The 57,671-nt window shown below is 51.4% G+C and carries 53 protein-coding genes (2 of these 53 running past the window's edge); 23 read left to right on the plus strand and 30 right to left on the minus strand.

Going from position 1 to position 57,671, the window contains the following annotated elements; translation table 11 throughout:
• Positions 1 to 27: the final stretch of a non-ribosomal peptide synthetase gene (locus ACAW87_RS20905; RefSeq protein ID WP_370725591.1), read on the plus strand. Its footprint begins 4,137 nt before the window's first position; only the last 27 of its 4,164 coding nucleotides appear in the window; its start codon lies off the left edge, out of view; the stop codon is at positions 25 to 27.
• A gap of 88 nt (positions 28 to 115) precedes the next feature.
• Here ACAW87_RS20905 and ACAW87_RS20910 read toward each other — a convergent pair whose 3' ends face one another.
• The gene (locus tag ACAW87_RS20910) at positions 116 to 1,552 is read right to left on the minus strand and encodes an MOP flippase family protein (RefSeq protein WP_370725592.1); all 1,437 of its coding nucleotides are present in this window, start codon (positions 1,550 to 1,552) and stop codon (positions 116 to 118) included.
• A gap of 21 nt (positions 1,553 to 1,573) precedes the next feature.
• On the minus strand, positions 1,574 to 3,697 hold the full coding sequence (locus ACAW87_RS20915) for a hypothetical protein (RefSeq protein WP_370725593.1): 2,124 nt from the start codon (positions 3,695 to 3,697) through the stop codon (positions 1,574 to 1,576).
• Positions 3,698 to 3,804: 107 nt separating this feature from the next.
• On the opposite strand from ACAW87_RS20915, the gene ACAW87_RS20920 reads away from it, so the two are divergent.
• The 3 genes from ACAW87_RS20920 (at position 3,805) to ACAW87_RS20930 (ending at position 6,779) form a co-directional block, all read left to right on the plus strand.
• A complete protein-coding gene (locus ACAW87_RS20920) occupies positions 3,805 to 4,575 on the plus strand; it encodes a 4'-phosphopantetheinyl transferase family protein (RefSeq protein WP_370725594.1) in 771 nt (256 codons plus the stop codon).
• Between the two features lie 24 nt (positions 4,576 to 4,599).
• Entirely contained in the window at positions 4,600 to 5,718 is a 1,119-nt protein-coding gene (locus ACAW87_RS20925) for a glycosyltransferase family 4 protein (protein WP_370725595.1), read from the plus strand.
• Positions 5,719 to 5,822: 104 nt separating this feature from the next.
• Positions 5,823 to 6,779 (plus strand): hypothetical protein, encoded by a 957-nt coding sequence (locus ACAW87_RS20930; RefSeq protein WP_370725596.1) that lies wholly within the window; start codon positions 5,823 to 5,825, stop codon positions 6,777 to 6,779.
• A 27-nt stretch (positions 6,780 to 6,806) separates the two neighbouring features.
• Here ACAW87_RS20930 and ACAW87_RS20935 read toward each other — a convergent pair whose 3' ends face one another.
• From ACAW87_RS20935 to ACAW87_RS20945, 3 genes are all read right to left on the minus strand, one after another.
• On the minus strand, positions 6,807 to 7,463 hold the full coding sequence (locus ACAW87_RS20935; RefSeq protein ID WP_370725597.1) for a carboxymuconolactone decarboxylase family protein: 657 nt from the start codon (positions 7,461 to 7,463) through the stop codon (positions 6,807 to 6,809).
• Positions 7,464 to 7,606: 143 nt separating this feature from the next.
• Positions 7,607 to 8,593, minus strand: a complete 987-nt coding sequence (locus ACAW87_RS20940; RefSeq protein ID WP_370725598.1) for an aldo/keto reductase — start codon at positions 8,591 to 8,593, stop codon at positions 7,607 to 7,609.
• Between the two features lie 21 nt (positions 8,594 to 8,614).
• Positions 8,615 to 9,073 (minus strand): nuclear transport factor 2 family protein, encoded by a 459-nt coding sequence (locus ACAW87_RS20945; protein WP_370725649.1) that lies wholly within the window; start codon positions 9,071 to 9,073, stop codon positions 8,615 to 8,617.
• Between the two features lie 220 nt (positions 9,074 to 9,293).
• On the opposite strand from ACAW87_RS20945, the gene ACAW87_RS20950 reads away from it, so the two are divergent.
• On the plus strand, positions 9,294 to 10,211 hold the full coding sequence (locus tag ACAW87_RS20950) for a helix-turn-helix domain-containing protein (RefSeq protein ID WP_370725599.1): 918 nt from the start codon (positions 9,294 to 9,296) through the stop codon (positions 10,209 to 10,211).
• Between the two features lie 148 nt (positions 10,212 to 10,359).
• On the opposite strand, the gene ACAW87_RS20955 is transcribed toward ACAW87_RS20950, so the two are convergent.
• The 12 genes from ACAW87_RS20955 to ACAW87_RS21010 form a co-directional block, all read right to left on the minus strand.
• Positions 10,360 to 12,612, minus strand: coding sequence for a xanthine dehydrogenase family protein molybdopterin-binding subunit (locus ACAW87_RS20955; protein WP_370725600.1), 2,253 nt, complete (start codon positions 12,610 to 12,612; stop codon positions 10,360 to 10,362).
• 36 nt (positions 12,613 to 12,648) lie between these two features.
• Positions 12,649 to 13,104, minus strand: a complete 456-nt coding sequence (locus ACAW87_RS20960; RefSeq protein WP_370725601.1) for a (2Fe-2S)-binding protein — start codon at positions 13,102 to 13,104, stop codon at positions 12,649 to 12,651.
• 258 nt (positions 13,105 to 13,362) lie between these two features.
• Positions 13,363 to 14,544, minus strand: a complete 1,182-nt coding sequence (locus ACAW87_RS20965) for a glycosyltransferase (protein ID WP_370725650.1) — start codon at positions 14,542 to 14,544, stop codon at positions 13,363 to 13,365.
• Between the two features lie 4 nt (positions 14,545 to 14,548).
• Positions 14,549 to 15,982, minus strand: coding sequence for an O-antigen ligase family protein (locus tag ACAW87_RS20970; protein WP_370725602.1), 1,434 nt, complete (start codon positions 15,980 to 15,982; stop codon positions 14,549 to 14,551).
• A 109-nt stretch (positions 15,983 to 16,091) separates the two neighbouring features.
• Positions 16,092 to 16,997: a glycosyltransferase family 2 protein gene (locus ACAW87_RS20975; RefSeq protein ID WP_370725603.1), complete on the minus strand. Its 906-nt coding sequence runs from the start codon at positions 16,995 to 16,997 to the stop codon at positions 16,092 to 16,094.
• On the minus strand, positions 16,994 to 18,178 hold the full coding sequence (locus ACAW87_RS20980; RefSeq protein WP_370725604.1) for a glycosyltransferase family 2 protein: 1,185 nt from the start codon (positions 18,176 to 18,178) through the stop codon (positions 16,994 to 16,996). The genes ACAW87_RS20975 and ACAW87_RS20980 overlap by 4 nt, the downstream gene beginning before the upstream one ends.
• A 108-nt stretch (positions 18,179 to 18,286) precedes the next feature.
• Positions 18,287 to 18,799, minus strand: a complete 513-nt coding sequence (locus ACAW87_RS20985; RefSeq protein WP_370725605.1) for a YdeI/OmpD-associated family protein — start codon at positions 18,797 to 18,799, stop codon at positions 18,287 to 18,289.
• A 12-nt stretch (positions 18,800 to 18,811) separates the two neighbouring features.
• Positions 18,812 to 19,300, minus strand: a complete 489-nt coding sequence (locus ACAW87_RS20990; protein ID WP_370725606.1) for a VOC family protein — start codon at positions 19,298 to 19,300, stop codon at positions 18,812 to 18,814.
• A 115-nt stretch (positions 19,301 to 19,415) separates the two neighbouring features.
• Entirely contained in the window at positions 19,416 to 20,597 is a 1,182-nt protein-coding gene (locus ACAW87_RS20995) for a glutathionylspermidine synthase family protein (RefSeq protein ID WP_370725607.1), read from the minus strand.
• Positions 20,598 to 20,712: 115 nt separating this feature from the next.
• On the minus strand, positions 20,713 to 21,348 hold the full coding sequence (locus tag ACAW87_RS21000; protein ID WP_370725608.1) for a Cj0371 family chemotaxis-regulating polar lipoprotein: 636 nt from the start codon (positions 21,346 to 21,348) through the stop codon (positions 20,713 to 20,715).
• Positions 21,349 to 21,484: 136 nt separating this feature from the next.
• On the minus strand, positions 21,485 to 22,114 hold the full coding sequence (locus tag ACAW87_RS21005; protein ID WP_370725609.1) for a nucleotidyl transferase AbiEii/AbiGii toxin family protein: 630 nt from the start codon (positions 22,112 to 22,114) through the stop codon (positions 21,485 to 21,487).
• Positions 22,069 to 22,371 (minus strand): DUF6922 domain-containing protein, encoded by a 303-nt coding sequence (locus tag ACAW87_RS21010; protein WP_370725610.1) that lies wholly within the window; start codon positions 22,369 to 22,371, stop codon positions 22,069 to 22,071. Before ACAW87_RS21010 ends, ACAW87_RS21005 begins: the two co-directional genes overlap by 46 nt.
• 409 nt (positions 22,372 to 22,780) lie before the next feature.
• Here ACAW87_RS21010 and ACAW87_RS21015 point away from each other — a divergent pair, with 409 nt between their 5' ends.
• From ACAW87_RS21015 to ACAW87_RS21025, 3 genes are all read left to right on the plus strand, one after another.
• On the plus strand, positions 22,781 to 23,278 hold the full coding sequence (locus ACAW87_RS21015) for a hypothetical protein (RefSeq protein ID WP_370725611.1): 498 nt from the start codon (positions 22,781 to 22,783) through the stop codon (positions 23,276 to 23,278).
• Positions 23,279 to 23,406: 128 nt separating this feature from the next.
• Positions 23,407 to 24,030, plus strand: coding sequence for a hypothetical protein (locus tag ACAW87_RS21020; RefSeq protein WP_370725612.1), 624 nt, complete (start codon positions 23,407 to 23,409; stop codon positions 24,028 to 24,030).
• Positions 24,031 to 24,072: 42 nt separating this feature from the next.
• Positions 24,073 to 24,492, plus strand: a complete 420-nt coding sequence (locus tag ACAW87_RS21025) for a hypothetical protein (protein WP_370725613.1) — start codon at positions 24,073 to 24,075, stop codon at positions 24,490 to 24,492.
• Positions 24,493 to 24,563: 71 nt separating this feature from the next.
• Here ACAW87_RS21025 and uvrA read toward each other — a convergent pair whose 3' ends face one another.
• The 7 genes from uvrA to ACAW87_RS21060 all read right to left on the minus strand — a co-directional run bounded on the left by uvrA (position 24,564) and on the right by ACAW87_RS21060 (position 33,090).
• Complete coding sequence (gene uvrA / locus ACAW87_RS21030; protein ID WP_370725651.1) at positions 24,564 to 27,401, minus strand: excinuclease ABC subunit UvrA; 2,838 nt, start codon at positions 27,399 to 27,401, stop codon at positions 24,564 to 24,566.
• Between the two features lie 301 nt (positions 27,402 to 27,702).
• The gene (locus ACAW87_RS21035) at positions 27,703 to 27,927 is read right to left on the minus strand and encodes a DUF6169 family protein (RefSeq protein ID WP_370725652.1); all 225 of its coding nucleotides are present in this window, start codon (positions 27,925 to 27,927) and stop codon (positions 27,703 to 27,705) included.
• A gap of 347 nt (positions 27,928 to 28,274) precedes the next feature.
• Positions 28,275 to 28,886, minus strand: coding sequence for a DUF1684 domain-containing protein (locus tag ACAW87_RS21040; RefSeq protein ID WP_370725614.1), 612 nt, complete (start codon positions 28,884 to 28,886; stop codon positions 28,275 to 28,277).
• Between the two features lie 10 nt (positions 28,887 to 28,896).
• Positions 28,897 to 31,062, minus strand: coding sequence for a PASTA domain-containing penicillin-binding protein (locus tag ACAW87_RS21045; protein WP_370725653.1), 2,166 nt, complete (start codon positions 31,060 to 31,062; stop codon positions 28,897 to 28,899).
• A 96-nt stretch (positions 31,063 to 31,158) separates the two neighbouring features.
• A complete protein-coding gene (locus tag ACAW87_RS21050; protein WP_370725615.1) occupies positions 31,159 to 31,548 on the minus strand; it encodes an FtsL-like putative cell division protein in 390 nt (129 codons plus the stop codon).
• A 61-nt stretch (positions 31,549 to 31,609) separates the two neighbouring features.
• Positions 31,610 to 32,569 carry a 16S rRNA (cytosine(1402)-N(4))-methyltransferase RsmH gene (gene rsmH, locus ACAW87_RS21055; RefSeq protein ID WP_370725616.1) on the minus strand — a complete coding sequence of 320 codons (960 nt, stop codon included), beginning with the start codon at positions 32,567 to 32,569 and terminating at the stop codon, positions 31,610 to 31,612.
• Positions 32,570 to 32,727: 158 nt separating this feature from the next.
• Complete coding sequence (locus tag ACAW87_RS21060; RefSeq protein ID WP_370725617.1) at positions 32,728 to 33,090, minus strand: hypothetical protein; 363 nt, start codon at positions 33,088 to 33,090, stop codon at positions 32,728 to 32,730.
• 294 nt (positions 33,091 to 33,384) lie between these two features.
• On the opposite strand from ACAW87_RS21060, the gene ACAW87_RS21065 reads away from it, so the two are divergent.
• The 3 genes from ACAW87_RS21065 (at position 33,385) to ACAW87_RS21075 (ending at position 38,531) form a co-directional block, all read left to right on the plus strand.
• Positions 33,385 to 34,635, plus strand: a complete 1,251-nt coding sequence (locus ACAW87_RS21065) for a peroxiredoxin family protein (protein WP_370725618.1) — start codon at positions 33,385 to 33,387, stop codon at positions 34,633 to 34,635.
• 160 nt (positions 34,636 to 34,795) lie between these two features.
• Positions 34,796 to 35,377, plus strand: a complete 582-nt coding sequence (locus ACAW87_RS21070; protein ID WP_370725619.1) for a YceI family protein — start codon at positions 34,796 to 34,798, stop codon at positions 35,375 to 35,377.
• A 415-nt stretch (positions 35,378 to 35,792) separates the two neighbouring features.
• On the plus strand, positions 35,793 to 38,531 hold the full coding sequence (locus tag ACAW87_RS21075; protein ID WP_370725620.1) for a valine--tRNA ligase: 2,739 nt from the start codon (positions 35,793 to 35,795) through the stop codon (positions 38,529 to 38,531).
• Positions 38,532 to 38,592: 61 nt separating this feature from the next.
• Here ACAW87_RS21075 and panC read toward each other — a convergent pair whose 3' ends face one another.
• Positions 38,593 to 39,438, minus strand: a complete 846-nt coding sequence (gene panC / locus ACAW87_RS21080) for a pantoate--beta-alanine ligase (RefSeq protein ID WP_370725621.1) — start codon at positions 39,436 to 39,438, stop codon at positions 38,593 to 38,595.
• Positions 39,439 to 39,579: 141 nt separating this feature from the next.
• Here panC and ACAW87_RS21085 point away from each other — a divergent pair, with 141 nt between their 5' ends.
• From ACAW87_RS21085 to ACAW87_RS21135, 11 genes are all read left to right on the plus strand, one after another.
• On the plus strand, positions 39,580 to 40,392 hold the full coding sequence (locus ACAW87_RS21085) for a glycogen/starch synthase (protein WP_370725622.1): 813 nt from the start codon (positions 39,580 to 39,582) through the stop codon (positions 40,390 to 40,392).
• 22 nt (positions 40,393 to 40,414) lie between these two features.
• Positions 40,415 to 41,803: a DUF4270 family protein gene (locus tag ACAW87_RS21090; protein ID WP_370725623.1), complete on the plus strand. Its 1,389-nt coding sequence runs from the start codon at positions 40,415 to 40,417 to the stop codon at positions 41,801 to 41,803.
• A 160-nt stretch (positions 41,804 to 41,963) separates the two neighbouring features.
• Positions 41,964 to 43,802: a glutamine--fructose-6-phosphate transaminase (isomerizing) gene (gene glmS / locus ACAW87_RS21095; RefSeq protein WP_370725624.1), complete on the plus strand. Its 1,839-nt coding sequence runs from the start codon at positions 41,964 to 41,966 to the stop codon at positions 43,800 to 43,802.
• Positions 43,803 to 43,829: 27 nt separating this feature from the next.
• Positions 43,830 to 44,393: a Uma2 family endonuclease gene (locus tag ACAW87_RS21100; protein WP_370725625.1), complete on the plus strand. Its 564-nt coding sequence runs from the start codon at positions 43,830 to 43,832 to the stop codon at positions 44,391 to 44,393.
• Between the two features lie 135 nt (positions 44,394 to 44,528).
• A complete protein-coding gene (locus ACAW87_RS21105; RefSeq protein WP_370725626.1) occupies positions 44,529 to 45,086 on the plus strand; it encodes an RNA polymerase sigma factor in 558 nt (185 codons plus the stop codon).
• A complete protein-coding gene (locus tag ACAW87_RS21110; protein WP_370725627.1) occupies positions 45,058 to 45,831 on the plus strand; it encodes a hypothetical protein in 774 nt (257 codons plus the stop codon). The genes ACAW87_RS21105 and ACAW87_RS21110 overlap by 29 nt, the downstream gene beginning before the upstream one ends.
• A 4-nt stretch (positions 45,832 to 45,835) precedes the next feature.
• A complete protein-coding gene (locus tag ACAW87_RS21115; RefSeq protein ID WP_370725628.1) occupies positions 45,836 to 46,939 on the plus strand; it encodes a hypothetical protein in 1,104 nt (367 codons plus the stop codon).
• Between the two features lie 221 nt (positions 46,940 to 47,160).
• The gene (locus tag ACAW87_RS21120; RefSeq protein ID WP_370725629.1) at positions 47,161 to 48,015 is read left to right on the plus strand and encodes a HipA family kinase; all 855 of its coding nucleotides are present in this window, start codon (positions 47,161 to 47,163) and stop codon (positions 48,013 to 48,015) included.
• A 1-nt stretch (position 48,016) separates the two neighbouring features.
• Positions 48,017 to 48,910: a hypothetical protein gene (locus tag ACAW87_RS21125; protein ID WP_370725630.1), complete on the plus strand. Its 894-nt coding sequence runs from the start codon at positions 48,017 to 48,019 to the stop codon at positions 48,908 to 48,910.
• A 141-nt stretch (positions 48,911 to 49,051) separates the two neighbouring features.
• The gene (locus tag ACAW87_RS21130) at positions 49,052 to 49,993 is read left to right on the plus strand and encodes a fructosamine kinase family protein (protein WP_370725631.1); all 942 of its coding nucleotides are present in this window, start codon (positions 49,052 to 49,054) and stop codon (positions 49,991 to 49,993) included.
• A gap of 80 nt (positions 49,994 to 50,073) precedes the next feature.
• Complete coding sequence (locus ACAW87_RS21135; protein WP_370725632.1) at positions 50,074 to 51,606, plus strand: TonB-dependent receptor; 1,533 nt, start codon at positions 50,074 to 50,076, stop codon at positions 51,604 to 51,606.
• Here the strand turns inward: ACAW87_RS21135 and ACAW87_RS21140 are convergent.
• Positions 51,548 to 52,117: a DUF308 domain-containing protein gene (locus tag ACAW87_RS21140; protein WP_370725633.1), complete on the minus strand. Its 570-nt coding sequence runs from the start codon at positions 52,115 to 52,117 to the stop codon at positions 51,548 to 51,550. The genes ACAW87_RS21135 and ACAW87_RS21140 overlap by 59 nt on opposite strands.
• Before the next feature lie 138 nt (positions 52,118 to 52,255).
• On the opposite strand from ACAW87_RS21140, the gene ACAW87_RS21145 reads away from it, so the two are divergent.
• Positions 52,256 to 52,918, plus strand: a complete 663-nt coding sequence (locus ACAW87_RS21145) for a GNAT family N-acetyltransferase (protein ID WP_370725634.1) — start codon at positions 52,256 to 52,258, stop codon at positions 52,916 to 52,918.
• Between the two features lies 1 nt (position 52,919).
• Here the strand turns inward: ACAW87_RS21145 and ACAW87_RS21150 are convergent, their stop codons facing one another.
• The 4 genes from ACAW87_RS21150 to ACAW87_RS21165 form a co-directional block, all read right to left on the minus strand.
• On the minus strand, positions 52,920 to 54,950 hold the full coding sequence (locus ACAW87_RS21150) for a monovalent cation:proton antiporter-2 (CPA2) family protein (RefSeq protein WP_441656231.1): 2,031 nt from the start codon (positions 54,948 to 54,950) through the stop codon (positions 52,920 to 52,922).
• Between the two features lie 181 nt (positions 54,951 to 55,131).
• On the minus strand, positions 55,132 to 55,746 hold the full coding sequence (locus tag ACAW87_RS21155) for an NAD(P)H-dependent oxidoreductase (protein ID WP_370725635.1): 615 nt from the start codon (positions 55,744 to 55,746) through the stop codon (positions 55,132 to 55,134).
• An 84-nt stretch (positions 55,747 to 55,830) separates the two neighbouring features.
• Entirely contained in the window at positions 55,831 to 57,084 is a 1,254-nt protein-coding gene (locus ACAW87_RS21160) for a cation:proton antiporter (protein WP_370725636.1), read from the minus strand.
• 67 nt (positions 57,085 to 57,151) lie between these two features.
• On the minus strand, positions 57,152 to 57,671 hold the 3' portion of the coding sequence (locus ACAW87_RS21165; protein ID WP_370725637.1) for a YitT family protein. It continues 371 nt past the right edge of the window; 520 of the gene's 891 nt are visible here — the last part of the coding sequence; its start codon lies beyond the right edge, outside the window; the stop codon is at positions 57,152 to 57,154.

Raw genomic sequence — 57,671 nt, forward strand, 5'->3', positions numbered from 1 at the left:
CAGGCTGTTCTCGACGGAAGGAAGTAAAAAAGAAAGCGTTACTAACATAAAACCGGGGTGCTATGGCTACTGCCAAAAGCACCCCGGTTTTTGTATATCGAAGAGTTGCTGAACGTTATAGCGCCTGACGAAGCTGTTTCAAATCGGTTATCGAGAACTTGAAAGCCAGCGTGAGCGCACTATAAACCGCCCCGCCAATCACAATTTCAGCAATAGTATTAATAACGCCTTCGTGACCGAAAAATGCTTTGTAAGCGGTGATAGCCCCAACCATGAGCAGGCAAAACAAGATTGGGCGGGCAATATTGCGCAGGAAAACGCCCATGAAGTCGCCGATCAGATACTGAACAATGGCAAAGTTGGCCAGCAGGTTCAGCGCCGTAGCAATCAGAAAAGCCGCCGCCGCCCCCAAAACGCCATAGCTGTTACCCAGCCAGTAGACCAGCGGGATTTTAACGATCAGCGTGGCCAGATTCAGATAAAAAAGCAGGTTTGGTTTGCCCTTCGTAAAAGCGATCGTAAACAGAGGGTGGTTCAGGCACATCATCAGTCCCACAAACACAAAGACCCGAATCAAGCCGATGGTGCCTTCCCAACCCGGCCCGTAGAGTAGCGGCACCACACTGTCGGCGGTAATGTAGAGGCCCGCCAGGAGGGGGAAATTACAATAGCTCAGAATATCCAGAATCTTCAGGTAAAGCCGCTTCAACTCCGCATTGTCGTTCTGCATTTTGGCCAGAACCGGGTAGGCTACCTGCAAAATGATCGGGTTTATTTTGGTAATCGGAAAAATAGCCAGTTGGTACGCTAGCGTGTACAAACCAAGCATTTCGTTGCCCAGCACGAAGCCAATAAACAGGTTATCGTAATTCGATTGAACGTACCCGAGAATACCATCGCCCAGGTTAAAGAAACCGAATCGGAGGTGCTCGCTAATGCCGCTGAAGGAAATTTGCAGAATGGGTTTAAAGAGCGAACTGCCCAGAATAACCTGCAACGTGGTTTTAATGGCCTGGGTAACCAGCTGACCAATCACTAGCGACAGCTCGTGGTAGCCGCTATACGCCATCACCAGCGTGGTGGTGGTGCCTATGAACGTACCTATGATTTCGGTGATAGCAATGGTGCGGAACTGTAACTCTTTTTCCATCAGAAAAAGATAGATCTGCCCAAAGTACACAATCAGAAAGTAGTACGACGAAATGTGCAATACCCGATCCAGACGCGGCTCGTGCTTAAACGACACAATAGCCGGCGTAGCCAGTTGGATGATGCCGAAAATGAGAATCCCAAGCGTAATATTCAGCAGGTAGATCGTCGATAACACCGATCGGTCGCTTTCCTGCTTGTAAATGATTGAATTCGAAAAGCCGAGGTTGGTGAAAAGCTGGAAAAAGGTGAGAATCAGGTTACTCAACGCCACCAGGCCAAAATCGCCGGGAGTAAGCAGGCGGGCCAACACAACCATCTGACCGAACTGAAAAACGGTAGAGATTACCGTAGCAATGGTAATCCACTTCCCCCCGTTAATAGCCGCACTTTTTGTATTCATTAGTCGGTAATAGTGAGCGGTTTAATTAGAGTGTGGTCGCAACGGCCTGGTTGGTTTGAGCAACGCAAAAATGGGGGTTTCACTAACAGGGATCTGAACACTACCATTTAGACTGATAATCATATGTTTTGTCATTTCCTGCCGCAATTTAATAGGGGTATGCAACATAACCGTATCTCCTTTGGGAACGGCTAGCGTATACGTAGCTGTTCGGCCTCGTTCGTCAGGCATCAGCAACACATAGGCTGTCTGCGTAACCCCTCCCGGCAAATTCTGCACGTATCGATCAACAAGGGGTTGGCTGGACTGGGTACGTCGAAGGGTCTCGCGGTAGGTGAAATTACCAATTAACCGGGTAGTCTGGTATAGATAGTCGGCCGCGATTGTTCGGGTTTTATCTTGGTTGATGAGCCCCATCGAACTGAACTGAGTTGGATCGGCCGGATTTTCGTCATACATCTGGTAGAAAAACACCCGATCAATACCCGTTCGCAGGTAAAGCAGAGCCGTGCGCAATGTCCAGTCGGCGCGGGTTTGCTCCACCGATTTAGCGCCGATGGCAATGGCATGAAAGGGGCTGCCGGGATTAGCGTCGTATCCGGCTTCGGTGATCCAGACAGGCATATCGTAGCATAGTTCGTGCGCCAATTTTACAAACGAAGCGGCCTGTTCGCCAACACCGGCCAACTCGGGGGCAGCCCCACGGGTGGGTGCTTTCCCATTTTTTTGCTGCGACGAACCCGCGTCATTGGCATACAGGTGGTGATTGATCACGTCCCAGCACAGGTTTACACGTCCGTCGGGCCGGTAGCCTCTAAACTCGCGGCACCAGTCAACCATGGCCCGAACGTAATCGGTGGTGTGCTCTGCCAACCCGCCAATAACTACCGTAACCGAAGGATCTGCATTTTTTACACCCGCTCCGGGGCCAAGCGTGTTCTTGTGGCCGTCGTAAAAAGCAGATAGGTTGGCGGCATATTCGCGCGCTGTCTGGTAGCCCTGACGGCCTGTCCAGTTTTTGTCGCGCTCATTTTCGCATTCGATGTACCGAATCAGCCCCATCCCGATCTTTTTCTGGTTTACGGGCAGCCAATGATCATGCAGGGCCGTTACGCTCACCAAAGCCGGGTCAACGCGTTTGTTGTAGCCATAGCGGGCCATGTATTGAAACGCCACACGCGCCTGTTCAACGTAAGAAACTGGTTTGGAAAGGTCGCTGCCGTACCGAACCGGATTGTTGCCGTAGTTGCGCTGATCGGCTGGGTACATAGTCTCGAGCCACTTCGGAATGGTCTTCAGACAGGCCAATACGTCGATGCCTTCTTTTTGCAGGCGTTCGTACATCGCATCATAGTTCCAGGCTCCGCTTAGGGTCGGGTTATACGAATACTGCCCTGGCTTCGATTCCAGCTTTTCCCAGTCCATGTAATGCCGCACAGCCGCGAAACTGCGCATCGGCGGTACGCGGGTTTCATCGATTACCAGCGATTGAGCCGGGTCTTCCAGATTCCACTCAAACATATTGACGCCCACCGCCTGCCGAAAAAGCGTTTGCCGGGTCGGAGGCGTAGTATGGGTTGTTTGGCCGGGCGTGTAGCTGCCATATAATTCCATCTCCGACGGATAGGCCCCGGAGGTACTGATGAGCAGATACCGAGCGCCCGAAATGGGTTTCTTCAGCCGGAACGTACCTGGAACGGCCGGATCAGGGCCAACCCATTCATCGTATTTATCGCCCACGAACCGGGCAATCGGAATGCGTTTCCAGTCGGCGGTGATGATGAAAAGCGTCATCGGCTTGTCCAGATTCTGATCGGCGTAATCGTAGAGGCGAATCCGATCGATGGTCATCTGCTCGCCGTTTCGAAGCGGGTAATACGCTTCATAAGGCGTGACCAGTTTGTTCCAGCCCGTGTTGACATTCACCTGAGTTTTTCCGTCGAAAAGGGCATCTAACCCATTGCTGACGTTGATAACCTGGTACCACCGTTTGGCGTCGATCGGAATTCGGCCAACGGTATCGAATGCATTGGAAGATAGGAGCGGACTAACTTTGGGCGGATGAGAAGCGGCGTTGTTGGGCCTGTTGAGTAACAGAAGCGTGATGCCCAGAGCGGCGGCCGAAACAAAAAGAAGACGGTTCATTGAGGTGTAGCACCGAAGCACAAATAGCTACAAAACATACTGCCCGCTGCATAGATTTAGACCTAAAATAGCCACCTTCGTCACGTAATTCTCTCGTGTATATAGCCTTGCTGCCAGAACTACATATCGACCTGCTTGCTGATGTATGCTGGAAACCGTGGACGGGTGCGCTTGAACCAAATAGTATGGCCGTTTTCCGGTATCATATACAGTCAACTGATCAGTTGTGGTTGCATAACCTATTAGTGCCTGACGAACAGCAGCGGGCCACCAGATTTCGGCAACTAGCTGACAAAGAGCGGTTTGTTTCGGGGCGCGGTTGGCTCCGCTGGCTGATCGGGCAGCTTACCGCTACCACACCACAGCACGTTGGGCTGGCAATAGGCCCGTTTGGGAAACCCGAACTACTTGCGTTTGTTAATGAGCCTGTTCATTGGCACGTCAACGTTTCGCACGCGGGCCAATGGGTGTTGTTGGCCGTTGGCAACGTACCTGTTGGGATAGATGTAGAATGGATAAACCCCGACTGGGGCTACCAGGCGCTTATTTCGTCGAGTTTCAACGCGGAAGATCAGGGTTATTTAAGCATCAGTGCCGATCCTAGAACGTTGTTCTACACGTTTTGGACCCGGAAGGAAAGCCTCATTAAAGCGACCGGACAAGGATTGACAAATGACTTCATGGACATTTCTGCGTCAAAAGGGGTATATCGGGCTGTAGATGACCGGTCGGAAATGGCGCTTACGTGGCAAACGACGAGTTTTTCAGTGTCGGCTGGGTACGTTGGCGCGGTTGCTTATCAGTTGTCAGAAATACCTGTCCGATTTTTTACGCTTGAAACGGCTAAATCCGGCCTTTCTGCCCCTTGTACTGACTAGCCAGACAGGTGGCGTGTATACCCTATGATTATTGGCATTGAAGCCCAGCGGCTGTTACGGCCCCACAAACACGGTATGGACATTGTTGCGCTGGAGACCATCCGGGCGCTTACTGCTCACCGTGAGCACGAATTTGCCGTGTTCGTAAAACCCGATACTGACCGGGCCTGCCTGCCCACGTCGCCCAACCTCCGCGTGGTTGAATTAAAGGGCGGCCCCTACCCGGTTTGGGAACAGTGGGCGCTGCCAAAAGCCGTTAAAAAGGCGGGAGCTACCTTGTTGCATTGCACGGCCAATACCGCCCCGCTCCGGTCATCGGTGCCGGTGGTATTAACGTTACACGACATTATTTTTCTGGAAAAAGCCATTGTTGGTGGTACCGCCTATCAGCGATTTGGCAACGTTTACCGCCGCTGGAACGTACCTAACGTGGTGAAAACAGCCAGTCAGATTCTGACCGTTTCGCATTACGAGCGGCAACGGATTATTGATCATCTTCGGGTATCGCCCGACCGGGTCACCACGGTACACAATGCAGTTAGTAAGCAGTTCACAATCATCGATGACACGGCCCAACTAGACGAGGTGCGGGCGCGATTCAAGTTGCCTGCCGAGTTTATTTTTTTCCTGGGCAATGCCGACCCTAAAAAGAACGTACCCAACGTGTTGCGGGCGTTGCTGCTGCTGAAACAACGCGGCCAGCTTACCCTCCCGCTTGTGATGGCCAATGTGTCGGCCGAGTACGTCGACAAAGTGCTGAACGAAACAGGAACAACGGCCCTGAAACCCGACATTGTGCTGTGTGGCTACATTCCGAACACCTTGCTGCCAACAGTCTATAACCTGGCTACAGTGTTTCTATGCCCATCGCTCCGCGAAAGCTTCGGACTACCCATTCTGGAAGCCATGGCCTGCGGAACCCCTGTACTTACGGCCAGCACGTCGGCCATGCCCGAAGTGGCCGGTGACGCCGCCCTATTGGCCGACCCTGCCTCTCCCGAAGCTATGGCCGACCAACTAAATCGGTTGCTGACCGACAGTGAGCTATGCACCAGCCTTCGTCAGCGTGGCTTTGAACGGGCCGCGCTTTTCTCGTGGGCCAATACGGCGCGGCAATTGATCGACGTGTATAAAACAGTTTGACGTTTGATGTTCGGGTTTAATGTTTAGTGTCTGACTAGCAGCGCAACCGCACCGGCGGACCGATCAAACACTAAACATCAAGCCCAAAACACCTCCATTTTCCTATGCTTCAGCGATTACTGCTCAAATCACTCTACCTCGTTGCGGCGGTGCGGTATCCGCATTATCGGCGTGATCTGCGGTATTTTGTGCGCGATAATTATTTTGCCCGCCTGAGTCAACTGCGCTTCTGGAAAGCTGATTTCGTGACCAGGAAGCCGTATAAAGTAATTGAGTTTTACGGCGAATTTGATCAGGAAGTGCGGTATGCCATGCCGTTTGCGTATTGGCATTACCTGAACGGCACGCTGAAACAAACCATTTCGGCCAAAAACACCCGCCCGTTCTATTTTTTCAGCCCCGATCACGTTGAAAAGCACGATAAACGCGTGTGGGAGGCCGGGTATGGTAATTACAGCATTCCGAATATGACCCACGCGCCCAACTACGATTTCTCGAAATGGACCAGCGTGCCGTTTAAACAATACTACCGGAACGAGTTATTTGTGTATGACAAACCGCTTCTGGTTATTGCCAATAAATACAACATTGAGTGGGATAAGCCGCCCATCAATTTTCTGGATATCCCGTCTCTCGACCGGTTGATTTCCAGTCTGAAGAGTCACTATCAGATCATTTACAATCGGCCGTTGGGGGGGCAGATTGTGCTCGACAACAGCGAAATCATGGATCTGGGCGAACATGCCTGGCTGAAGACAACGCACCCCGATGTGTTGCTGATGAATGATCTTTTCGAGCGCCATCGTGAGCAGGTCGACAATTTTAATCACCTACAACTGATGGTCTACGCCAACTGCGACCGGTTCATTTCCATGCATGGCGGCACGGCGGCATTGGCCAGTTGTTTCGGGGGTATCAACACGTTGCTCTCGCATCCCGGTGGTGGTTTCGAGCACGATTTCGACGAATACAAAAACCTCTTCCCCGCCCTGTCAGGGGCTAGAATCCTTCACGCCAAAAACCGCGACGAACTGTTTAGGTACGTAGACGCGGAATACTAACGATTGTGCAGCGCGTATTCTTTTTTACTAACGCCTTGCTGCTGTTACCTGCTTTAATACAACTCGGCCTGCATCGGCTTCCGATTTGCCGACGTTGGTTTCAATTACCGCCATCGCTTGCTCCAATTGAGGGCCGGTCAGGCCTACATGTAAACAGAGCCCTAGATGGCTTTGCAACATGGGTTCGACGCCCCCGATACTGGTTAGTACCGAAATGGTCGTCAGTTCGCGGTCGGCATAACTGAGCACGTCCCGCTCGAAGATATCGGCAAACAGATGTTCTTTCAGAAAAACCTCTATCTCCGGGCTGAACGCCGCGTAGCCCCGCTTCGGACCGGTTTCGGGTTGCCCGGTCAGTTGTTCAAGTACCTTTTTGCCGCGCTCATACTTGGGTACGTTGCCGACAATCGGTGACGCTTCCTTACCAACGTTTTCGGAAATACCTTTTTTCTTCCGTTCGTCCAGCACCGCCATAAACGTTTGTAATCCACGGATACTTCGGGGAAAACCACAATACGCATACAGATGGACCAGCACTTCCTTGATTTCATTAACAGTCAGCCCGGCATCCAGTCCCGCACTCAGGGCTGGTTGCAGTTTTTGTAAATCTCCTTTAGCCGTCAGGGCTGAGATGATAACGATTTGCTGTTGATTTGACGATAAGGCCACTGGTTGATTTACCATTTGTTGCGCGTTGAGCCTACTGACAAAAAGCAGACTACAGATTACCAGTAAAAGACAGTCTATTCGCATAAGTGGGTACGTCCGTTAGCCAGGTTAGCATTATCTGCGGCACTAACGTGAGTTGTTTCAACTGCTTAATGGAGCTACCGGTCAATCATCTTTTGCGCCTGTTCAGAATACCGTCCGCCTTGCACGTCGATGCTGGATAGAGCCTCTGCAATAGATGCCAGATCATCGGCACTCAGTGTAATAGAAACCGACCCAAGGTTCTCTTCCAGCCGGTGGATTTTCGTGGTGCCGGGAATGGGCACAATCCACGGCTTTTGGGCTATTAACCACGCTAGCGCAACCTGGGCAGGTGTAGCCCTACGCTCATTGGCCATGCTGCCGAGCAACTCGACCAGCGCTGCATTCGCTTTCCGGTTCTCTTCCGAAAAACGAGGAACCGTATTGCGGAAATCCGTTTTGTCGAACGAGGTGTTCTCGTCAATTTTTCCGGTCAGAAATCCTTTCCCCAGCGGGCTGAATGGCACAAAGCCAATCCCAAGCTCTTCCAGTGTGGGCAGAATATCGGCTTCCGGTTCGCGCCACCAGAGGGAATATTCACTTTGCAGGGCCGCTACGGGTTGTACGGCATGAGCCCGGCGAATGGTATTGACGCCTGCTTCCGACAAGCCGAAGTACTTTACCTTTCCTTCCTGAATCAGGTCGCGAACCGTGCCTGCCACGTCTTCAATCGGTACGTTGGGGTCAACGCGATGTTGATAGAACAAGTCGATGACGTCGGTTCGTAACCGTTTCAGGGAGGCTTCGGCAACGGCCCGGATGTTCTCGGGACGGCTATTGAGCCCGGTCTGCTTCCCATCCTGAAAATCAAATCCGAATTTTGTCGCAATGACTACTTTGCCTTTGAACGGTTCGAGGGCTTCGCCAACCACTTCCTCGTTTGTATAAGGGCCATATACTTCAGCCGTATCGAAGAAGGTAACGCCCTGTTCAACGGCGGCCCGGATCAGTTTAATCGCTTCTCCCTTTTCCGTAGCCGGACCATAGCCAAAGTTGAGGCCCATACAACCCAACCCAAGGGCTGATACCTCCGGCCCATTGGTTCCTAATCTGCGCGTTTGCATCGTATTCTGTGTTGATACTGCTTAATGCTTAATCACGTGCGTATCCCGCACGCTGCTAAATGTAAGGGCCAGCATTTTCCAGGTACGTCCCTGTTTTTTGTAGGCCTCGGTAACGGTAAACTCGGTTTTCGCCTCTGCGCCCCGAACCATTGCCACCAGCGTAATGCGGCTCCAGATGATGGCCGTGTTGTCGTCAAAAAACTCAACCGCCACATCGTGTACATCGGCTTGCTTGTACCAAATGCTCCCGGTTTTAATAATCTCGAGTTCTTCGTCCTTTTTCCAGGTGCCACTCATATGGACAAATTTTGACTTGTCATCGAAGAGTTGAGCCAGTTTGTCCACGTTCTTATCGGCCATCCACTGCCACTTTTGCTTCGAGAGGTCAATAATTTCCTGTTCCGCGCTGGTGCTAGAACTTGTTTTACTGGCCTGGGCAAACGATACCTGCCCGCTTACCAGCAGCAAGTAAAGGCCAATACTTAACGCCTTCCAACAGGCGTTCACTCTTTTGTAATTACTGGGTACGTTCACGGCGTTTCGATTACTAGGTGCGTTTGCAGGGCAAAGGTCTCGCCATTTATCATGCTGACAGGTATACAGATTACGGGAGTTACTACCACTATTACTGATTCGCCTGCACATGTCAGACAGCATGTTTATAAAGCAATAATTTTGAGATAGCTAAACCAACAAGGCAATGGACACCCTGCGACGATTCGAGACGATCACTGATTACAACGTATTCAACAACCACGAGACGCTACACCCACTCATCAGTGTAGTCGACTTCTCGAAAGCAGATCCCAGAACAGGGTCGGGTATGTACTTTGGTTTCTACGCCATTCTCCTGAAGGATGTAAAATGTGGCGATCTGGTATATGGCCGCCATACCTATGATTATCAGGAAGGAACGCTGGTTTTTCTGGCACCGGGTCAGGTAGCGGGCCTGAATAGCAATGGGGAGACCTATCAGCCCAAAGGTCACGGGCTGGTCTTTCACGCCGATTTGATTCACGGTACAGCGCTGGGGCGCCACATGCAGGATTATACCTTCTTCAGCTACCAATCCAATGAAGCGCTGCACGTGTCGAAACGGGAGCGTGAACTGGTGCTGGATTTCTTCGCGAAAATCGAGTATGAGTTACAGCATGCCATCGACAAGCACAGTAAGCGACTGATCGTCAACAGTATCGAGTTATTCCTGAATTACTGCGTCCGTTTCTATGACCGTCAGTTTATCACCCGGAATCACGTGCATCAGGGCGTTTTAGAGCGGTTTGAGAATCTGTTGAACGCCTATTTCCTGACTGATAAACCGCACACGATCGGGTTGCCTTCGGTAGCGTATTGCGCGGGTGAACTGAATTTATCGGCCAACTATTTTGGTGATCTGATCAAAAAAGAAACAGGTAAAACCGCGCAGGAATACATTCAGGCGAAGGTGATCGAGGTGGCCAAAGAACGCATCTTTGACCAAAGCAAATCGGTCAGTCAAATCGCCTATGATCTGGGGTTTAAGTACCCTCAGCATTTCAACCGGTTGTTCAAACAACGGGTTGGCCAATCGCCCAACGAATACCGCCGGGCCACCGATGTGGAACTGCATGAAAATTGATAGCTTGTACCATATGCCCGTCAATACTATTCATTCGCCAAAACGTAGCTAGCCGGAACCGATTAGATCAGTTCCGGCTAGCTACGTATAGTTATTTTCAGAAATAAGCAGCGCTTATTCAACTAATTATCGTACCAGACTACTGGCTCTAAACCCGCTTGTCTAACTCAGGTTTGAAGGGTTGATTGTAGAAACGCTTGCCCCGATTTTTGTACAAGGCGTTGGCCACTGCGCCAAACACCGGCGGGAAAGGCGGTTCGCCCAGGCCGGTTGGGTCGAGGTCGTTTTCTACAAAGTGAACCTCAATCTTCTGCGGAGCCTCGTTATGACGGATCATCCGGTAATTGTGGAAATTGTTTTGCTCAGCGGCCCCGTCTTTGTGAGTTAGTGACCCGTAAAACGCATTACCGATTCCGTCGACTACCGCGCCCTGCACCATGTTTTTGGCTGCATCGGGGTTCACTACAATGCCGCAGTCTATGGCGCTGAATACGCGTTCTACGTAGGGTTCGCCCTCGCGGGTAACCATATCAACAACGTGGGCCGCGTAGGAGTTATGGCAGAAGTAAGCGGCTACACCCCGGTTATACTTCTCGTTCCCTGGCTTGTTCCAGCCTGATTTGTCGCGCACCAGCGTGAGCACACTCGCATACCGGTCGGCGTCGTATTCATTGTTTTTGCCAACCGGATTTGCCTTGGCCCGCTTCAACAAGTCGAGCCGGAACTCGATGGGGTCTTTACCCATTGCTTCGGCCACTTCATCCAGAAAGGATTGTTCGGCGGCGGCGTTGAAGTTGGAGCGTGGCGCCCGGAATGCACCGATCGTAATGTTTGACGGAATCTCCCAGCCTTCGGCCAGGTAGTTATCTACCGCACCGGCCGGAAAACGGTTGGCGTGTACAGGATGCTCCGGGATGCCGCCCCCTTTCACATGGAAACCGATCAGGTTTTTGTTCGCATCCAGCGCGGCGCGATAGGTGGCCGTATACATGGGGCGGTAGATGCCATACGTCATGTCATCTTCGCGGGTGTAGATCAGCTTAACCGGTACCTTAGCTTGTTTGGAGATCATCGCCGCTTCGTAGAGGTATTGGGCATAGGCCCGACGACCAAAACCCCCTCCCATGCGCGTCATCTGAATCTCGATCTTGTCGGCCTGCAGGTTTATTAGTTTGGCCAGCGTCGGTTCCGCCCAACCCGGTGCCTGTATTGGTCCGGCTACTATCGCTTTTTCGTCGGTCACATGGGCGAAGAAGTTCATCGGTTCCATGCAGTTATGGGCCAGAAACGGCGCATTGTAGGTACGTTCGATCACTTGCGCTGCATTTTTGAATGCCGCTTCAGGGTCGCCGTCTTTCCGCAATTGCTTAGCCGGTTTGCCGGCCAATTCCTGCATTTTTTCAAGCTGGGTAGCGGTTGTTTCAAGATTTCCCGGCACGGTAACCTCCTGTTTCCCGCCCCGGCCCATCATCGTGTCTTTCACATCACCGGCGGGTTCCCACTGGGCCACCAGCTTTTTGCGGGCATTCATGACCTCCCAGGTGGTTTTGCCCACCACAACCAGTAAATCGTTGAACGTACGGGTATCGAAACCGCCCTGCTGGAAACCGTCGGGATACAGTTTCAGGGTAAACACATCCTTGATACCCGGCATTTTGAGGGCCTGCGACGCATCGAACGATTTGAGTTTCATGCCGAAAGCGGGCGGATGCTGAATCATGGCGATCATCATCCCGTTGGCCCGGTAGTCTAGCCCGAAGAGTGGTTTGCCGGTGACTATTTTTTTGCCTTCAACGTTCTTCTTGGAATTTCTGACAACAGTGAAGTCGTTCGGAGCTTTCAGCTTCATGCCTTTGGGAACAGGTAGCGTAGCGGCTTTGCTGGCCATTTCGCCATATTTCGCCGATTTTCCACTCGCGTGAGACAGCACACCTGCTTTGGTAGTCACTTCGGCGACAGGTACGTTCCAGGTTTGGGCGGCGGCTTCGCAGAGCATCTGACGGGCAGCGGCACCGGCCTCTCGCAGGGGTTTCCAATACATACGCACCGAATTGCTGCCTCCGGTAAACTGCGGCCCCAGTTTCGCGTTATCGTGCGGGCCCATTTCGACGAGTACGTTTTTCCAGTCGGCGTCCAGTTCTTCGGCCACCATCATCGGTAGCGACGTCATCACGTTCTGGCCAAACTCTGGGTTAGGGCAAATGAGTTTGATCACGTTGTCGGGCGTGATCTGAATGTAGCCATTCAGTTGCGCCCACTGCTCCGGCAAGTTCAACAACTCCAGTTTATCGGCGGCTATCGCGTTGGATAACCAGCTTACGCTAAGCAACATACCGCCACCCGAGAGTAGAGAAGTCTTTAAGAAAGAACGCCTGTTATATGTAGTTCTGCTTGTTTTCATGGTCAAGGTTCTGATTGCTAGTTAACAACAGGGTGATTACTTCTTAGCCGTTGATTTGATGGCTTCTTTGATGCGTAGGTACGTGCCACACCGGCAGATGTTGCCACTCATAGCAGCATCGATATCGGCATCGGTAGGTTTCGGATTGGTCTTCAGCAATGCAGCCGCGCTCATGATCTGGCCCGACTGGCAGTAGCCACATTGCGCCACGTCGTGTTCAAGCCACGCTTTCTGCACCGGATGATCGCCGTTGACCGACAGGCCTTCGATGGTGGTAATGGCCTGTTTGCCAACCACCGAAACCGGCAGCTGACAGGAGCGAACCGCCGTGCCGTCGAGATGAACCGTGCAGGCTCCGCACTGGGCAATACCACAGCCGTATTTGGTGCCGGGCATGTCCAGATGGTCGCGCAATACCCAAAGCATGGGCGTCGATGGATCGACGTTTACCTGCCTGATTTTTCCGTTAACTTTTAGATTGTAAGTAGCCACAGCGATAAGGTTTATTGGGTAGTAATGAGCGTTTTATAGACGGTATTGATCATTACAAAGATCTCATTTATACTGGTTATAATTGGTAGACAGATTACGGATATTACTACCAATATTACTGATTTCGACGGGGACAGGATGTTCAACGTCTAACGTTCAATGTCTAACGTTGCGCGGCTAATACAAGCACAGCCTCGTTGAGTGGCAACGCGACTTTAGACGTTGAACGCTAGACTTTTGGACTTTGAACTTTAGACCTTAAATCCTTCTAAACACTTCCTCAAATTCCTCGGCGCGGTGTGTCCAGGAATTAGCGCGGGCCATGGCTACTCGGGCTTGGATGCGCTCGGGGCTGTTATCGGTTAGGGCATGCCGGAGGGCTTTGGCAAAGGCTTCGGGCGTGTCGGCTAGCTCAACAATACCCGCAAAATCGTCGAGAATAGAAAAGGGAGTAGACACAACGGGTAAGCCGCCCGCCAGATACTCGTTTATTTTCAGCGGATAAATGGTGTATGTGTGCGCGTTGCAGGCAAACGGGATCATGGTGGCTGACAGCCCGGCCAACAGCGGCGGCAGATCGGCCGGTTGGTGAGGCGGGGTAAACACAACGTTTGGTAACGCGCCAAGCCGCTGAGTGATGGCCGGTTCTTTGATCTCGCCAATAAACTGAAACGTTACGTCGGGCATAGTGCTGACACAGTGTTCCAGAATATCGATGTTCAGTCGGTCGTCGGCGGTGCCGAGGTAGCCAACAACGGGTTTGGCTGGTGGATTTTGCTCGATGAGCTGACGTACCTGACTGAAAAGGGGGAAGTTAACGCCGTTTTTCACGCAAAAGGCATTGGGCTGTAATGCCGATTTGGTGCGCCTCAGAGTTTCGGAAGTGGTCACCACAGCGTTGACCCGACGCAGGTATTCCGGCTCGAACCGGCCGCCGTGCTTGCTCATCCATTTAGAAATGGTGATCTCATCGAAGCAGTAGTAAATGGTACCCGCTTCGTTTAATTTTCCCAGCATCGATAACCCCAATGTAGGGTGCATGCCGTTGATAATCAGTGGATTTTCGAAGTTCAATGAAGCCATAACCTTGCGTAGACCGGCTACGAGTCTACTGGTGTTTATGGCTAAGAGCCGATCATGCGGGCCGGAAGGCATAAAGTTGATGGGCACCATCATGGGCGGTTGCCACACATGAACCACACTACCGTCCTTCCCCGGTTTGGTTGTCAACGGATTATCGAGGCGCAGCACAGATCGCACAGGTACGTCTTTCTGGCGACCAAGCACCCCCATCAGTACATCTTTAGCAGTATGTTGATAGTCGACGTACAGCACCCGATGGCGCACCGCCAATTCGCACATCAGCTGAACAACGGCTTTCTGAAAGTCGCCTTCCCAGGTGGTCTGACCAACGCAGATGATACTATCGAACATAAACAGCAAACTATTTTGATTTCTCCCATCGCATCGCCGAGGCGAAAAGCATGGAATTGATATACATCATGGTACTGGTCGGAAACTGCCCCAGAATTGGGTTAGAGTAGCTAACTACGCATATACCGATGAATTCGCAGAGGAGTACGAGCATCAGTGTGGTCAGCCATGGGTCTTTGATCTGCCAGAGTTGCCATATGCCTGTCAGAATGATGCCTGCGAGCACAAACAGATACAGGCTGAGACCAACGATGCCGGTTTCCATCCAGATTTGAACATACCAGCTATCGGTCGGAATCTGCGAGGCCCAATGCCAGGGTGTAAACCGTTGCCCGGCCCCCGACGAACTACCGATGCCCGCCCCAAAGGGCAGGTCTTTTAAGTAGCCCCGCAGCCGTTCCTGATTTTCGAGCCGGACCAGAAATGATTCATCTTTGGTGGGGTGCAGGGCTGTTCTGATGCGGTAAATCTGGTATACGCCGTCGCCCAGGTGGGTGAAATACAGAATACAGAAAAGCGGAATGCCCACAATGGCACTGTAAATCACGGGCATCAGTTTGCGTTGCAGCACCAGAAAAGCACCAAAGCCACCGATCATAACGAACAGCGACGAGCGCGTGCCCGACACGGCAAATCCCCAGAAAAGTAGCAGGACCAAACCCAGATACAGCCCCCAGTAATACCAGCGTCGTTCGGCCATGAGCAGGATAATGCAGATGAGCGTAACCCCGGCCATTTCGGAGCCAAATTGCCCGGCATCGGAGTAAAACGAAAAACTCCGCAACTGACCCCACAAAATGTGGGTACGTGCTGCGCCCGCCGCCAGCCAGTTCAGCTCGGCCTGTTCCAGACTGATGTATTGTTGCTTGAACCCCCATAGCGCCGCCAGCACCGACCACACCAGCCAGGTCTTTATCAGCAGCCACACATCCTGTTTGGTGATGGGGTTAACCAGTACGATAATAGCGATGAAGAACCAACTCAGCGAAAACGACCGGGCATGGTAAAACCAGGCTGGTGGATACGGTGAATCGGGGTTGAAATACTCGAGAATAGTGTAAAAGCCCCACAGAATGACCAGAAAAAATGCGGGATTTTTCAACCGGTTCCAATCCATGCGGCGGGCGTTGATGAACGTTCCGGCCATTGACAGCACGAGCACCCCATCCAGAATGAGCCCCACCTGCACATCGCTATCCAGAAAACGAGCGGCTCCGATCAGAAAGCTAAGGTTGGCGTAGATATAAACGCCAATGCGCGGTTCCAGCAATACGCCCAGCAGCACCGCAATACCGATGGGAAAAGCGATGACCATCAGGCCGCCCATGATGCCGAATTTGGCAATGAGCATACCCGCCAGCAAAGCCAGTGCACTGCCCAACGCCCCATATATCCAAGGGTTGTAGCGCCACCGGCTGGTCAGTATGGAAAGTTGGTCAAGCATTAGGTGTTTACTTTTCTGAAGTTTGTTGTTTGTTGTTTGTGGTTGCGTTGCTGGATCAACAGTTACGTAGATTAGCAGCGCAACCACAAACCTCAAACAACAAACTTTTCTACACCGCCGATGCCGTGCCGTGTTTCAAATTCCAGAGCGTTGCCTTCAAGAATGCGTTGGCGTGGGCGGCGCGGCCTTTTAGCCAATACGAAGCTACGTGTTTAGGCAGTACTGCAACGGCAAAAAAACCATAAAAAACCATTCGTTGCGCCCACGAGCCATGCCGCCGGATAAACAGAATGCGGTTGCGGGTCAGGTAATAGGTGCGGAGGAGGCTTTCGCGGCCCACTGAAGCCGACTCTTTGTGCCAAACCGTGGCCGTGGGCTGGTATTGAATCAGAAAACCGGCATTGCGGATGCGTTGCGACCAGTCGAGTTCTTCGTAATACAGGAAAAACGCATCGGCAAAACGTCCCACCCGGTCAACTACAGCCCTACTCACCAGCATAGCACACCCATGTGCAAACGGCGACGTACCCGGCTGGTCGAACTGTGGGCCGTCGGGCTGATTGAACCCAACCAGATGCGCTGTGCCGGTAAACATATTCATGGGGCCGTAACCCGCAAACTGCACCAGATTCGGCGCATCGAAAAACCGGATCTTCGGACAAACGACGCCCACCGCCGGGTTTTCCCGAAAGGGTTCGATGAGCTCTGTCAGTAAGTTGGGGTCTAGTTCGGTATCGTTGTTGACGATGAAAAAGTAATCACCCGTAGCCGCGTCGATACCGAGGTTATTGCCCCCCGTAAAACCCAGGTTCTCCTCACTGCGAATGAGCCGCGCGAATGGATATTGGGCCAGATCGAGTTGTGTACTGAGGGCGGGCTCCGAGGCATTATCGACCACGATGACTTCAAAAGCCGGGTACGTTAACTGCCTCACCGATTCCAGAAAGAGTCGGGTCATCTCGGCCTGATTGTAATTGATCGTGACCAGCGAAATGAGGGGAGTGTTCGCACTCATGCGTTGTGGGGGGTGTGCATAAACGACTTGAACGCCTTACGCATATTGAGCAACGCCCGACCAAAACTGATCATCAGCGTGAACACCACACCCAGGTCACGAATGGAAAGACGTTTCCAGAGATAATCGGGAATCGACAGGGCCATGCTCAGAAAGAGTGCCAGCAATAGGCTGAAAAACAGTAGGGTTGTGGCGATGCTGGCGGTGAATAAACAGACGAACGTGGTAAGCAGTAAAATGCCCAGCAGTAAGACCTTCGGCAGGGCCATTTCCTGCACCAGTTTAATGCCGCTGAGCCATTGCCCCGCCAGCAAATTACGCATGCCGGGTCGGAAATAGTCGGCCACAAATTGCCATTGGGCGGCAATCCAACGGGTACGTTGTTGCTCGAAAACCGCCCGTTTGGCCACTTTTTCGTCGTAGACATACGCCTTTTCGAGGTAACCGATCTTATGACCACCAACCGCTAGTTTCATAGCCAGTTCTTTATCGAACCCGCCAATGGTGGTGAGGTTGTCCATCGCTGCCTGCATCAGACCCAGTTCTACGGCCATACCCGACCCGATAATGGTGGCCGACAGACCCGCCGCCCGGTAGCCTTTACGGGTGATGTGATTGTTGATTTCCTCGCTGACAGCATCAAGCAGCGCCACCCGCGAACTGTCGGATGTTGTGATGTTTTTGGCTACCCGGTGCCCCTGCACCGCTCGCCAGCCCTGCGCAAACGCGGTGTTTATTCGGCTCAGAAAATCGGTGGCCAGATGGTTATCAGCGTCGGCCACTACCACAATATCATAGTCTGCGGTCGATAACGTACCCAACGCGGCGTTCAACGCTTTGGTCACGGTGGATACCTCGAAGGAGACGGGGAGAACACGTACGGGTAGTTTAGCCAGCGCCTCGAGCGTGTGTGGCTGAAACGAATCGGCAATAACAATGAGGTCGTAGTGGGTGGTGGGATAATCCTGTTTCAGATTGGCCTGAACCGATTCCAGAATGACGGCATCTTCTTTATAGGCTGGCACCAACACGGCAATTCGTCGGTAAGGCTGATCGGGACTGGCGGGTTTATCGTCGGCCCGGCCAAGACGGCCCATGAAGGCGTAGAAAAGGTAGTGGAGCGTGTTGAGAGCCAGGAAGCTAAAGAAAAGGCTAACAAGTAGCTGAAAAACGGTTTGCATAATACTAACCTACAGGGTCATATGAAAAGATACTGTAGGTTTGAAGGTTCAGTGATTTAGACGGTAAAACGCGCATTCAGTAACATCAAGAGCCCGTCAAAAAATTACCTACTCTTCTCGCTTTTTGTAGTAGCGGATCATTTCACCGTAGCCCATACCCATCGAAAAACCGGTGATGGCTTGGGCAATGCGTTTGGCTTTCGTGTCTGCCGTTTTCGCGCTGTCAATCCACTTCGTGTAATAGCGCTGATGTCCAGGTGGTAATGTGTTGAAGAAGGCCTGCGCGGCCGGGTCATCATCCAGGCAAGCCAGTAAATCGGCTGAGTGGGTAAACGGGTCATCATCAACGTCGAGCGACAGCGTCACTGCAGCGCCTTCTTCTTTGCGAATCGCCCGCCGCATGGCCACGTTGACAGGCAGTACAAACGTGCCATCGCCGATCGGAATCAAAGCCACCTGCCGAAGTGGGTGCTTATCAAGCAGCCCCTTTACCCTGAACGAGGTACGTTGACCGGGCTTTAACAGTTCAGCCAACTCTACCGGTATTTCGACGTAGGTCCAGCCGGTTTTTTCGCCGTTCTGACCGTATTTCAGTAGGGTTGTCTTGAATGTGATGGGCATCAGTACACCTGGTCACTCCACTTCTGTCATGGAACGCCAAATTGATTTGGCTGCTGATTGTATAAAGCCGGGGCCTTCGGTTTTTCCCTCATTGAATTCGAAAGTGTAGCCGTCGGGATCTAACACAGAAAGCGTTGTTATTCCCGTCGACATATTCTGCCTTGATGTAGCTATTCCTCGCTGACGAAGTTGCTGTTCGGTTTTCTTTAACGAACTGACCACCAGTGCCAGGTTTGTACCGGCAGGCCGGTTCGATTCTGCCCGCCCTTCAACAAGCCGAATCTGCTGACCGCCACCAATCTGAAACCAGGCCTGGGAGCTGGCTATGCCGCTGGGTACAGCCACCGGTTTCAGGCCAAGTACGTTGTTGTAGAAAGGAATACTGACAGCCAGTGATTTTACCGGTAACACAACATGGCCATATCGTTGAATACCCAGCCGTTCCTGTCCAGCCGCCGCCAGCGAGATGAGCAGCAGCACGACGGTTAATCGTTGTTTCATGCGTTGATTTTTTTCGTTGGCAAGTTACTGGTTCAGGTACGTTATCCCCACTACCCACCCGCCAATAGATGCCAGCCGGGTACGTTCCCGTTGCATGATCTCGCTAAAAAAAGCATTATTCAACAATATGCCCCACAAATTGGGCTGTGTTGTCAATAACAGCACCGCCCCGTCGGAAACCAAGTCCACAGGCTTCACCCGCAAAAAAGACCCCCGCCTGGTAGCGATTCCCCGCTTCATCTTTCGGGAACTCGATGTATTGCTGATAGATGGCAGCCTGATCGCCGTAGTCGCCACCGACGGTTTGGGTAGCCTGTCCGGTTTCGTCGAGAATACGTACGTTGGCCCCTTCGCGCCCAAACAATACTTTCTCTACCGATGCCTGACCGGGCAGGGGTTCGGTACTGGTTTCAAGCAAGAGTGGGTGGTACGGAAACAACTCCCAAAGAATCTTCAGCATGTATTTAGACTGGAATAGCAACGCGTAGGCGGGGTTCAGAATCACCACTTTACGCTCTTTTACCAGTTGGGTCAATATAGTAGCCAGTTCGGGCTCGTCGTGGCCGATGTATTCCCAGGGAATAAGCTTAAACCAGAAATCGAAGCGGGTGAAGGCTCCATTTTCGAAGCGGTAGATGCCTTCGGTGGCTGAAAATTCAACCTCGTCGATATAAGCGAAAGCTGCCTCGAAACCCGCTTCTCGGGCCGCTTCACCCAGCAAGGCCACGTTAGCATCGTCTTCGGGCGAGTCGCGCATGGCCGAGAGTAAAATCGTAGGCGTCAAGTCCGAATTTTGCGCCTTTATTTCCTCGAATTGGGCCACTAATGCTTCAAAAACAGCATTTACCTGCTGACTTTCATCCAGCCCGTTAGCCTTTAAGTGAGCGTATTGCACCACCGCCGTTTCGGGCAGGCACGTAGCCGTATCGGCGTTAAACTCGATGAGCTTGATACCCGGATCGTCGGCAACAGCACTCTTGACGCTCCCTGCCAGATCGAACCGGCCATAGAGCAGAATATTCCGCTCATCGTCCCACGAATGGCGAATGAGGTCGACGAGGTTATCGGGAATGCCCAGTTCAGCAAATCGCTCCTGATCAATAACGTGCTGACCAGCTTCGACCAGCATTTCGAACAGCCGGTTGGCCGATTCGGCGTAGTGCATGGCCTCGTTCACGTTGAGCTGAACAACTTCGTTGGTCAAATAAGGCAGGGTATCGGTGCCCAGCATCCAGTCCCAGCCAATCTGCCGCAACTGCGCATCGGGGGATTGGGGGAGGGGTTTGAGAGAAATCATTACGGTAAATGAGTTTGTTGTTTGTGGTCTGTGGTTTGTTGTTGCGCTGCTAAGTCATCAGTTACGTGGACTGGCAGCGCAACAACAAACCACAGACCACAAACAACAAACTCATTTACCCCGAAAATCCCCGTCCGCCTGAGCCGCGGCTGAAGAAACCGCTACGGCCACCGGAAGGTCGACTGGTTACAACGCGTGATGAGGTAACATTCCGGCCCAGTTGCTGCGACCGGCCGTAAGCCGCCTGATTAGCGTAGGCACCCGAGCTAAACCGTTGTTCATTGAAGCGCGGCGTCATGCTGCGACCCAGCATATAGCCCAGGCCACCCCATAGCAACACATTCGATAAGCCGTTTGAATGGTGTTGACCATACGAACCTGGATCGTTGAAATACCGGCTCGTCGATGGATCGTTTTGCACCAGTTTCCGGGCTGTTTCTACGCTTAGCGTGTCGGTGTGGCCGTCTTTATACTTCACAATGGCTCCCGATTCGCTTGGCGCGGCTTCTGCTTCGTCGGTAATTTTAAATTCGCCGGGAGCGGTCTCGGTAATGACCGAACGGACGCCTTTTTTAAAGGTAACGGTCTCTTCGGCAGGGCCTTCGCCATAGCTGCCCTCTGCTTCGTCAGAGCGGTTGTTGCCGCAACTTTGCAGCAGTACCGACCCGTTGAGAAGGGCAATGGTGAGCGTTGTACCCAGGGTTATGTCTTTAACGCGCCGTAAAAGCGTGCCTTTTCTGATTGTGGTCATACGGTAAGGAGCTTGTCTTAATATACTAAACAACAATCAGCTAGTGCTGGTTGCAACCGCTTTCGGGCGGGCGGTTGCGGGGCGGGGCAAGCGATAAGTAGGCGGGGTGAGTGGGAGACAGTTGAGAACAATCCTGTTAGCTGATCAGCCCTTGTACATATGCCTGAACAGCTTTTAAGATTCGCTGTTTGACCTGTGGCCAAGTTGTATTCTGTAAATCGATTGGGTCTTCCTGTTCATCGGCGTCATCGAAGTAAACCAGCGAACGAACCACTTGACTAGCGTCACTTTGAGGGTACTTTTTAGAGTAGAAGCTAACCATTTTGGCAACTGAGTAGTCTGGAAGAAGCCGGTCAATATCCCAGAAATCCTTTTTGGCACCACGCCCCGCCACTGCGCCTAGCTTCATAGCTATTACATCTGGTAATGAAACTAACCGAATGCCATCAATCAAGTCGACAGGCTCTATGTGTGCATAGTTATGACGAATCAAGTCCACTTTGACTCCGTCAATAATAAATAGCAAGGTTTGCTTGCGGGCTTCAAGTTCATGCGCTTCGCTGAACTGTTCGCGAATAGCATCCTGCACCGCCAATAGGTCGAATGATTCTGGTGAGAATAAGTCTAGATCAATAGAAATACGGTGCCCTAACCGTAGCGATAGGTTTGTTCCGCCAACCAGTGAAAAATCGGCAAGCTCAGGAATGGCGAGAAGACGATTCAGGAGTTCCAGGGTAGGTTTTGCGACTGTCTCCGTGTGTAGCATACAAAGTTTTGGGGTGACAGGTCGAATACGACGCACAAAAAATTGAGCACGTCTTTTTTTAGGTTGGCTGCCTTTATGATCTCCTGTCGGAATCGGTCTGTACCGTAAAAGCGAACCATAGCAATAAAGTCAGCCCAAGTGCCATAATTGGCTACTTTCTCCATGACGAACAGAGACCGTTGTTCAAAGTCAATTTTTTCAAAGTCAATATCCCAAAAGGCTGTTGCCGAAATAAGAGGGCGTTCGTGTGCTGTCATTGATTTACGCTGATTACCTGCTAATGTAAGCTGTGTAGGGCTTAATTTACGCTTTTTTGTTATCCCGACCGCACCGGCGGACCGGTCGGAATGACAAAAAAGCGACTACCCCGCTAACTCCATGGCCAGGAACTTGCCGGTGTAGCTGCCTTTGGTTTTGGCGACTTTCTCGGGGGTGCCTTCCGCAATGATGGATAAGCTGTTTGATATTACAATTCTAACATATATAACTTTTTTCAAACAAAAATATACATATAAAGTCATTTTTTATAAAAGGGGGGAGCCTTGCAAGCATACTGTTTGTAAGGCTCCCCCCTTTTATAAAAAATGACTTTATATGTCAGTACCATATTGAACGTAGAAAGTCGTCGAATGTAAATCATTTCTAACTTAAAAGTATGTTTTGATAATGAACAGAAAGAACTTTCTCAAAAATGCCACCATTCTGACCGGAGGCTTCGCTGTACTAGGATGCGAAAAATCATTGATTTCAGATTTGATCCCGAATGACAACGGAGAGTCTTTAACCGTTGATGAGGCGCAGAATTGGTTTCAGAACACCTACTTGAGAGGGCCTGCCGGTGCTCGTCTGGCAGGAGAAAAAGGTGGGCACAAACGGATAGCGGAATGGGGTAAGGCTAATAAATATAAAGAGCCGGGTAAGCAGGAGTTTGTTTGGGCACCTGTTAGCTATGAAAATGAAAATCGACCTGCTTTGCTGGCTTGGAATGAGTCAACGAGTTACAAGGAGAAGCTGGCAAAGTATTTTGTTCAGCCACTAGTAGAAGGAATTGTCGTGTTAAAGGAAAAGGGAGTAACAAATGCTTTTTTGGTACAGATAGCCTACGATGCTGTTTCTCTAAGAATGAAAGGCAAAATAGCTCGTGAGGATTTTCGGGATGGTTAACCAAGGCTGACTGGAATGACCACTTCATTGATGCTATCGAGTTTAAAGACGGCAAGAGAGTTAATTACTATGTCAACCAAGATAGTAATTCTAAAAACGGTCGTCTTCAACAATGTGCACCTGTAACCGTGACTTATCAAACCGTTACAGGTGTGTCGTGCGGCCCAAATTGTAGTGACATTACTGTTACCTTGCATACAGAGACTCAATATGTATGCACTGGAGACTTTGTCACCTATACTGGGGGCTACTACGGATCTTATTATGACCCAGGGTTCACGTACAGTGGCGGGGGCAATGTCTTCTCAAGTATCAACTCATTTAATTTAAGAACGGCCATAAATGACCCATATAGCACTGCACGAACTCAATTTAGTCAAACCTTAAAAGATGCTGCAAATGCTGTTGGTTTAGCGGCAGGTCTACGTGGACTCACTGTAGATGGTGCTCAAGCTATAGCAGGGGCAATAGGAGCAGATTTGACGGCCTTTTCTTCTTCAACAGTAAAAATTCTAGGTAGGTCAGTTGCTATTCTTGGCTTCGCGACTAGTGCAGGTGCTCTGTATATGGGAATTGCAGAAGACGGTTTCACACTAGACAAAGACGGTTGGAATGCAGCCCAGACGATACTAGGGGGCGTAGGCGTTGTTTTAGCATTCACTTCAGCAGCTCCTATATTTGCTGTGGCGGTAGGGGTAGTCTCAATAGGAATAGCGATTGGGACTACCAACGTCAAACCCGAGGAGCTGTAATTGATTCTGTGAAGTAGTTAAAAACGCTTCTTGATATATGCTATGAAGTACATTCTCCTAACGATAAGAGATTATCATATTGTAAGCTTTCGCAAACGGGGTGATTCAGAAGATGAAGTCTACTCAAATACAAAGCAGGCAATGGTCGCCTGGTTTGCTGGCTGGTATGTAGCTTTTCTCGCTGGTGTCGCAGTGATATCACACAAGTTAGGCTTCAGGCCTGTTTTCGACCATAGCCTGTTGACTGCTTTGATAGTAGGGCTACTTTTACTAACTCCTTATGTATTAGTCATGTGGGCATTTACCGAAAGGATTATGCACTTTCCTGAACTTGTTAATGAAGTAGCTTCTCCTAAAAAGTCGGCCTGGATTGCATGGTCTATTGTGTTAATTGGCCTTTTAATGATTGGCATTGTGCCAATTGTTCTTGAGGCAATCGTACCTGTCCAGCCGCCGAGGTAGGTAGGTTTGGTATTCGTAACACGGACTTCAGTCCGTTTTTGATGGAGTACAAAAACGGACTGAAGTCCGTGTTACGTTGCCAACTCCATCGCCAGGAACTTGCCGGTGTAGCTGCCTTTGGTCTTGGCCACTTTCTCGGGGGTGCCTTCGGCGATGATCTCGCCGCCTTTGTTGCCGCCTTCGGGGCCTAGGTCGATCACGTGGTCAGAGACTTTGATCACGTCGAGGTTGTGTTCGATTACCAGCACCGTGTTGCCTTTGTTCACCAGCTTTTGCAACACGCCGAGCAATAAGGCAATGTCCTGAAAGTGAAGGCCCGTAGTGGGTTCGTCCAGAATGTACATGGTCTTGCCCGTATCCTTCTTCGACAGTTCTTCGGCCAGTTTCACCCGCTGTGCTTCGCCGCCCGATAGCGTTGTGGCGTGTTGACCGAGCGTGATGTAACCGAGGCCCACGTCGCTGAGCGTCTGCACTTTACGAATGATCTTGGGTTGGCTCTGGAAAAACTCAAGCGCCTGTTCAACGGTCATGTCGAGCACATCGGCAATGGATTTGCCTTTGAACCGAACCTCCAGCGTTTCGCGGTTGAAACGTTTGCCTTTGCAGGTTTCGCAGGGTACGTGAACATCAGGCAGAAACTCCATTTCGATTTTCTTCATGCCCGCACCTTCGCAGTCTTCGCAGCGTCCGCCTTTCACGTTGAACGAGAAACGACCCGGCTTGTAACCCCGGATTTTGGCTTCCGACAGTTCGGCAAACAGCGTGCGAATCTCCGAGAACATACCTGTGTAGGTGGCCGGGTTCGAGCGCGGGGTACGTCCAATCGGCGACTGATCAACTTCAATGACCTTATCCAGAAACTCCAGCCCTTCCACGCTCTTGTGCGGCATCGGCTCGCGCTTCGATTTATAGAAATGGCGGTTAAGCACCGGAAACAGCGTATCGTGAATCAGCGACGATTTGCCACTGCCCGACACACCCGTAATGCTGATCATGCGGCCAAGTGGTAGTTTTAGCGTGGCGTTTTTCAGGTTGTTACCCGTTGCTCCTTTGATAATCAGGAATTTACCACTGCCTTTTCGCCGCTCGTCAGGTACGTCGATGTTGGTTCGTCCGCTCAGGTAGTTGGCCGTGGTGCCGCCTTTCTGAATGAACTCGGTAGGCGTTCCGTAGCTCACCACCTGCCCGCCATGCCGACCCGCGCCGGGACCAATATCCAGGATATAATCCGATTCGAGCATCATGTCTTTATCGTGTTCAACGACCAAAACAGTATTGCCAAGATCGCGCAGGTTTTTCAGCGATTCGATCAGTTTTACGTTGTCGCGTTGATGGAGACCAATGCTCGGCTCATCCATAATGTACAGTACGCCAACGAGTTGGGTGCCAATCTGTGTGGCCAGCCGAATGCGTTGCGCTTCCCCGCCCGATAGCGTTTTCAGCGACCGGTTCAGCGTCAGGTAGTCCAGCCCAATATCGACCAGGAAGCCAATGCGTTTCCGGATTTCTTTCAGAATCTCTTTGGCAATGGTATTCTGCCGGTCGGTCATCCGGCTTTCTACATCAACAAACCACTCGGCCAGTTCGGTAATGTCCATGTTGGCCAGTTCAGAGATGTTTTTCCCGGCGATACGGAAATACTGCGATTCCTTTTTCAGTCGGGCTCCATTGCATTCCGGACAGGTATTGATGACCAGAAAATCGCGCAGCCACTCCTGAATTTTATCAGAACCCGTCTCCTGCTGGCGTTTCAGGAAGTTGACAATACCTTCAAAACGTACCGGCCCAACCGTACGGCTAATCTCTTCGGCAGACTGCTTTTTGCTGGAATCGGCTACCTCTTCCTCGGTGCCATGCATCAGAATATGCAGCAGTTCGGGCGGGTATTTGCTGACGGGCGTGGTCAGGTTCATCTTGAATTTTTTCAGGATGACTTCCACTTCCTTGAAGAACCATAACTCGCGGTATTCGCCCAGTGGTGCAATAGCTCCCCGGCTAATACTCAGCGACTTGTCGGGAATAACCGATTCTTCGGTGATCTCTTCCACGACGCCCAGACCCTGACAGGTGGGGCACCAGCCATAGGGCGAGTTGAACGAAAACGAGTTGGGCGATGGCTCATCATAGCTGATGCCCGACTCGGGATCCATCAGGTTCTGCGAGAAAAAGTGCAGCTTGTCTTTGTAATCGAGCACCTGAATGGCGCCTTTTCCCTGCTTCAACGCCGTAGCTACCGACTGACTCAGCCGGAAGCGGTCGTCCAGCGTCGGAATCAGCCGATCGATCACGATTTCGATGTCGTGGACCTTGTAGCGGTCGACCTGCATTTTCGGCACAATGTCCTGAATCACGCCGTCGACCCGCACTTTGGTGTAGCCGAGTTTGGCAATCTGCACGAACAACTCGCGGTAATGCCCTTTCCGGCCACGTACCACCGGGGCCAGCAGCGTGGTCTTTTTGTTGGCATGTAGTTCCAGCAGCGTATCCACGATCTGATCCTGCGACTGCCGAATCATTTTCCGGCCTGTTGCATACGAAAAGGCTTCACCCGCACGGGCATAAAGCAGCCGCAGGAAGTCGAAGATTTCGGTAGTGGTGCCGACGGTTGAACGAGGGTTTTTCGACGTCGTTTTCTGTTCGATAGAAATCACCGGACTGAGGCCATTGATCTTGTCGACGTCGGGCCGTTCCATATCGCCCAGGAAGGAGCGGGCATAAGCCGAGAAGCTTTCCATATAACGCCGCTGTCCTTCGGCGTAGATGGTATCGAACGCCAGCGACGATTTGCCCGACCCGCTGATGCCGGTTACGACAACCAGCTTGTTGCGGGGAATGGAAACATCGATGTTTTTAAGATTATGTTCACGGGCTCCGAGCACGTCGATTTGCTCATAGCCAGTTAGTTGCACGTCGGTAAGTGGTGAGCGATCAGATTGGGTCGATGGCTCGGCTACCGGCGTATTATGGGTTGTTTGTTGTTCCTGCGTCACGTGGTCAAGAAGGCTGCTCAGAATGGGCGGGCCTATTCTTAAAATCAACACTCATTCGCCGGGTGGAGTTTCAGAAACAGCAAGATTGGGGGAAGGAGCGGTTACTTGTATGACCTATACAACTGGTATGTTTGGTCAAACTCGTAGAGAAGTTCGGTCTTCTCTATATTTCCAACCGGTATAATTACAGAAGCGTAGAGCATCGTCCCGGCTGCGTCGATTACATAATCATAATTTCGAAAAGGAATTGATGGTTTGTGCGGAACCAATTGTCGAAGGTACGTTTGCGCGCTAACTGTCGCCCGTCAAGGCTCTCGCAAACATATAGGAGAACAGCAGATGGGTCTCTGAATAACTCATTCAATGAATGAAGAATTGTATCTGCCACACGAGAGTCGACAGGGGGCTTGTTTGTACCAGATGCATAAAAGCTAAATTCATACACTGTTGATTGATAAGCGTGGGCAGTTGCATGAACCGAAACTTCGAACGTGATTAAGTAGTCTATACCATAATCAGACGTAAAAAGATATGAGCCGTCTGGTTGCTCACTTATTGGATATGGGTTGAACAAGCTTCTTGTTTTTTTGCGTAAACACGTCCTTGTTTCCCTTCCTTATTTCGTTGATAATAGCGTTCTTCTCATCGACTTTATCGATTATGTACTGCTCGAATTTAGTCAATGTGGTATTTTTCTCAGCTGGATTCATCGCCGTATTTTATTAAGTAACAGGCAAGTTAGATACCCGAGTTCATTCTTCAATCAATTGCCATTAGCCACTTCCGGACATACTAGTCCTGGTAGGTGCCACCGTAGGTTAGTTCGCCTGCCTTTACGGCTATTGGCAGTCTGTTTGCGGCGGGTGGAATGGGGCAGGCATAGCCTGATTTGTAGGCGCAGTAGGGGTTATACGCTTTGTTGAAATCGAGCACGAGTTTACCATCCTCAATTTGCCCGGTCCGCAGATCGATGTAGCGGCCTCCGCCGTAGGTTTCCTTACCGGATGTAGCGTCGGTGAATGGGAGGAAGAGGTAATCGCGGTAAAGGGGGTTATTGGCCAGATTAAGGCTTTTGTACACCGTTAGTTGGCAAGGTTTACCGTTGAGCGTGAAAGACAGGGTGGCGTACGGCGCTTCCGGAGCGGTTCTGCTGGCCATCGACGTAGGCAAATCAATGGGTGCCGAACCGGATAGACGTTGCACCGTAGCCGTAACCCGATAAGCAGAATCGGCCGGGTAGAAACGAAGCAGCGAAACGGCTTTCTGTGATTGTAACGGGCTATTCTTCGTGCTCAGAAACTCAGCCTTGTAGTGTTCCCTATGCGCCGCAATCTGCTGATCGAACGGTGTTTGTGCCCCGGCTGTCAGGCTAAGCATCGAGAAAAAGAGGAGGTATAGGCGCATAATAGGTGGTTTACTTGTTGCCATCTACTTTGGCAGACGGGCGCGGAGAATCTTGTAGTGTCAAGGCAATCTGCTGGTTGTTGGTCAAAGCCTGCCCCGGTTCCAGCGACTGGCTCACTACTTTACCCCGTCCCTGAGCAATCACGCGCATTCCCCGGTTTTCGAGCAGCGGAAGGGCATCGCGCAGGGGTAAGCCACGCACATCAGGGATACGGTCTTTACGGACGTGTAAACTTCTCCAGGTTCCTCCTTCGCCGCGACGTACCCAGCCTTCGGCACCGGGTTGACTGTCTATGTTCAGTTCCCCACCAATCGTGTGCAGATCATCGGCATAACCGGCGGTGGCCAGCATAGACCCTTGTGGCGTTTTGCGTTTTTTCACCCGCATTGGGGCGTGAATGTCAATATCGTAGGCATAAATACGATCGGCCACTTCTTTAAACACCGGGGCCGACACACTACCCGCGTAGAGCAACCCCGCATACTCGCCATGCGGATTGTCGACCATGGTGAGTACCGTGTATTTGGGCTTGTTGGCGGGGAAGTAGCCAATGAATGAGGTATAATATCGGCCTTTCTGGTATTGGCCATTGTATATTTTCTGGGCTGTACCTGTTTTGCCTGCAATGGAATAATGCGGATTCTGCACGTTGCGGGCCGTGCCATGCGTGACCACACCCTCCAACATATTCTGTACCTTCCGAATGGTTTCGGGCGAAGCAATCGGGTTGGGTGACGTGTAGGGTTGTGTTTCTTCAATCACTTCGCCCGCCAGCTTCACCTGTTTCACCAGCATGGGACGTACCCACTTCCCATCATTGGCCACGGCATTATAGAAAGTCACCATTTGTAGGGGCGTCAACTGCATTTCGTAGCCATACGACATGAACGTGAGCGAGGTTTTACTCCAGCCTTTCATGTCGGGGTTGCGCATAACGGGTGGCGTTTCGCCCTTCATATGAATGCCCGTGGGGCGGTTCAGGTGAAATTTGCGCAGGTATTGGCAATACAGATCGGGGCGGGAATAGAAATAGCTTTGCATCATCAGGTGAATGCCCACGTTCGACGATTTTTCAAACACCTGCTGAGCTGTAATACTGCCCGATGCGCCTCCCTTTGAATCGGCTATTTCAACACCGTGGTACCGTACCGAGCGATCGCCCGTATGAATCATTTTCTCCGGGTAAATCGCCTTTTCTTCCAGTAGAGCCATCATGGTGGCCAGCTTGAAGGTGCTCCCCGGATCGGTTCGACCAGCCAGGGCGTGATTGAAATTTTCGATGTACCCAGTCCCTTTCTTGGTCAGATTCGCCAGCGCCCGAATTTCGCCCGTCTGCACGTCCATAACAATCACGCAACCTTTGTCAGCGTCGTATTTCACCAGCGCGTTCTTCAAGGCCGTTTCAGCAATATCCTGAAAATTAACGTCGATCGTTGTGTGCAGATCGAGGCCGGGTTCGGGCTTCATATCGGGGCCATCGTCGACCGGTTTTTTTACGCCGCCCGCCAGTACTTCAACCAGGCCAACCGCATTTTTCCCGGCCAAAACAGATTGGAAAGAAGCTTCGAGGCCCATTTGCCCTTTCATGGTTGCCTGATTCAGGTCGCCCACCGTGCGCAGGGCCATTTGCCCGTAGGGATGGTAACGTTCGTAATAGGCCCTTAGTCCGCCGCCCCGTGCCGATAGTTTTTTGGTTGCCCGGAAGAACGGCCAGGTCAGCATTTTCTGCCGTTCTTCATAAGAAATACGCCGGTGATTGAGCAGCAAATATTTGCGTCCACTCTGCCGTGCCGCCCGCACCATTCCTGTGTATTCACGCGCCGATCTGTCGCGGAATAAGCCCGACAGCAACACGCCCAGCGAATCTACTTTACCGTTAAAATAAGCCTCTTTGGCCACGCGCGGGTCAATACCAACTTCGTAGGTGGGCAGCGACGTAGCTAGCAAACTACCGTCGCGGGCGTAGATGTCGCCGCGTTTGGCCCGAATGGTATCCTGCCAAATCTGAGAGCCATTGAGCCGTTCGTGCCAATACTTGGCCGTTGTCTCGCCTTTCTTTTTAAAGGTGGCGAAATACTGCATATACACCAGTCGAGCGGTGATGGCGACGCCCAGTAGCACCAAAAAATAGAAGGCGTGCCGCGAACGGATGAGGAATTCTTCTTTGATGTTCATCGCTGCAAATGAGCGAATGAGTGACTGAGCGAATGAGTGAATATTGCTTTCGCCAGAGGCAATACAGGCGTAAGCAATATTCACTCATTCACTCATTCACTCACTCACAATTAGTTTCGTTGGTGGGCTTTGGCTGTCGAGTAGGCTATCGGCCAATACGCGCTTGCTGAGTTCGGATTGCTTGCTGTTGCGGGCCAAAGCGGCTTCGAGGGTAGTAGCCTGGGCGCGCAGTTCGTCTACATCGGTACGGGTGCGGTGAATGCGGCGAACCAGTCGTTCGGCGTTGTGATTCAGGCCGATGTAGAGCACCAGCAGAAACGTCACCCACAAAATGCGGTTGATGTTGCGAATGGGCCAGGCATTGTCTGACCCAAACAATCGATCGAATCCCATAACCTCATTGATCCATAGAGCAATACGGTTCTGTTTTCGTTTGCGCCGCGTCGGCTTCACCGGCGGCTGATGCTTGAACGTGTTGAGGGCCATGGGGAAGGAGGAAAGGGAGGAGGGAGGAAGGGGAGAACGGAGGAAGGAGAATATAGCAGAGCTACCCTTTCTTCCCTCCTCCCTTTCCTCCTTCCTCCCCCTTTTCTGCTATTCTCAGTTTTGCTGATCGTGCTCTTGGGTTGCGGGCTACTTCTTCGGGGCCAGCTTCAACGGGTTTACGCGTGACGCCGTGCAGGGGCTTTATCTCGTTGCCGTACAGATCTTTCTCGACCTCACCCGAAAACTTACCTTTGTTGATGAAGTTCTTCACCAGCCGGTCTTCCAGCGAATGGTAGCTCATCACCACCAATCGTCCGCCGGGGGCGAGCACCTCGGGCGTTTGTTCCAGAAACTCTTCAAGCACTTTCAACTCGTCGTTCACTTCGATTCGCAACGCCTGAAACACCTGGGCAAAGTACTTGTTCTCTTTGCCGCGTGGGGCGCATCGTTTCAACGCATCTTTCAGGTCGTTGATTGTCTGAATAGTCTGATTGGCGCGGGCCGAAACCAGGGCAGCGGCGGCGGTGCGGGCGTTGGTTAGTTCGCCATACATGCCCAGAATACGGTGTAAGTCGGCTTCCGGGTACGAGTTCACCACCTGTTTGGCGGTCAAGTCGCCCTGCTGGTTCATCCGCATATCGAGGTCGGCTTCGAAACGCGTAGAAAAGCCACGGTCTGGTGTATCAATCTGGTGCGATGAGATGCCCAGATCGGCCAGAATACCATCTACCTGCCGCACCCCGTAAAGGCGCAAATAGCGTTTTAGGTTGCGAAAGTTAGCCGCAATAAAAGTCAGTCGGGAATCGTCAATAGCGGCGGCATTGGCGCGGGCGTCGGGGTCCTGATCAAAGACCAGTAATTTGCCTGCGTTGCCTTTCTCGTCGGGCACCATCGCATTGAGAATAGCCCGACTGTGTCCGCCGCCGCCAAAGGTTACATCAACGTAGACCCCGCCCGGTTTGAGGGCGAGCCCGTCGATACATTCGGCCAGCATAACGGGATTATGGTACTCGGTAGTCATAGGGTGCGGGTTAGTTAGGCTCGTTGAGAAAGCCTTTTACAAACTTAACAAAACCCGCTCACCTCACCAGCCTTAAAGCGATGACAAGTTTTCTCAACGGGGCGTTGGCAACACACATGTCTACCGAAGAACGTACCTGCTTGTTGTCGCGTCTTGATCTATTGCGCGTAGGGCAGTTTGCCCGTGATAACGCCATCATCTCGCAGGCGTTTTGCAATCTGATAGGCCGAGGGGACGTGTCCGCCCGGTGCCTGAGCAATTGCTTTCCAGAACGGCTTTTGAGTGCTAGCATCGGTCATTTCGATCAATACCTCGTCGGTCGACGTGATGTAGTCGCCAGAGCCGGTTGTGTAATTGCGGTAAGGATTGATGGTTAGTACTACCTGGCTTTTGCACTGATTCAACCGATTGTTGATTATTGTGTCTGGCTTTCCAAGGGTCAACGGACCTGCTTCGACCACGCACACTTCGTAGTTGGGAGGCAGCACATTGAGGAAGTTAGTAAGGTAGTTTGGTTTCATGTTTGGAAGCTTTGACACCACCAATACACGCGTGAATTCGGGGATAGACGCTCGGTCGACGTTGCTTTTGAACGAAACGCAGCCGGTAAGCAGAGCGAGAAGAAGAAGAAGTGTAACAACTCTCATGGTTAACGTAGTTTTGCGGAATAGGCCCTATGCTTTTTTTATCAGTCATGAGATGTTGCATGGGGCCGATGGTTTAACCAACGAACCTCTTTTTCGCGTGAACGGGAACAACCTCTTTTGCTGTTGCCCATGTTGAAAAATAGAGCTTCGTTGCCTGGCTGATATCGCATGAAAAACAAACTTACCTACGTCGTTGCGACCTTATTGAGTATTCCTTTTCTGACCAGTTGCCAATCAGGAAAAACGGTGAAAACCGGCGTGTGGCGGGCAACGCTGGAAACAAGCGGTGGCCAACTACCATTCGGCCTCGACATAAAACCAGCTACCGAAGCAAATAAGTACACCGTTTTTGCCGTCAACGGAACCGAACGCCTGCCTATGGACGAGGCAACGCTGCAAGGCGATACCCTTCGTATTCCGATGGGGTTATTTGAGTCGGAACTGGTGGCGAAGGTAGACGGCGACAAGCTGACGGGCGTTTGGCGGAAACGGCGTGTGAAAGACGAGTATCAGGTGGTGCCGTTCTCGGCGCAGTTCGGGCAAACATTCCGGTTTGCCGAATCGGGAGAAAAGCCATCGGGCGATGTGTCGGGTAAATGGCAAACCGTGTTTCGGGCCGAGGGTACCGATGGCGCACCGGGCGATACCACGGCCGCCGTGGGCGTATTCGAGCAGAAAGGCAACGAGGTTTCAGGTACGTTCCTGACGCCAACCGGCGATTATCGCTATCTGGCTGGTAACGTATTCGGCGATAGTCTGTTACTGTCCTGTTTTGATGGTAGTCACGCGTTTTTGTTTAAAGCCAGGAAGGGCACTAACCAAACGTTGACTGGTGTATTTCACTCTGGCCCCACCTACCGCGAAACTTGGACGGCTACCCTGAATCCAAACGCATCGCTGCCCGACCCGGCTACGTTAACGTACCTGAAACCCGGCAAACCGTTCTCGTTTGCTTTTCCCAACCCCTCAGGAAAAACCGTATCGCTGGCTGATCCGCAATTTAGGGGCAAGGTAACCGTGGTGCAGATTATGGGTTCGTGGTGCCCCAACTGCATGGACGAAACAAAGTTTCTGGCGCCCTGGTACATCAAAAACAAAGCACGCGGTGTAGAGGTAGTAGGGCTGGCTTTTGAAAAAACGGCCGATCTGGCGGAGTCTGGGCCAAAACTCACCCGCATGAGCGAGCGATTCCAGATACAGTACCCTCTGTTGTTGGCTGGCGTAAATGATAAAGCGGAAGCCGCTAAAGCACTGCCAGCCCTGAGTAGTGTTGTTGCATTTCCAACTACGATTTTCGTCGATAAAAAAGGGGCGGTGCGGCATATTCATACCGGCTTCTCCGGGCCGGGGACCGGCATCTACTATGACCAGTACGTAGAAGAGTTCAACCGGTTGATTAATAAGCTTTTGGCAGAATAATGACTGCCCGAATTGACATTTGATGCTAGCCGTTGTCTAACGAATAGCCTACAGATGAATGCGTATATACGTCGGCACAAAAAACCTGTGTATCTACACTTACTTTTATCTGAGGAAAAATAACTCGTCATTTGTTTTCGTACTTAAAGTCCCCAAACGCATGAAATTTCTACTCATTCCTGTAGCCGCTCTGTTGAGCCTATCGGCTGCCAATGCCCAGACCTGGGCTGTTGATAAGTCACACTCACGGGTTGGCTTCTCGGTTACGCATGCTTTACTGTCGGAAGTCGATGGTAACTTCAAAACATACGACGCTAAAATCACGTCGTCGAAAGAAGATTTGTCTGACGCCGTTATTGAACTGACTGCTGACATTAACTCGATCAATACCGACAACGAGCGTCGCGATGGTCACTTGAAAAGTGCTGATTGGTTCGACACCGCTAAATTTCCAACGTTGACGTTCAAGAGTACTTCGTTCAAGAAAGTAGAAGGCAAGAAATACAAACTGATGGGCGACCTGACCATGCACGGTGTAACCAAACCAGTTACGCTTGATGCCGTTCTGGTGGGTCCGATAACCTCAGAAGGCCGTAATGGCAAGCAACAAAAAGCAGGTCTGAAACTGAGCGGGACCATCAAACGCACTGATTTTGGCGTAGGCTCAGCTGGCGGTGTTGTTGTTAGCGAAGAAGTTGAACTGAAAGCTGCCGGTGAATTCACCAAACAGGCTGGTCAGTAGTACTATTCCAGGTACGCTATCAAAGCCGACGCTGTTCTCCAGTGTCGGCTTTTTTGCGTTGATAGAACGCGGATTTGGCGGATTAACCGGATTGACGCGGATTCTTATGGGTACGCGGATGAATGATGGAACACAGATTTGGCGGATTAAGCGGATTTTTGATTTAAGCGGATTGACGCAGGCTAGTAGCTACGAACGCGTGAGCTGTTAATCCGCTCACATCTAAAATCCGTGCGAATCCGTTTAATCCGCCAAATCCGCGTTCCATCATTCATCCGCGTACCCATAAAAATCCGCGTCAATCCGGTTAATCCGCCAAATCCGTGTTCTATCATTCATCCGCGTGTCATAAAAATCCGCGGCCTATAATTCGTATTTTTGCGGTCTTAAAGCGGCTAAGGCCCTATCAGACGGCATGATTGCAAAGACCTATTCACCCACCGATATTGAAGCCAAATGGTATCAGTATTGGCTTGATAATAAACTGTTTACCTCTACTCCCGATGAGCGTGAGCCGTATACCATCGTGATTCCGCCGCCCAACGTAACGGGCGTGCTGCACATGGGCCATATGCTCAACAATACCATTCAGGACGTGCTGATTCGCAAGGCCCGCATGGAAGGGAAGAATGCCTGTTGGGTGCCTGGTACCGACCACGCCAGCATTGCTACCGAAACTAAGGTGGTAAACATGCTGAAAGAGCAGGGGATCGATAAGAAAGACCTCAGCCGCGACGAGTTTCTGGCTTATGCCTGGGAATGGAAAGAAAAGTACGGCGGCATCATTTTGCAACAACTCCGTAAACTCGGTGCCTCCTGCGATTGGGACCGTACCCGCTTCACGATGGACCCCTCCATGTACGAATCGGTAATCGACGTGTTTATCGACCTCTACAACAAAGGGCAGATCTACCGGGGCGTTCGCATGGTCAACTGGGATCCGCAGGGCCTCACTGCCGTGTCGGACGAAGAGGTGAACATGAAAGAGGTGCAGCAGAAGCTGTGTTATATTAAGTACGAAGTCGTTAGTCCTGAGTCTGGAAAATCTGATGTAAGTACGTCAAACGACTCTACAGACTCGGTACCCGGCAATCAGGACTACCTTATCATCGCTACCGTTCGGCCAGAAACGATCATGGCCGATGCCGCCATTGCTGTGAACCCGAACGACGAACGGTACAAGCACTTGCACGGTAAAAAAGCGCGTATTCCGCTGATTGGTCGGGAGATTCCGATTATCACGGACGAGTACGTAACGGTCGATTTTGGTACGGGTTGCCTGAAAGTGACGCCTGCTCATGACCCGAATGACTACGAGCTAGGCATCAAACACAACCTGCCTGTTATTGACCTGCTCAACGATAACGGCACGCTGAACGAGAAAGCGCAGATTCTGGTCGGAATGGATCGATTTGCCGCCCGGAAAGCGATTCTGAAGATGCTGGAAGAAGCAGGGCATCTGGAGAAGGTAGAAGAATACAAATCGAACGTGGGTTTCTCGGAACGGACCAATGCCGTGATTGAGCCGAAGCTGTCGTTGCAGTGGTTCCTGAAAATGCAGGACATCGCCAAACCTGCTCTCGACGCAGTAATGACCGACGACATTGCGCTGGTGCCGCCTAAGTACAAAAACATGTACCGTTCGTGGATGGAACAACCGCACGACTGGTGCATTAGCCGCCAACTGTGGTGGGGGCAGCGTATTCCGGCCTTTTACATGCAGGATGGTACCGTCATTGTGGCTAAAAACAAGCGCGAAGCCCTGCGCAAGGTGCAGCACGAAAAGCTACTCTTTGCCATGACCGAAGCCGACCTGACACAAGACGACGATGTGCTGGATACGTGGTTCTCGTCGTGGCTGTGGCCCATCTCGGTATTTGACGGTATTCGCCACCCCGACAACGAAGAGATCAATTACTACTACCCAACCAACGACCTCGTTACGGGTTTCGACATTATCTTCTTCTGGGTAGCCCGGATGGCAATGGCGGGTTTCGAGTTCCGGGGTCAGCGGCCGTTCAAGAACGTATATTTCACGGGGATGGTCCGCGACAAGCAGGGGCGAAAAATGTCGAAGCAACTCGGCAACTCACCTGATCCGCTGGTACTGATTGACCAATTCGGTGCCGACGGCGTACGGACGGGGATGCTCTTCAGCGCTGCCGCCGGTAACGACCTGCTGTTCGACGAAAAACTCTGCGAACAGGGCCGTAACTTCTGCAACAAAATCTGGAATGCCTTCCGGTTAGTGAAAGGTTGGACGGTATCTACAGTAGAGACGCAAGATTTTGCGTCTCTACGCTCGCGTCAGCAATTACCCATCCAGTGGTTCGAAGCCAAACTCAGCGCAACGCTGGTTGAAATCGAAGATCATTTCAGCAAATTCCGAATTTCAGATGCCCTTCAAAGCATCTACAAGCTGATTTGGGACGATTTCTGTTCGCAGTATCTTGAACTGATCAAGCCAACAACATATACCGAAAAGAATGCCGACGGGAGCGCGAGCGGTATTATCGACGAGGGAACGTACCTGGCCACCATCAACTTCTTCGAGCGGTTAATGGCCCTGGCGCATCCGTTTATGCCGTTCATCACCGAAGAAATCTGGCAGGATATTCGGGATCGCCAACCCGGTGAAAGCCTGTGTACGGCTGCTTTCCCAAAAGCAGGGGAGATAGACACAGCAATACTGACCGATTTCGATACCCTGTTCGAGATCGTCACCAGCATTCGGAATATTCGCAACGCCAAACAGATTGCGCCGAAGGTAGAGCTGCCCCTCTCGATCCGTACCGAAACGCCCGACCGGTTTAAAGCGCTGGAAGGGCTGATTCAGAAGATGGCGAACGTACCTGCGGTTGGGTACGTGTCGGAGAAACTGAACGCAGCCCGACCAGAGAACGCGACGTCGTTCCTGATCAAAGGCGACGAATTTTACATTGATCTGGCCGATCAACTCGATGAAGAACAGGAAGCCGAAAAAGCCCGTCAGGAGTTGGATTACCTAATCGGTTTCCGCGATTCGGTGATGAAAAAACTGGCCAATGAGCGTTTTGTGGCCAACGCTAAGCCCGAGGTGGTCGAGCGTGAACGTCAGAAAGCCGCCGATGCCGAATCGAAAATTGCTTCGCTACAAGCATTTTTAAACAAGTAACAACCATGTGTTGCTGATGTCGGACAGAGTAGACCGCTCGACATCAGCAACACAATTCAGGCTAGAACACGATGTTATCGATCAGCCGCACCTTACCTAGTTGGGCGGCCAGGCAGAGAGCCGTTTGGCCGGGGGCCTGTAGTTCGGCTACGGGTTGCAGCGTGTCTGCGTTCACTACTTCGATGTAATCGAGCGTAAAATCGGGTTGACGGGCCATGTAGTCGCGCACGGCCGTTTGGGCTTGTGCTGGCGTGTACGCGTCATCGAGCAGCCGGTTCTTTGCCAGCGTCAGGGCCTCGAACAGCCTGGGTGCCTGGGTACGTTCTTCGGCCGATAACAACCTATTCCGCGACGACATCGCCAGCCCATCGGCTTCCCGAACCGTATCGCAACGAACCAGTTCGAGCGGAAAATTCAGGTCACGAACCAACCGGCGAATCACGGCCACCTGTTGCAGGTCTTTCTGACCGAAATAGGCTTTGTCAGGCTGTACCATGTGAAATAACTTGCTGACAACCAGACCAACGCCGTTGAAATGGCCGGGCCGCGAAGCCCCTTCCATCACTGTTTCCAGATCACCGAAATTGATCGTTAGCGTGACGGGTTCGGGGTACATTTCGGCTACTGGTGGCGAAAAGATCACGTCGGTTCCAACCCTTTCTAGCAACGCCGAGTCATCATCAAGCGTACGGGGGTAGCGGGCCAAATCGTCTGGATTATTGAACTGTGTGGGGTTGACGAAGATGCTACAAACAACAACGTCGCACTCCGATTTGGCACGTTCAACCAGATTAAGATGGCCATTATGAAGCGCGCCCATGGTTGGAACAAAGCCAATTGTTTGCCCCTGCTGACGAGTGGTATGGAGGTATTGGCGAAGAGCGTAAACGGTGTTGAGCGAGTGCATAGAAAGCGAAAAATGACTAACGAATGAAGAAGGCTGGAATTGTAATTTTTTACGACGAAATGTATTGAAATACGGGGTTTTTTTGCTTAATTTTGCAGGTTTTTAAGGTGAAGCCGTCCAAAATATTACCCTCTTGCATTTATGAGCAAACTTCGCATTTTGTACGTAGCCAGTGAAATTACGCCCTTCCTCAAAACATCTGACGTGGCCGATTTTGTGCGAAAGTTACCGCAGGATATGCAGGAACGCGGCATGGAAATCCGAATTCTTGTTCCCCGGTTTGGGCTCATTAACGAACGCAAAAACCGGCTTCATGAAGTAGTCCGGCTATCGGGTATTAATATTTCGGTGGGAGATGAAGAAAAACCACTGATTATCAAAGTTGCGTCTATTCCTACGGCCAAATTGCAGGTCTATTTCATCGATAACGAAGACTACTTCCATCGGAAATACGTATTCCACGATAAGGAAGACAAGTTCTACGACGATAACGACGAGCGGGCTATCTTCTTCTGCAAAGGCGTGTTGGAAACAGTGAAAAAGTTAGGCTGGTCGCCCGATATCGTTCATTGCAATGACTGGATGACGGCGCTGATTCCGCTGTATCTGAAAACGACCTACAAGAACGACCCGATGTTTAAAGACACGAAGTCGGTCTTTACAGTGTATGATAACTCGTTTGAACATCGTTTCAATGCCAGCGACCTGGTTGAAAAAGCCAAGATGATGGATATCGACGATGCGATGCTCAGCCACCTCGAAACCGGCGATTTTACCGGATTTATAAAAATCGGTTGTGCCTACGCCGACGCCGTTGTCAACGCGGGAAAAACCGAACACGATAGTCTGAATACTATTCTGAATGAAATTGCCGAACACAAACTTGACCTCGACGAGGCGGAAACAAACGTTAGCGAGCGTTATTTCAACATCTATACACAACTGGCCAGTTAAACTGGCTTTCGTTGGTGCTGTTTTGTTAACGGCAGTAGCCTGCGAAGAGCCCAGGGAAATTGGTCTTGCACCTACCACGCCGGTGGATGTGCTCTATACCGACACACTCACCATTACACGTACCACCATTCAACTGGATTCGGTACGGAGTAATGACCAAAGTACGGCGTTGGTGGGGCGTTATACCGATCCGATTTTTGGGCAAGTAGAAGCACAGACGTTCCTTCAGCTTCGACCCACTCAAGGTCTCATTGTTCGTGATTCGGGTACCACAAATGCTACGCCCGCAAACCGGATCATCGTCGATTCAACGAAGGTGCGGTTGCCAATCAACGGAATCTGGTATGGCGATACGAGTGTTACCCACGAGATCGTATTGTCGCGGTTGACCGACAGCCTGCGGTCTATCAACTACGATATCAGTAGCCCCGGCCCGGCCGTTGGTCAGGTTGTTGCCCGCCGAACGGTTAGGGTACGGCCTTCGGTAGTAGACTCGTCAGGTTATCTGAGCCCGCCGCTTATCGACAACAGCATTGGCCGCGAGATTATGGCATTGGCCAACACAAACGCGCTCCTGTTCTCATCAACGACCGGGGCCTGGGTTGATCCGGTTGCGTTTCGGCGGCAAATTGCCCGTGACTTTGTGGTAACCTCAACCAGTTCACCGCGAGCGGCGGTGGTCGGGCTGACACCATCAGAAGGCGCCATTATCACTTATTTCCACGTACAGGGCGAGCGTTTTGCACAGGCTTACACCTTACCTTTCGTGGGTAAACGATTCAATAAAATTACTGCTAACCGGGCCGGTACACCGTTGGTTAGCTTGCGCCCCGGTCAAAGTCTCCCCGTAACCACAACCGGACGTACCTACGTGCAGCCGGGTACGGGCGTGACCACGAAGTTGCAGTTTCCGGGTCTTGCCAATCTGCTGAATACAGGTCGGGTAGCCATCAACCGGGCCGATCTGATCATTACGCCTACGGCCCCTGAAGATGGCAAAACACCACTGCCCCCTTACCTGGCGCTGACTGAAGTAAATGCCCAAAATCAGCTGGTGCGTTCGGTTAACACTGCGGGAGTTGCTTCGTTGCTGTTTACGATACAGTCGCTCGGGCCGTTAACGCGCAACCCGACCGACTTCACGAGTGCCCAGGTGGCCATTCGCGATTCACGGACAAACAGTTATACGTTCCAGTTGGCGGGCTATCTGCAATCGGTCGCTTCGGGCGTGAGTCCAAACAGTGCATTGGCGATACTAACGCCGAGTAATCAACAGTTATTCGCCCAGAATCAGCAAACGGGCGGCCTGCTCGATCAGACGCAGGCGGTGCTGACCGATCGAGTCTGGCGAATGGTGCTCGACGGAAAAGCCAGTGTGAGGCTAGTGTTGTTTTACACCAAATCGAACTAACTTTCCTGAACCCCGCCAACTACGGCGGGGTTCATTTCTTTTAGGAATCTGCCATCAGGTTTTTTTAAAGAAATTGTGTACAGATTGTTATCTTTCAACTACAATCTGTGAATTCTCTACCCACCAATTAATAACTGTTTACCGTTAACTCGTCACTGCTATGTGTGGTATTGTTGCCTATGTGGGGCATCGGGAAGCTTGTCCCATCGTCATTAAAGGACTTAAACGGCTCGAATATCGGGGCTACGACAGCGCAGGCATTGCCCTGTTGAATGGCGATGATCTTAAGATCTACAAGAAAAAAGGGAAAGTAACGGCCCTGGAGCAGGAACTGGACGGAAAGGTACTAACGTCGACTATTGGCATGGGGCATACACGCTGGGCAACCCACGGCGAACCCAACGATGTGAATGCCCACCCGCATTACTCATTCCACAAAAAAATAGCGATTATCCACAACGGGATCATCGAAAACTACGCCACCATTAAAGAAACGCTGGTTCGCAAAGGACATACGTTTGCCAGTCAGACGGATACCGAAGTGCTGGGGCAGTTTATCGAAGATATCTGGGAAAATGCCGGTGGTACGCTGGAAGAAGCCGTTCGGGCCGCTTTGCAGGAAGTGGTAGGTGCCTACGCGATTGTGGTGATGAACGCTGCCGACCCCAGCCAACTGGTAGCCGCCCGGAAAGGCAGTCCGCTGGTGATTGGTGTAGGTGAGGGCGAGTATTTCTTCGCCTCCGATGCATCGCCCATTATCGAGTACACCAAAGACGTTATTTACCTGAACGAGTATGAAGTCGCGACGGTGAAAGACGGTAAACTAGCCATCGTTACCCTCGACAATACGAAGTCGATTCCCTACATACAGAAAATCGAAATGGAACTCGAAGCCATCGAAAAGGGCGGTTTTGAGCATTTCATGCTGAAAGAGATTTTTGAGCAGCCCCGTTCTATCGCCGATTCGATGCGTGGCCGTGTCAATGCCGCTGAAGGAACGCTGCAACTCGGTGGCCTCCGCGATTACCTGGACAAACTGGCTAAATCGAAGCGGATTATCATTGTGGGCTGCGGCACGTCGTGGCACGCTGGTCTGGTGGCTGAGTACATCTTCGAAGAACTGGCTCGCATTCCTGTCGAGGTTGAATACGCGTCAGAATTCCGGTACCGAAACCCGATCATCAAGGAAGGCGATATTGTCATCGCCATCTCGCAATCGGGCGAAACCGCCGATACTTTGGCGGCGATTGAACTGGCCAAATCAAAAGGCGCTACCATTTTTGGCGTTTGTAATGTGGTTGGTTCATCGATTGCCCGGGCTAGCCATGCAGGTGCTTACACCCACGCCGGGCCAGAAATTGGGGTAGCGAGTACCAAAGCCTTCACGGCGCAGGTAACGGTGCTGACGTTAATGGCGCTGGCAGCGGCTCAACGCAAAGGCACGATTTCAGATACGTTGTTCCGGCAGTTACTGGCTGAGCTGGAAGCTATTCCGGCTAAAGTGGAACGCGTACTGCAAAGCGCGGCGAAGATTAAGGAAATTGCCTACATCTTCACCTACGCCCGTAACTTCATCTACCTCGGTCGCGGCCTGAACTTCCCGGTTGCGCTGGAGGGAGCGCTGAAACTGAAAGAAATCAGCTACATCCACGCCGAAGGGTATCCCGCTGCTGAGATGAAACACGGCCCGATTGCGCTCATCGACGAAGACATGCCAATGGTAGTAGTCGCCACGCAGGACAGTTCGTACGAGAAGGTAGTGTCGAACATTCAGGAGGTAAAAGCCCGTAAAGGCCGCGTTATTGCCGTGACCACGGAAGGCGACACCCACCTGCCCACGATGGTCGATTTCGTGATCGAGATTCCAAAAGTGCACGATATTCTGATGCCGCTGATCTCGGTTATTCCGATGCAACTGCTGGCCTACGACATTGCCGTCATGCGCGGCCGCAACGTAGACCAGCCCCGCAACCTGGCCAAATCGGTAACGGTGGAGTAACAATGTAATCTAACGCTTAACAAGGAAATGCAAACGCTCGAAAGACCAATTACTCACGATGAATTTCGGGCAAAAACGTTTGCTCCGCAGGAAGAGAAGGAGTACGTTTTTGAACTAATCAACGGCGGAATAGTGGCCAAGAATCACCCTACCGCAACCCATCAGCGTGTACTGCGTCGGTTATCTTCTTTGTTCGATGTCTTTATCTCAGCCGATAAACTTGGCGAGGTTTTCTTTGCTCCGTTTGGCGTAGTGCTCGAACCAAACAGCGATGTGCAGCCCGATTTGTTTGTTGCGCTGGATGCCAACCTGCCCAATCTGCGGGAAGATGGTTTCTTCGGCGTACCTGATCTGATTATCGAGATTATTTCCCCCTCATCCATTAAGCTGGACCGGAGTACTAAATTCAAGCTGTACGAACGCACCGGCGTGAGCGAGTACTGGATCGTTGATACCAAGAATCAGAGTATTGAAGTTTACGGCCGGGTTGGTGGGGTATATGACTTAGTTTCATTTGCGGTTGAAACAGGGGCTGTTACGTCAGGCGTAGTGCCGGGTCTTGACGTAGACGTTGCCCACGTGTTTGCATAAAGGATATAACGTACCTGAAGTGAACCAGACCGGCGAGATGCTCATCAGCATGTCGCCGGTTTTTTTTATGCCCCAGGCAACCCTCGGCCGCAAATCTGTATTTCTATCTGCAGAAGCCCTTACAATGCGAATGGAATGCTACAGCAACTGATCGAACAATGCCAGCGCGGGAATGCCTTTGCCCAGCGGCGATTGTATGATCAGTACGTCAACCGGTTGCATCGGGTGGCTTTACGATATGTCAGGGCAGAGCCGGAAACTGAGGAAGTACTGATGACGGCCTTTCTGAAGATTTTCCGCAGCCTGCCCGATTTTAGTTACCGCGACGATAACGGGGTCGAGGCCTGGATGCGGCGAATCGTTGTCAACGAAGCGTTGCTGCACCTGCGATCGAATAGAACATTGCCGCTTTTCCATACGGATGAACTGGCGATCGAGCCAATGGCGGATGGGCAACTGCCCGATGGCGAACTGGATGCCGAACAGATTTATGACTTCATTCGGGAATTGCCGCCGGGCTACCGAACCGTCTTTAACCTCTATGCCATCGAAGGATATACACACCGGGAGATTGCCGGGCAGCTTAACATCTCGGAGAACACCTCGAAATCGCAACTGAGCAAGGCAAGGGCACTATTACAACACTGGTTAACCACGCACGGCTATGAACGAACAACAAGGCAAACATCTTGACGAACGCGTCAGGCAGGCGCTGGACAAACTTCCCGACGACGTACCTGCACCAGGCAGCACGTTCGACGCGGGCAAGCTGTGGGAGCAGTTGCGCCCCGAGTTAGCGGCGGAGGTCGTCGTATTGACGCCGCAGCAGCCAGACCAGGTACAGCCTGCCCCGACCCGGCGGGGTTGGTTGGTCGCCGCGTCACTGGCTGGTTTGCTGATCATTTGGCTCTGGTGGTCTTGGCAACCCGTGACAGACTTAACGGTAGTTGCTCTAAAGCCTCTCGATACAACGTCGGTTGGGTACGTTCCGACCGAGCGCGTAGCTAGACCAACTATAGCTGTTGCCGCTCCGATCGCGTTCGCTAAGAAACCGGAGTCTACCGGTAATAAATTGGCTGTTCGTAAGGTGGCTGTTCCTGTTAATCAGCCAGAAACGTTGGGTGAATTCACGCTGGCGGGGCAGACTATACCTGAGCAAGCGCCAACCGAGACGCTGCCAATCGTTGCAATGCCAGTTAGCCAATCGCCGGTCGTAGTAGTAAAATCGTATAAGTTGACCAGCCCGAAACGCCGTTTTCAGGTGGTGCACGTAAACGAGCTAAAAGCAGAAGACGAAGCCGTATATAGCCAAATAAGGGCCAAAAAGAGTAATAATGAACGTTTTGTTCGAATAGGGGCCGGAAATCAACTGCCGACTCGAGATGAGGAGCAGGCCCCCGCCATATCAATACCGTTAAACCGAAAATCACCCCAATAACCCCATGCGTATAACTTGTTACATCGCTTTGCTCCTGATGAGCATGGCCGGGACCACTATGGCCCAGCAAACAGATTCACATTTAATCAAACCTGGTAATCGCGGCCGGTTTGATGGACTAAGCCATATTGAAGTAGATCTCGGTCAGAAAAATGCGTTGATTGTTGGCTTCACCCGATATAGTCAGATTGAACCCCGAAAAAATATCGACTCTGTATTGCGGCTTTTCGTGGCCAATTACCAGCGTATCATTGACACCACGCAAAGCCCGATAATGGCTACGCATGCTTTGCTTCGGCTTGGTGAAACGAACCAAACTATCGAACTACGGTCTACGCCTCAGCCGTCTACATCGTTTCGTTTCGCGGGCGATCGGGTAACACCGGTACTCGTGAAAACGAAGCAGGATACGCTTCAGGTTGTTTGGTCATCGGCGGTTGATAAGCAGGCGTATTATGATTTTAGCGTTTATTTGATGATAAACAGCCTAAATGATATTGAGCCGTTGCTGAAAAATGGAGGTGTAAATGGCCTGTTTCTGGATGCGCTTAAAGCGGTAGGTAATTACAAAGGACATGACCTGACTGACCCCAAAATGTCGTTCGATCTTTGGTATGAGCGGAAAGGAAAGGAGGAGCGAAGCCTCTTTTTTAACCCCGGTTTGGCTAAAGGCTCGTTTATTAGTTTTCAGCCTGGTTTTGGGGTTGGGCTAATCCGTAGTCAATGGGTCCCTTCGCTCAACATCGATGCTCATTTCATTCCAGACCGTTTCAAAGGGGTTGGCTACTCGGTTGGTTATTTGTCAAACTTCTTTTTTCAGAACCCGGCCGATGGAAGAGGGGCTATTCAGCGAACCGATTTTCTGAGTGTTGGTATGGCCTTTTATCGCAAAAATCCGGACGGGCGGACGACCTCATATGACCGATTACGAACGAGTTTTTCGATTGGTATTCCCGTCTATCGGTCAGGTAATCAGTTCGCTAAAGATGCCATTCGGTTGAGTGGTACATTGTATCAGAAAGGGTTTATCAAGATTCAGCCGGAGATTTATATGAACGGCTTTTTCAAACAGGTGTACCCGGGTTTGCGCGTTGGTTTCGGGCTGTAACGTACCTGGCATTTCAGGAAAAAGGCTTAACGCGCTAAAAAGGTGAGTTGCGTGATATATGTAGAATGGTCAACAGTCTTTCGTGATAACAGTGATGCTTATTTTGTTTCTTTGTACTGAAGAAATTATTCTGTCAACGTATAACTGCCATCTGGCGTGGTTTCAGACAACGTGCTGAATGTACCTGACGTGAGTGAGATATCCTGCCTTAGCGAAGATACATGTTGTCACCTATAGAGACCGTTAAAGCAGAACTCATCAGACTGGAGTACAAGACGGAGGGAAGTAGCCCGCTTAAGATTCTTGCTGATGACGGTAAGCTGTATGTTACTAAAACAACCGTAGCACCCACACCGCCATATGTTGAACTCATAAATGAAGTTCTCTGCAGTTATTTGGCGCAAAGCTGGAATTTGGAGACTCCTCCCATTGCGCTAGTTCAGATTAGCCAAAGAGTAGCGGATGAATATCAAAAAAGGCATGGTGCTCTATCACCGAAACACTATGCTGGTTGCAGGTTTGGCGAACGTATTTTTTTTGGCTCTGGTTTGATTGACTGCCAAACTGAAGTTGAGCAATACCTTGTAGGGCCACATCACCCTGCCCAAATGCAACTCTTTCACAGGCCGCTGGACTTGCTCAAAATAGGCGTATTTGATCTTTGGGTAGGCAATCATGATCGGAAGCCTAAAAATCCTAATATTTTACTTGGAGGCGCTGATAAACAGCGCTTCACTTTCGTGCCAATCGATCATACAGCAGCCTTTGCTCATTTTGACAATTATCGTGATGTAACAGATGTCCGGTTATTTCTCGAGCCTAAAAACTGCATCTTGTCGCACCAGTTCGCTCAGGGAATTGTTAAGTTTACGACCCCAACCGAAATACGAGCACTAGAAGCTGACATACTAGCTGGCATGGAAAATGCGGCGAACCACCTGGATTTCATGTTTGAGCAAGTGCCTAGAGAATGGGGGTTGAGCCGTAAAGCGAAAGAGCATCTTAAACAGTTCCTCACAGATTCGGTTCGAAATAAACGTATAGCATCCGCATACCTTGATTACCTGAAAAAATAATATGGCAGGCTATTACAGCATATTACGGTTCGTCAACAACCCACTGACCGATGAGAGTATCGCGTTGGGGTTGGTGATGTTGCCTGAGTCAGAATCAGGTCAGTCAGTACAAGCAATGTTTCGGCTATCTGAAATAAAAGTTGAGTTTGCCAAAAAGTTAAATCCTGGCTGCGCAAAGCTTCTGGCATTTTCCTTAGAGCAACTCAATACTTACTTTCAGCAGGATCTTGTTGCACAGACAGATCGACTTATTCAATTTCCAGTTCAGGTGCAACAATCGTTTATTGAACGACTGGCAACCTATAACAACGGCATACTCCAGTTTACAGAACCTGCCTATATTGAATCTACTACGTTGATTACAGCGTTTGAGCGCTACTTCAATACGTTTATTGAAGCTAACCTCCCTATGAAAGAAAAGCAGACAGTGGGAGGTCTATCACGTATGCAGCGTCGGGTAATAACTGAGTTATATGAGCCGCTTCGTGGAAAGATTGATGTTGACTATACATTGCGTAAAAAGCAGCTACCGACTCTTTTTTTCGACTACCATTTAGATGGTCTAGGTGTTAATGGAGCCATGTACGCAGTGAAAGCAGTGGATCTGAATGCCAATCATCATATTGACACTTTAGAACGCAAATTGAGTGAATTTGAAAGCGTTATAGACCGGCTAAACAAATTCGCGAAGGAACGAGAGATCAATAATGAGCCTCATTACTACCTTATAGTTGACCCATATGAAGGCGAGAGTCGTGATAGGAAAGAACTGTACGATATTCTGCAGTCGACGGAGAAATTTGAACTCAGGACATCATCTAAACTGAAGCAGATAGCTACTGAAATGCAACAGCGAAAGGTTGGTAAGTTTTCAGAAAAATGGCAAGAGGAATAGACTGTCGAATAAGACGGTTCTTTAACAGCAAGAAGCGCGATGGGGTAACCTGTTGCGCTTCTTGCTGTTAAAGAAGTTTGATATTGGTAAAACTGCCCGGCCGGTAAGCAGGTTAGGTATTCGAACTGTATTGAGGAAGACATGCAATTTTGGGGTAACGAGCAGGCTGATTTTTTTGAGACGATTTTGTTTCAGCACTTGGGTGAGCCGGTGGAAGTGCTCGATACACAGTTTCTGAACGGGGGCGATATTAACACGGCGGCGCGGGTGTTTACCTCGCTGGGTACGTTCTTCATCAAATGGAATCAGGCAAATTTGAGTGGGACCGGACGGCAGCGTATCGGTGAGCCGATGGCCGACGGCGACGATCTGTTTGCTGTGGAAGCTAAAGGGTTGGCCCTACTACGCGACAAGAATGCTATTCGGGTGCCCGCCCAAATCGGGTATGGCCGACAGGGTGATCAGGGCTACCTCATTCTGGAATATATCGAGTCGGCAACGGGTGGTCTGACGGGGGCGCCACCTGCTTACTGGACCCTGTTGGGCCATCAACTGGCTGAGCTTCACGCCCATACACAGCCACAGTTTGGTTTGGACCACGACAATTTTGTAGGTACGTTGGCGCAACGAAATGCGCTGACAACCAATGCGCTCGATTTCTTTTTTGAGCAGCGTTTACTACCTCAGGCGGGTCAGGCACTCTACAACGGACTTCTTCAAAAAACGCAGTACGAGGCTCTGTTCCGGCTGCGTGAGCACCTGCCCGAACTTATTCCCGCCGACCGACCCGCCCTGCTCCACGGCGACCTCTGGACGGGTAACGTACTCATCACCGAATCGGGGCAGCCCGCGCTGGTCGACCCGGCGGTGTATTACGGTCTCCGCGAGGCTGAGCTGGCTTTCACGTATTTGTTCGGTGGATTCGATGGGCGTTTCTACGATGCTTATACCGAACTGTTTCCGCTGGAACCGGGATTCGCCGAGCGGATACCGATCTATAATCTCTATCCGTTGTTAGTACATGTAAATCTGTTCGGTTCCGGGTACGTATCTGGGGTGGAACGGGTATTGAAGCGTTTCTGAGAACAGTAAACAGCAAACTGTAAACAGAATTCTTTTGCCCTAAATGGTGTAATTTTGGTTTTACCACTTCGATCAGCACTATGTACGAAAAAAATATAGGCACTAAGCAAAAAGCGTTGCGTATAAACCTCGACCGGCGGATCTATGGCTCTTTTGCCGAAATCGGAGCGGGGCAGGAAACAGCAGCAATCTTTTTTAAAGCAGGTGGCGCGTCGGGCACAGTAGCCAAAACGATGTCGGCCTATGATATGACCTTCAGCGACGCGATTTACGGCACCGAAGTAAGCGGTAGGTACGTAGTGGAGTCACGACTGATGAAAATGCTCAATAAAGAGTATAGCCTTCTTGAAAAACGACTGTCGGAAAAACGCGGGGCCGACACCACATTCTTTGCCTTTGCCAATACGGTTGTTGCGCTTAACTACCAGAAAACCAACGAAGGACACGGCTGGCTGGGCTGTCGCTTCCAGAGCGATCCGCTGTCGCCACACAATGATGTAGTCATCCACGTGCGTCTGCTCGATAATGAGAATCTGTTGCAGCAGCAGGCACTGGGTGTAATTGGCGTGAACCTGATTTTTGCCTGTTTTTACTACGCTAAATCGCCCGAAACGCTTGTGCTGTCGTTGATGGATGATCTGGCCCCCGAACGCATTCAGATCGATACGATCCGTTGTAGTGGTCCTGATTTTGCCAAGGTCGATAACCGGCTGATGAGCCTTTATCTGGTGAAGAATGGGTTTACCGATGCGGCTTTATTTGGTCCCGATGGGCTGGTATTGCAACCCAAAGAAGCGCTATACAAGAAAAACGTGGTGGTTATGCGTGGCCGACTTCGGCCGGTAACCAATGTGCAGCTCGACATGATCGATAATGGGCTGAAACAGTTTCTGGCCGAGCCTGATGTAACGCAGGACCGGGTGATGATGCTGTCGGAGCTGACTCTTCACAACCTGAAAGCCAACGAGCAGGGCATCGACGAGAAAGATTTCCTGGACCGGGTCGATATCCTCTGTGGCCTGGGGCAGACCGTAATGATCTCCAACTACCACGAATACTACCGGCTAGTGGCCTATCTGTCGCGGTTGACCCGCCTGAAAATTGGCCTGATCATGGGTATTCCCAACCTGGAATACATTTTTGAGGAAGACCACTACGATTTTCTGCCGGGGGGAATTCTGGAATCGTTCGCTACGCTGTTTAGCCGGAAGGTGAAGCTGTTTGTGTACCCCACCTTCCGGAATGGCCAGATTTATACCTGTGCTCAGTTCCAACTACCTCCCCATCTGGAGCCGCTGTTCCAATACCTGAAGAGCAACGACAAAATCGAGGATATCACCGACTACAACGAGCAAAACCTGCATATTTCGACCGATCATGTGCTGGAAATGATTCAGAAAGGCGAAGATGGCTGGGAGGCCATGGTACCTGCCAGGGTGGCCAATCAGATCAAAGAAAATTGCCTCTTCGGTTACCCCTGCGATGTGGAGTACACGCCGATCAGCGTTCAGATTCAGCAGGCGGTTGAACAGGCAGGAATGCGCGGCGAATCGGCTAGCGGCTCACCGACCCCGTTACCTTCGCCTGTTGCGTCAGCCGTTGCAGCACAATAAGCAGAGTGCCTAACGCAATGGGGAAGAAACCCATGATGCCAAGCGAGTTACCCAGACCAAGGGGGCGTAACAGAATGTCGAAAGCCATGTAGCCCGATACGGCTACGCTTAGAAAGTGAACGGCTTTGGCGATAAGTGACGAACCACCCTGCATCAGGGCAAGGTACATAGCCTGTACGGCTTGGAGAAAAGCGTAGAATACAGCCCAGAAACCCAGCATATCTACAAAGTTCTTGAACCCGTTGTTGGCCATCGTCAGAAATACCACACCGAACGCCAAATCGTTGATCCCGTGTAGTAAACTCCAGAGGTTGTTATGGTCAGCCTGTCGATTGACGAACCAATAGGCAAGTCCTGCCAGACCTGCCAGCAATACAATAACACCAATTACCTGTCCAGATGTGCCGGTATACGTATTGGCATACAGAAAAAGGGCCCCACCCATCAGGATGTACAAGACGCCCCGGGTGGTTAACAGCCCGCCTAGTTTGAGGTGTTGTGGCTTGTTCATGGTCGATGTTGTTTGCAGGGGTAAAGCCCTTGTTTATCGACTTTGTTTGCTATAATTAGATTTTGTTCACTTAATGGATGCGCCGATCGATGAACACGTTACCCCCTTTATTGCGCAGCTTACCGACCACTACTGCCTATGATTGACCGTAGCCGTATGGACCTGTTTCTTAGCCTTGGCTATTTCAGGATGCAGCAGCAGATTTTCACGTGCCGGTACGTACACTTCGATGAAGAACGTTACCCGGTACACTGGCTGCGTATTTCGCTGTCGGCCGTTGTATTCGGGCCGAAACAGAACCGGCTTTTCCGCCTGAACGCGCCGTTTTCGGTGACTGTGAAGCCCCTGATAATCAGCGACGAACTTGAATCGCTTTACAACGATTATTGGAACAACATCGATTTCGACGCGCCTTATTCGGTAGAATCCTGTTTGCTCGAAGGCAGTTCGTCGAGCATCTTCGATACCTATGTGATTGAAATACGGGACGAAGGCAGGTTGATTGCCGCCGGTATTTTCGACAATGGCGAGCAGACCATCGCGGGCATCATGAATTTTTACCACCCCGACTACCGGAAACACAGCCTGGGTAAGTACCTGATGTTGCTGAAGATTCGGTACGCGCAACAGCAACAGAAAACCCATTATTATCCGGGCTATCTGATCGGCAACTACCCCAAGTTCGATTACAAGCTATTTGCCTGTCAGGCGGCTACAGAACTGTATGATGCACAGCGGGAAGAGTGGCTTCCTTTTTCGTGGGAAACGGCGAAAGCGCTGGAAGCCGAAAATACCCTGTGATTCAGGCGCGTCCTTTTGCCTCCAAAGCCAGTGTAGTATCATCCCACCCTTCTTCGATGTGTAGGCTGGTAGCGTTTCGGTCGGCCTGAATAACCCGTTCCAGTTCGGCCATGGTTTCGCGGGCCGCCGTTACATAATCATCTTCGTTGCGAATGGCCGACAGTTTTTTCAGCGTTCGTTCGTCGTGGATAAAGAAGGTTTTAGCCGCGCGGTTTGCCTCGTGCGATCGATGACCGAGCAACGTCAGTGCGTCAACGCCAACACGCAGGCTGGTATCCAGCGTTTCGCGGTAAATGTGCAGCATACCGGCATTCATCAGGTCGTAAGCGTCGTAGCGGTTGCTGGAGCGGACCAGAATGTGCAGGTTCGGAAAGTGTTTTTTTACCGTCTCGATCAGTTCAAGCCGCTTCACGGGATCGCCAATGGCGACAACGATGATTTTGGCTTTGGCCGCCCCCGCAATATCGAGCAGGTCGTGGCGGCTGGCATCGCCGTAATACACCTTGAATCCCATTCGTCGTAGCCACTCCACGTTGTCGCTATCTACGTCGAGCACGGTGGTTCCTATGTCGTTGGCTTGGAGAAAACGGCCAACGGTGTTGCCAAAATGGCCATAACCGGCAATGATAACCGGGTTATCTTCGGCCTCTACATCGCTTTCCCGATCGTCTTTTTCGGTTACGCCCAGCCTCGGTAACAGCAGTTTATCGTTCAGTAGCATAAAGAGCGGAGTAAAGGCCATACTGATGGCTACTACCGCCGTCATCGTGTCGGTAAGGGTGGTGGGCAACACACCTTCCTGCGCCGTAAAGCTGAACAGCACAAACGCAAATTCGCCCACCTGACAGAGCCCGAAGCTAAGAATCAGGTTTTGATCAGTTGATAGGTTGAACACCCGGCCAATGCCTGCCAGCACCAGCATTTTACACAGCATCAAACCCAGCACCAGGCCAACAATCAGTAGCGGATTGGCCATGATGAGGTTAAAGTCGATGGATGCTCCTACGGCAATGAAAAACAGGCCCAGCAATAATCCTTTGAAGGGGTCAATATCGCTTTCCAGTTCGTGGCGGTATTCGCTGTTGGCAAGCACTACCCCCGCCAGGAACGTACCCAGAGCAGGGCTCAGGCCAACGGTGGTCATCAGTACGGCAATGCCTACCACGAGCAGCAGCGCCGTAGCGGTAAACAATTCGCGCATCCCGGTTTTGGCCACCATGCGGAACAAAGGTGGGGTGAGGTAACGTCCCGTAACAATGATGAGCGCCACGGAGCCCAGCAACACCAGTGGCTGCGCCCAGGCGGGCAGCGAGTCCATCAGGCTGGTTGTGCTGTGGTCATCACCCGCCTGAGCGGGAACGGATACGGTGGCCAATAGCGGAAACAGCGCCAGCATGGGAATAACGGCGATGTCCTGAAACAGCAATACGGCAAACGACCCCTGACCCGCTGCCGTTTGCATCAGTCCTTTTTCGTTGAGCGATTGCAACACAATAGCCGTCGACGACATGGCGACGATCATGCCCAGTACCAGTGCCTGTTGCCAGACGAGGCCAAACAGCATGGCCAGGCCACCCACCAGAACGGTGGTTGCACCAATCTGAATGCCGCCCATGCCGAGAATGACTTTTCGCAATCGCCACAGCCGCGAGGGTTCCAGTTCAAGGCCGATGACAAAGAGCATCATCACCACGCCAAATTCAGCAAAGTGCATGATGTCGGTGCCTTCCTGCCCGATGAATTTCAGGCAGAAAGGGCCAATCAGTACGCCCGCCAGCAGATAGCCCAACACCGAGCCCAGGCCTGCCTTTTTGGCAATAGGAACCATAACCACGGCGGCGGCCAAGTAGACCATTGCCTGAAAAAAGAACGATTGTTGCATGAGGGTGAATTGGTGAGGGGTGAGGGGTGAATTGGTGAGGGGTGAATTGGTGAGGGGTGAATTGGTGAGGGGTGAATTGGTGAGGGGTGAATTGGTGAGGGGGTGAGGGGTGAATTGACGCTGGCGCGAGCATGTGCTCGTGCCTTTCATGTTGCAAGCCGGGACGCCGGACCGATTTGCTTGCAGCGCGAATGCGCAATTGTAACTGGCTACTCATTCTTGCACTACTATATTGCGCTTTCGCGCTGTGCAAGCGAATCGGTCCGGCGTCCCGGCTTGCGACATGAAAGGCACGAGCACATGCTCGCGCCAGCGTCAAGCCAACACCAATTCACCCCTCGCCCCTCACCACATCACCCTTCACTCCTAACTCATTGATATACTGTACACGTTCGAAATCTTGGGGCATGAACTGATCCTGGGTTAGTGCTGCCAGAATGGATCGGTATTGCTCACCGCAGGTAGCCAGTTCATCGGGGGTGAGCCGGTGGGTGGCGTGAATAACAAACGGGGGCAGGTACGTCATCTTACACAGGTTGGCCGTTTGATCAAACGGAGCTAAAAACTGGTTAATCGTGAAGCGGTTGTTCCCGTTGGGGCTATATGCCTCCCGGCCGCCACCACACGAAATGGCGTTCATCATTTTCTTGCCCGCGAGTGCCTTTCCCCGCGCCCCATACGCCCAGTTATGTTCCAGCACCAGATCGAACCACTGTTTAATGATGGCCGGACTGCTATACCAGTAGAAAGGATGCTGAAAAACGATGATGTCGTGCGCTAATAACAGTTGCTGTTCCCGATCGACATCAATGTATAAATCGGGATACTGTTCGTATAAGTCGTTGACCGTTACGTTTTTCAGGTTGGCCGTGTATTGCAGCAGGGTTGCCTGGATTTTCGACTTACTGAGAATGGGGTGGGCAAACTGAATTAAAACCTTGGCCATATTATCGGGGGCTAGCGGGACGGAGAAAAAAGGGGAGTGCCTCTGCCCGTTGAAAGAGGATAAACGCTTCAGATAGTTCCGGCTCTACGTGTTGGCTGCAGGAGTTGGCTGAATATGACGATCCAGCCGATTCATGACGGGAGTAACCAGTATACCATGCAGAACTACCGAGAGCAGGATGGTCCAGCCGGTAAGTGCCCAGATACGCTCAGGTTCGGCAAAGGTTGCCTCTTGCAAGGCAAAAGCGATGTAGAACATAGAGCCGATGCCACGAATACCGAAGCAGGCAATAACCCAGCGTTTCAAACCCCTTGTTTTTGTTTTCCAGAGTGTGGCCCAACCCACCAACGGCCTGATAAACAGCACCAGAGCGGCTCCCAGAAAAGCATCTTCAACCGTTAACGCACTGAGGAGGCCTTTGGCCAGTGTACCGCCAAACAGCAACAGCAACAGGGCAATCAGCAGCCGCTCTATCTGGTCGGAGAATGCGTGCATATAGGTGTGGTATTCGTGGGTACGTTCATGGTTTCGGATGGTGACGGCGGCCACAAAAACAGCCAGGAAACCATACCCATGCACTAGTTCAGTAACGCCGTAGCTAATCAGGGTGACGGCCAGCGCCACAAAGCCGTAGGCCGTTGTTTTGATCCGAATACGCTGAGGGAGTTCAAAAATCAGATACGCCAACAGACGTCCCGACAGCCACCCGCCCAACACGCCCACGCTCACCCGATACAGCAGGTCATACAAAAACCACATCGGCAATTGCTCGGTCAGGCTTGTGCTTGCCTGCGCCAGGCCAATGGCCAGGAAAACAAACGGGAAAGCCATGCCGTCGTTGAGGCCGGCTTCGGCCGTGAGGGCAAAGCGTACGGTGTCTTCGCCGCCTTCATTGGGGTCGCCTACCTGCACGTCGCCCGCCAGTACCGGGTCGGTAGGGGCCAGGCCTGCCGCCAGTAGCAACGCCGTAGCCAGTGGCCAGTTTCCCCATGTCCAAGCCAGAAATGCAAACACCGAAATGGTAGCAATCATCGTAAGCCAGACCAGCCTCAGCGGAATGCGCCATCCCCGCCAGCTAAACCGCCGGTCTATTTTGAGTCCCGTTCCCGTTAGGGCTACAATAACACAAAGCTCGGTGAGGTGAGTAGTGAGGGTAGGATTACTCAACGGCAACGGATCTGGTAAGGCAAGCGGTAATTTGTAAAGTACCCAGCCAGCCACCACGAACAGAATAGGGTAAGAAAGGGGGTAGTCGGCAATGAGCGACGGTAGCCAGGCAACCGCCAGAATGGCAAGGGCTAAAATCACCAGCCATAAATCATAACTATATGAATCCATAAATCGTAAGTTGAGTATTTATCTAAGAAGAACTTGCTACACACCCGTAAGTTTGGAGCTGAGCCTGTTAATGCAACGGTCGGCCTTTGATCATACCGCCTTTGGCATCGTCGACGCCGTGGTTGATCACAAACGCATCTTCGTCGATTCGGCTAATGCTGTCTTTCAGGCGAGTGAGTTCAAGACGGGTCACTACGGCATACAGAATATTGGTATCCTGCTGCCGGTGCCCTCGTTTGCCGTACCCTTTCTCGCCTTTGATCACGGTAACACCCCGCCCCAGCTTTTCAGTGATCATTTCGCGCAGGGCCTCATGATGGTCAGAAATAATGATCACGGCGGTGTATTCTTCGATACCATGAATCAGGAAATCAACGGTTTTGGAAGCGGCCAGGTACGTTAGCATGGCATAAAGAGCCGTTTCCACGTTCAGCAGCATGGCCGCCGCCACAAATACCAGCACATTGATAACCATGATCACGTCGCCCACCGTGAGCGCCGACCGGCGACTAACCCAGATGGCGAGCACTTCGGTGCCATCGAGCACGCCGCCACCCCGAATGGCCAACCCAATGCCCGCACCCAGA

Source organism: Fibrella aquatica, assembly GCF_041321135.1.
GTDB classification, from domain to species: Bacteria; Bacteroidota; Bacteroidia; order Cytophagales; family Spirosomataceae; genus Fibrella; species Fibrella aquatica.

Bases quoted from the DNA above. Each gene is read 5' to 3' on its own strand.
- ACAW87_RS20980 (WP_370725604.1), bottom strand. From the start codon at position 18,178: ATGCAAACCGTTTTTCAGCTACTTGTTAGCCTTTTCTTTAGCTTCCTG.
- ACAW87_RS21135 (WP_370725632.1), top strand. From the start codon at position 50,074: ATGTACGAAAAAAATATAGGCACTAAGCAAAAAGCGTTGCGTATAAAC.
- panC (WP_370725621.1), bottom strand. From the start codon at position 39,438: ATGCACTCGCTCAACACCGTTTACGCTCTTCGCCAATACCTCCATACC.
- ACAW87_RS21010 (WP_370725610.1), bottom strand. From the start codon at position 22,371: ATGACAGCACACGAACGCCCTCTTATTTCGGCAACAGCCTTTTGGGAT.
- ACAW87_RS21140 (WP_370725633.1), bottom strand. From the start codon at position 52,117: ATGAACAAGCCACAACACCTCAAACTAGGCGGGCTGTTAACCACCCGG.
- ACAW87_RS21115 (WP_370725628.1), top strand. From the start codon at position 45,836: ATGCGTATAACTTGTTACATCGCTTTGCTCCTGATGAGCATGGCCGGG.
- ACAW87_RS21155 (WP_370725635.1), bottom strand. From the start codon at position 55,746: ATGGCCAAGGTTTTAATTCAGTTTGCCCACCCCATTCTCAGTAAGTCG.
- ACAW87_RS21145 (WP_370725634.1), top strand. From the start codon at position 52,256: ATGATTGACCGTAGCCGTATGGACCTGTTTCTTAGCCTTGGCTATTTC.
- ACAW87_RS20910 (WP_370725592.1), bottom strand. From the start codon at position 1,552: ATGAATACAAAAAGTGCGGCTATTAACGGGGGGAAGTGGATTACCATT.
- ACAW87_RS20970 (WP_370725602.1), bottom strand. From the start codon at position 15,982: ATGCTTGACCAACTTTCCATACTGACCAGCCGGTGGCGCTACAACCCT.
- rsmH (WP_370725616.1), bottom strand. From the start codon at position 32,569: ATGACTACCGAGTACCATAATCCCGTTATGCTGGCCGAATGTATCGAC.
- ACAW87_RS20985 (WP_370725605.1), bottom strand. From the start codon at position 18,799: ATGCCCATCACATTCAAGACAACCCTACTGAAATACGGTCAGAACGGC.
- ACAW87_RS21015 (WP_370725611.1), top strand. From the start codon at position 22,781: ATGAACAGAAAGAACTTTCTCAAAAATGCCACCATTCTGACCGGAGGC.
- ACAW87_RS21050 (WP_370725615.1), bottom strand. From the start codon at position 31,548: ATGGCCCTCAACACGTTCAAGCATCAGCCGCCGGTGAAGCCGACGCGG.
- ACAW87_RS20915 (WP_370725593.1), bottom strand. From the start codon at position 3,697: ATGAACCGTCTTCTTTTTGTTTCGGCCGCCGCTCTGGGCATCACGCTT.
- ACAW87_RS20935 (WP_370725597.1), bottom strand. From the start codon at position 7,463: ATGGTAAATCAACCAGTGGCCTTATCGTCAAATCAACAGCAAATCGTT.
- ACAW87_RS20940 (WP_370725598.1), bottom strand. From the start codon at position 8,593: ATGCAAACGCGCAGATTAGGAACCAATGGGCCGGAGGTATCAGCCCTT.
- ACAW87_RS21025 (WP_370725613.1), top strand. From the start codon at position 24,073: ATGAAGTACATTCTCCTAACGATAAGAGATTATCATATTGTAAGCTTT.
- ACAW87_RS21075 (WP_370725620.1), top strand. From the start codon at position 35,793: ATGATTGCAAAGACCTATTCACCCACCGATATTGAAGCCAAATGGTAT.
- ACAW87_RS20950 (WP_370725599.1), top strand. From the start codon at position 9,294: ATGGACACCCTGCGACGATTCGAGACGATCACTGATTACAACGTATTC.
- ACAW87_RS20990 (WP_370725606.1), bottom strand. From the start codon at position 19,300: ATGAAACAACGATTAACCGTCGTGCTGCTGCTCATCTCGCTGGCGGCG.
- ACAW87_RS21160 (WP_370725636.1), bottom strand. From the start codon at position 57,084: ATGGATTCATATAGTTATGATTTATGGCTGGTGATTTTAGCCCTTGCC.
- ACAW87_RS21150 (WP_441656231.1), bottom strand. From the start codon at position 54,950: ATGAAAGGCACGAGCACATGCTCGCGCCAGCGTCAATTCACCCCTCAC.
- ACAW87_RS21105 (WP_370725626.1), top strand. From the start codon at position 44,529: ATGCTACAGCAACTGATCGAACAATGCCAGCGCGGGAATGCCTTTGCC.
- ACAW87_RS21070 (WP_370725619.1), top strand. From the start codon at position 34,796: ATGAAATTTCTACTCATTCCTGTAGCCGCTCTGTTGAGCCTATCGGCT.
- ACAW87_RS21110 (WP_370725627.1), top strand. From the start codon at position 45,058: ATGAACGAACAACAAGGCAAACATCTTGACGAACGCGTCAGGCAGGCG.
- ACAW87_RS21040 (WP_370725614.1), bottom strand. From the start codon at position 28,886: ATGCGCCTATACCTCCTCTTTTTCTCGATGCTTAGCCTGACAGCCGGG.
- ACAW87_RS21100 (WP_370725625.1), top strand. From the start codon at position 43,830: ATGCAAACGCTCGAAAGACCAATTACTCACGATGAATTTCGGGCAAAA.
- ACAW87_RS21120 (WP_370725629.1), top strand. From the start codon at position 47,161: ATGTTGTCACCTATAGAGACCGTTAAAGCAGAACTCATCAGACTGGAG.
- ACAW87_RS20930 (WP_370725596.1), top strand. From the start codon at position 5,823: ATGCTTCAGCGATTACTGCTCAAATCACTCTACCTCGTTGCGGCGGTG.
- ACAW87_RS20975 (WP_370725603.1), bottom strand. From the start codon at position 16,997: ATGAGTGCGAACACTCCCCTCATTTCGCTGGTCACGATCAATTACAAT.
- ACAW87_RS21000 (WP_370725608.1), bottom strand. From the start codon at position 21,348: ATGACCACAATCAGAAAAGGCACGCTTTTACGGCGCGTTAAAGACATA.
- ACAW87_RS21065 (WP_370725618.1), top strand. From the start codon at position 33,385: ATGAAAAACAAACTTACCTACGTCGTTGCGACCTTATTGAGTATTCCT.
- ACAW87_RS21085 (WP_370725622.1), top strand. From the start codon at position 39,580: ATGAGCAAACTTCGCATTTTGTACGTAGCCAGTGAAATTACGCCCTTC.
- ACAW87_RS21005 (WP_370725609.1), bottom strand. From the start codon at position 22,114: ATGCTACACACGGAGACAGTCGCAAAACCTACCCTGGAACTCCTGAAT.
- ACAW87_RS21130 (WP_370725631.1), top strand. From the start codon at position 49,052: ATGCAATTTTGGGGTAACGAGCAGGCTGATTTTTTTGAGACGATTTTG.
- ACAW87_RS20925 (WP_370725595.1), top strand. From the start codon at position 4,600: ATGATTATTGGCATTGAAGCCCAGCGGCTGTTACGGCCCCACAAACAC.
- glmS (WP_370725624.1), top strand. From the start codon at position 41,964: ATGTGTGGTATTGTTGCCTATGTGGGGCATCGGGAAGCTTGTCCCATC.
- ACAW87_RS20955 (WP_370725600.1), bottom strand. From the start codon at position 12,612: ATGAAAACAAGCAGAACTACATATAACAGGCGTTCTTTCTTAAAGACT.
- ACAW87_RS21125 (WP_370725630.1), top strand. From the start codon at position 48,017: ATGGCAGGCTATTACAGCATATTACGGTTCGTCAACAACCCACTGACC.
- ACAW87_RS21060 (WP_370725617.1), bottom strand. From the start codon at position 33,090: ATGAAACCAAACTACCTTACTAACTTCCTCAATGTGCTGCCTCCCAAC.
- ACAW87_RS20995 (WP_370725607.1), bottom strand. From the start codon at position 20,597: ATGATTTCTCTCAAACCCCTCCCCCAATCCCCCGATGCGCAGTTGCGG.
- ACAW87_RS21045 (WP_370725653.1), bottom strand. From the start codon at position 31,062: ATGAACATCAAAGAAGAATTCCTCATCCGTTCGCGGCACGCCTTCTAT.